The sequence below is a fragment of the Brevibacillus sp. AG162 genome (assembly GCF_006715575.1).
Taxonomy (GTDB): Bacteria; Bacillota; Bacilli; order Brevibacillales; family Brevibacillaceae; genus Brevibacillus; species Brevibacillus brevis.
The window spans coordinates 173,015-230,685 of the sequence record NZ_VFNO01000004.1 but is presented as its reverse complement, the minus strand read 5'-3'; the positions used below and the strand labels follow the sequence as shown (position 1 = coordinate 230,685).

The 57,671-nt window shown below is 46.6% G+C and carries 57 protein-coding genes, 1 pseudogene and 1 riboswitch (2 of these 59 running past the window's edge); of the genes and pseudogenes, 14 read left to right on the top strand and 44 right to left on the bottom strand.

The window, feature by feature from the left end; genetic code table 11:
- Positions 1 to 617, bottom strand: partial view of an NAD(P)/FAD-dependent oxidoreductase gene (locus tag FB479_RS14930; RefSeq protein WP_142065829.1) — the start only. Its footprint begins 817 nt before the window's first position; only the first 617 of its 1,434 coding nucleotides appear in the window; the start codon lies at positions 615 to 617; the stop codon falls past the left edge of the window.
- Between the two features lie 51 nt (positions 618 to 668).
- Positions 669 to 768: riboswitch (purine riboswitch) on the bottom strand.
- Between the two features lie 289 nt (positions 769 to 1,057).
- Here FB479_RS14930 and FB479_RS14925 point away from each other — a divergent pair.
- Together FB479_RS14925 and FB479_RS14920 are read left to right on the top strand one after the other, a co-directional pair.
- Positions 1,058 to 2,245 carry an amino acid deaminase/aldolase gene (locus FB479_RS14925; protein WP_142065828.1) on the top strand — a complete coding sequence of 396 codons (1,188 nt, stop codon included), beginning with the start codon at positions 1,058 to 1,060 and terminating at the stop codon, positions 2,243 to 2,245.
- Positions 2,233 to 3,549 (top strand): D-arabinono-1,4-lactone oxidase, encoded by a 1,317-nt coding sequence (locus FB479_RS14920; RefSeq protein WP_142065827.1) that lies wholly within the window; start codon positions 2,233 to 2,235, stop codon positions 3,547 to 3,549. Before FB479_RS14925 ends, FB479_RS14920 begins: the two co-directional genes overlap by 13 nt.
- A 75-nt stretch (positions 3,550 to 3,624) precedes the next feature.
- Here FB479_RS14920 and FB479_RS14915 read toward each other — a convergent pair whose 3' ends face one another.
- Both FB479_RS14915 and FB479_RS14910 read right to left on the bottom strand, forming a co-directional pair.
- Entirely contained in the window at positions 3,625 to 5,034 is a 1,410-nt protein-coding gene (locus tag FB479_RS14915) for an amino acid permease (RefSeq protein ID WP_142065826.1), read from the bottom strand.
- Between the two features lie 72 nt (positions 5,035 to 5,106).
- On the bottom strand, positions 5,107 to 5,871 hold the full coding sequence (locus tag FB479_RS14910) for a dimethylarginine dimethylaminohydrolase family protein (protein WP_142065825.1): 765 nt from the start codon (positions 5,869 to 5,871) through the stop codon (positions 5,107 to 5,109).
- 352 nt (positions 5,872 to 6,223) lie between these two features.
- Between FB479_RS14910 and FB479_RS14905 the strand changes: the two genes are divergently transcribed.
- The 3 genes from FB479_RS14905 (at position 6,224) to FB479_RS14895 (ending at position 9,137) form a co-directional block, all read left to right on the top strand.
- Positions 6,224 to 6,964: an IclR family transcriptional regulator gene (locus FB479_RS14905; protein WP_142065824.1), complete on the top strand. Its 741-nt coding sequence runs from the start codon at positions 6,224 to 6,226 to the stop codon at positions 6,962 to 6,964.
- Positions 6,965 to 7,022: 58 nt separating this feature from the next.
- Positions 7,023 to 8,660 carry a M20/M25/M40 family metallo-hydrolase gene (locus tag FB479_RS14900; RefSeq protein WP_142065823.1) on the top strand — a complete coding sequence of 546 codons (1,638 nt, stop codon included), beginning with the start codon at positions 7,023 to 7,025 and terminating at the stop codon, positions 8,658 to 8,660.
- 93 nt (positions 8,661 to 8,753) lie between these two features.
- On the top strand, positions 8,754 to 9,137 hold the full coding sequence (locus FB479_RS14895; protein WP_007720051.1) for an OsmC family protein: 384 nt from the start codon (positions 8,754 to 8,756) through the stop codon (positions 9,135 to 9,137).
- Between the two features lie 72 nt (positions 9,138 to 9,209).
- On the opposite strand, the gene FB479_RS14890 is transcribed toward FB479_RS14895, so the two are convergent.
- Positions 9,210 to 10,559, bottom strand: coding sequence for a uracil-xanthine permease family protein (locus tag FB479_RS14890; RefSeq protein ID WP_142065822.1), 1,350 nt, complete (start codon positions 10,557 to 10,559; stop codon positions 9,210 to 9,212).
- 206 nt (positions 10,560 to 10,765) lie between these two features.
- On the opposite strand from FB479_RS14890, the gene FB479_RS14885 reads away from it, so the two are divergent.
- Together FB479_RS14885 and FB479_RS14880 are read left to right on the top strand one after the other, a co-directional pair.
- Positions 10,766 to 11,746 (top strand): aromatic ring-hydroxylating oxygenase subunit alpha, encoded by a 981-nt coding sequence (locus tag FB479_RS14885; protein ID WP_142065821.1) that lies wholly within the window; start codon positions 10,766 to 10,768, stop codon positions 11,744 to 11,746.
- A 142-nt stretch (positions 11,747 to 11,888) separates the two neighbouring features.
- Positions 11,889 to 12,578, top strand: coding sequence for a hypothetical protein (locus FB479_RS14880; protein WP_142065820.1), 690 nt, complete (start codon positions 11,889 to 11,891; stop codon positions 12,576 to 12,578).
- Positions 12,579 to 12,648: 70 nt separating this feature from the next.
- Here FB479_RS14880 and cls read toward each other — a convergent pair whose 3' ends face one another.
- A complete protein-coding gene (cls, locus tag FB479_RS14875) occupies positions 12,649 to 14,094 on the bottom strand; it encodes a cardiolipin synthase (protein WP_142065988.1) in 1,446 nt (481 codons plus the stop codon).
- Positions 14,095 to 14,176: 82 nt separating this feature from the next.
- A complete protein-coding gene (locus tag FB479_RS14870; RefSeq protein WP_142065819.1) occupies positions 14,177 to 15,121 on the bottom strand; it encodes an aminopeptidase in 945 nt (314 codons plus the stop codon).
- 293 nt (positions 15,122 to 15,414) lie between these two features.
- Here FB479_RS14870 and FB479_RS14865 point away from each other — a divergent pair, with 293 nt between their 5' ends.
- On the top strand, positions 15,415 to 16,698 hold the full coding sequence (locus tag FB479_RS14865) for a haloacid dehalogenase-like hydrolase (RefSeq protein ID WP_142065818.1): 1,284 nt from the start codon (positions 15,415 to 15,417) through the stop codon (positions 16,696 to 16,698).
- 38 nt (positions 16,699 to 16,736) lie between these two features.
- Here the strand turns inward: FB479_RS14865 and FB479_RS14860 are convergent, their stop codons facing one another.
- From FB479_RS14860 to FB479_RS14830, 6 genes are all read right to left on the bottom strand, one after another.
- On the bottom strand, positions 16,737 to 18,200 hold the full coding sequence (locus FB479_RS14860) for a DUF4179 domain-containing protein (RefSeq protein ID WP_106654886.1): 1,464 nt from the start codon (positions 18,198 to 18,200) through the stop codon (positions 16,737 to 16,739).
- The gene (locus tag FB479_RS14855) at positions 18,193 to 18,765 is read right to left on the bottom strand and encodes an RNA polymerase sigma factor (RefSeq protein ID WP_142065817.1); all 573 of its coding nucleotides are present in this window, start codon (positions 18,763 to 18,765) and stop codon (positions 18,193 to 18,195) included. The genes FB479_RS14860 and FB479_RS14855 overlap by 8 nt, the downstream gene beginning before the upstream one ends.
- A 604-nt stretch (positions 18,766 to 19,369) precedes the next feature.
- Positions 19,370 to 19,870 carry a hypothetical protein gene (locus tag FB479_RS14850; RefSeq protein WP_142065816.1) on the bottom strand — a complete coding sequence of 167 codons (501 nt, stop codon included), beginning with the start codon at positions 19,868 to 19,870 and terminating at the stop codon, positions 19,370 to 19,372.
- 670 nt (positions 19,871 to 20,540) lie between these two features.
- Positions 20,541 to 21,365, bottom strand: a complete 825-nt coding sequence (locus FB479_RS14840) for a hypothetical protein (RefSeq protein ID WP_255438403.1) — start codon at positions 21,363 to 21,365, stop codon at positions 20,541 to 20,543.
- Positions 21,341 to 21,802 (bottom strand): hypothetical protein, encoded by a 462-nt coding sequence (locus FB479_RS14835; protein ID WP_106654891.1) that lies wholly within the window; start codon positions 21,800 to 21,802, stop codon positions 21,341 to 21,343. The genes FB479_RS14840 and FB479_RS14835 overlap by 25 nt, the downstream gene beginning before the upstream one ends.
- Positions 21,803 to 21,872: 70 nt before the next feature.
- Positions 21,873 to 22,277 carry an Rv0361 family membrane protein gene (locus FB479_RS14830; RefSeq protein WP_106654892.1) on the bottom strand — a complete coding sequence of 135 codons (405 nt, stop codon included), beginning with the start codon at positions 22,275 to 22,277 and terminating at the stop codon, positions 21,873 to 21,875.
- 401 nt (positions 22,278 to 22,678) lie between these two features.
- Between FB479_RS14830 and FB479_RS14825 the strand changes: the two genes are divergently transcribed.
- Positions 22,679 to 23,641 (top strand): hypothetical protein, encoded by a 963-nt coding sequence (locus FB479_RS14825; protein WP_142065815.1) that lies wholly within the window; start codon positions 22,679 to 22,681, stop codon positions 23,639 to 23,641.
- 114 nt (positions 23,642 to 23,755) lie between these two features.
- Here FB479_RS14825 and FB479_RS14820 read toward each other — a convergent pair whose 3' ends face one another.
- The 6 genes from FB479_RS14820 to FB479_RS14790 form a co-directional block, all read right to left on the bottom strand.
- Positions 23,756 to 24,307 carry a YjgB family protein gene (locus FB479_RS14820; protein ID WP_255438418.1) on the bottom strand — a complete coding sequence of 184 codons (552 nt, stop codon included), beginning with the start codon at positions 24,305 to 24,307 and terminating at the stop codon, positions 23,756 to 23,758.
- A gap of 1,300 nt (positions 24,308 to 25,607) precedes the next feature.
- A complete protein-coding gene (locus FB479_RS14810) occupies positions 25,608 to 25,904 on the bottom strand; it encodes a hypothetical protein (RefSeq protein WP_142065813.1) in 297 nt (98 codons plus the stop codon).
- Positions 25,905 to 26,034: 130 nt separating this feature from the next.
- Positions 26,035 to 26,745: a hypothetical protein gene (locus FB479_RS14805; RefSeq protein ID WP_142065812.1), complete on the bottom strand. Its 711-nt coding sequence runs from the start codon at positions 26,743 to 26,745 to the stop codon at positions 26,035 to 26,037.
- Positions 26,746 to 26,821: 76 nt separating this feature from the next.
- Positions 26,822 to 27,127: an aspartyl-phosphate phosphatase Spo0E family protein gene (locus tag FB479_RS14800; RefSeq protein WP_142065811.1), complete on the bottom strand. Its 306-nt coding sequence runs from the start codon at positions 27,125 to 27,127 to the stop codon at positions 26,822 to 26,824.
- Positions 27,128 to 27,634: 507 nt separating this feature from the next.
- Positions 27,635 to 28,294 (bottom strand): hypothetical protein, encoded by a 660-nt coding sequence (locus FB479_RS14795; protein ID WP_106654896.1) that lies wholly within the window; start codon positions 28,292 to 28,294, stop codon positions 27,635 to 27,637.
- Between the two features lie 11 nt (positions 28,295 to 28,305).
- Positions 28,306 to 28,548, bottom strand: a complete 243-nt coding sequence (locus tag FB479_RS14790; protein ID WP_370511690.1) for a matrixin family metalloprotease — start codon at positions 28,546 to 28,548, stop codon at positions 28,306 to 28,308.
- Between the two features lie 210 nt (positions 28,549 to 28,758).
- Here FB479_RS14790 and FB479_RS14785 point away from each other — a divergent pair, with 210 nt between their 5' ends.
- Positions 28,759 to 29,259, top strand: coding sequence for a hypothetical protein (locus FB479_RS14785; RefSeq protein ID WP_142065809.1), 501 nt, complete (start codon positions 28,759 to 28,761; stop codon positions 29,257 to 29,259).
- A 77-nt stretch (positions 29,260 to 29,336) separates the two neighbouring features.
- Here FB479_RS14785 and FB479_RS14780 read toward each other — a convergent pair whose 3' ends face one another.
- The 20 genes and pseudogenes from FB479_RS14780 to eutL all read right to left on the bottom strand — a co-directional run bounded on the left by FB479_RS14780 (position 29,337) and on the right by eutL (position 47,234).
- Complete coding sequence (locus FB479_RS14780) at positions 29,337 to 29,636, bottom strand: hypothetical protein (RefSeq protein WP_069849760.1); 300 nt, start codon at positions 29,634 to 29,636, stop codon at positions 29,337 to 29,339.
- 97 nt (positions 29,637 to 29,733) lie between these two features.
- A pseudogene (locus FB479_RS14775) lies at positions 29,734 to 30,216 on the bottom strand (ISL3 family transposase); the annotation flags it as partial.
- A 301-nt stretch (positions 30,217 to 30,517) separates the two neighbouring features.
- Positions 30,518 to 31,879: a helix-turn-helix domain-containing protein gene (locus FB479_RS14770; protein WP_142065808.1), complete on the bottom strand. Its 1,362-nt coding sequence runs from the start codon at positions 31,877 to 31,879 to the stop codon at positions 30,518 to 30,520.
- Between the two features lie 171 nt (positions 31,880 to 32,050).
- On the bottom strand, positions 32,051 to 32,341 hold the full coding sequence (locus FB479_RS14765) for an aspartyl-phosphate phosphatase Spo0E family protein (protein ID WP_007720084.1): 291 nt from the start codon (positions 32,339 to 32,341) through the stop codon (positions 32,051 to 32,053).
- Positions 32,342 to 32,692: 351 nt separating this feature from the next.
- Positions 32,693 to 34,078: a helix-turn-helix domain-containing protein gene (locus FB479_RS14760; protein ID WP_142065807.1), complete on the bottom strand. Its 1,386-nt coding sequence runs from the start codon at positions 34,076 to 34,078 to the stop codon at positions 32,693 to 32,695.
- A 428-nt stretch (positions 34,079 to 34,506) separates the two neighbouring features.
- Complete coding sequence (mdh, locus tag FB479_RS14755; RefSeq protein WP_142065806.1) at positions 34,507 to 35,448, bottom strand: malate dehydrogenase; 942 nt, start codon at positions 35,446 to 35,448, stop codon at positions 34,507 to 34,509.
- Between the two features lie 20 nt (positions 35,449 to 35,468).
- Positions 35,469 to 36,410 (bottom strand): ethanolamine ammonia-lyase subunit EutC, encoded by a 942-nt coding sequence (eutC, locus tag FB479_RS14750; protein WP_142065805.1) that lies wholly within the window; start codon positions 36,408 to 36,410, stop codon positions 35,469 to 35,471.
- 20 nt (positions 36,411 to 36,430) lie between these two features.
- Positions 36,431 to 37,792 carry an ethanolamine ammonia-lyase subunit EutB gene (locus FB479_RS14745; RefSeq protein WP_106654904.1) on the bottom strand — a complete coding sequence of 454 codons (1,362 nt, stop codon included), beginning with the start codon at positions 37,790 to 37,792 and terminating at the stop codon, positions 36,431 to 36,433.
- A gap of 20 nt (positions 37,793 to 37,812) precedes the next feature.
- A complete protein-coding gene (locus FB479_RS14740; protein WP_142065804.1) occupies positions 37,813 to 39,273 on the bottom strand; it encodes an ethanolamine ammonia-lyase reactivating factor EutA in 1,461 nt (486 codons plus the stop codon).
- A 141-nt stretch (positions 39,274 to 39,414) separates the two neighbouring features.
- A complete protein-coding gene (locus FB479_RS14735; protein WP_429780242.1) occupies positions 39,415 to 40,011 on the bottom strand; it encodes an ANTAR domain-containing response regulator in 597 nt (198 codons plus the stop codon).
- Complete coding sequence (locus FB479_RS14730; protein ID WP_142065803.1) at positions 39,977 to 41,437, bottom strand: sensor histidine kinase; 1,461 nt, start codon at positions 41,435 to 41,437, stop codon at positions 39,977 to 39,979. Before FB479_RS14730 ends, FB479_RS14735 begins: the two co-directional genes overlap by 35 nt.
- A 93-nt stretch (positions 41,438 to 41,530) precedes the next feature.
- Positions 41,531 to 41,974 (bottom strand): EutP/PduV family microcompartment system protein, encoded by a 444-nt coding sequence (locus FB479_RS14725; protein WP_142065802.1) that lies wholly within the window; start codon positions 41,972 to 41,974, stop codon positions 41,531 to 41,533.
- Positions 41,971 to 42,312 carry an ethanolamine utilization microcompartment protein EutS gene (gene eutS / locus FB479_RS14720; RefSeq protein WP_007720097.1) on the bottom strand — a complete coding sequence of 114 codons (342 nt, stop codon included), beginning with the start codon at positions 42,310 to 42,312 and terminating at the stop codon, positions 41,971 to 41,973. The genes FB479_RS14725 and eutS overlap by 4 nt, the downstream gene beginning before the upstream one ends.
- A gap of 2 nt (positions 42,313 to 42,314) precedes the next feature.
- The gene (locus FB479_RS14715) at positions 42,315 to 42,602 is read right to left on the bottom strand and encodes a EutN/CcmL family microcompartment protein (protein ID WP_007720099.1); all 288 of its coding nucleotides are present in this window, start codon (positions 42,600 to 42,602) and stop codon (positions 42,315 to 42,317) included.
- A gap of 4 nt (positions 42,603 to 42,606) precedes the next feature.
- Positions 42,607 to 43,431: a hypothetical protein gene (locus FB479_RS14710; protein WP_106654906.1), complete on the bottom strand. Its 825-nt coding sequence runs from the start codon at positions 43,429 to 43,431 to the stop codon at positions 42,607 to 42,609.
- A gap of 15 nt (positions 43,432 to 43,446) precedes the next feature.
- Positions 43,447 to 44,223: a phosphate propanoyltransferase gene (gene pduL / locus FB479_RS14705; RefSeq protein WP_106654907.1), complete on the bottom strand. Its 777-nt coding sequence runs from the start codon at positions 44,221 to 44,223 to the stop codon at positions 43,447 to 43,449.
- 9 nt (positions 44,224 to 44,232) lie between these two features.
- Complete coding sequence (eutM, locus tag FB479_RS14700; protein ID WP_047069988.1) at positions 44,233 to 44,520, bottom strand: ethanolamine utilization microcompartment protein EutM; 288 nt, start codon at positions 44,518 to 44,520, stop codon at positions 44,233 to 44,235.
- A gap of 49 nt (positions 44,521 to 44,569) precedes the next feature.
- Positions 44,570 to 46,063, bottom strand: a complete 1,494-nt coding sequence (locus FB479_RS14695) for an acetaldehyde dehydrogenase (acetylating) (protein ID WP_142065801.1) — start codon at positions 46,061 to 46,063, stop codon at positions 44,570 to 44,572.
- A complete protein-coding gene (locus FB479_RS31170) occupies positions 46,063 to 46,548 on the bottom strand; it encodes a BMC domain-containing protein (protein WP_106654909.1) in 486 nt (161 codons plus the stop codon). Before FB479_RS31170 ends, FB479_RS14695 begins: the two co-directional genes overlap by 1 nt.
- 35 nt (positions 46,549 to 46,583) lie before the next feature.
- A complete protein-coding gene (eutL, locus tag FB479_RS14685; protein ID WP_142065800.1) occupies positions 46,584 to 47,234 on the bottom strand; it encodes an ethanolamine utilization microcompartment protein EutL in 651 nt (216 codons plus the stop codon).
- A 329-nt stretch (positions 47,235 to 47,563) separates the two neighbouring features.
- Between eutL and FB479_RS14680 the strand changes: the two genes are divergently transcribed.
- The 3 genes from FB479_RS14680 to FB479_RS14670 all read left to right on the top strand — a co-directional run bounded on the left by FB479_RS14680 (position 47,564) and on the right by FB479_RS14670 (position 50,428).
- Positions 47,564 to 47,992, top strand: coding sequence for a hypothetical protein (locus FB479_RS14680; RefSeq protein ID WP_106654910.1), 429 nt, complete (start codon positions 47,564 to 47,566; stop codon positions 47,990 to 47,992).
- 206 nt (positions 47,993 to 48,198) lie between these two features.
- Positions 48,199 to 48,876 (top strand): response regulator transcription factor, encoded by a 678-nt coding sequence (locus tag FB479_RS14675; RefSeq protein ID WP_142065799.1) that lies wholly within the window; start codon positions 48,199 to 48,201, stop codon positions 48,874 to 48,876.
- Positions 48,866 to 50,428, top strand: a complete 1,563-nt coding sequence (locus FB479_RS14670; RefSeq protein WP_142065798.1) for a sensor histidine kinase — start codon at positions 48,866 to 48,868, stop codon at positions 50,426 to 50,428. The genes FB479_RS14675 and FB479_RS14670 overlap by 11 nt, the downstream gene beginning before the upstream one ends.
- Before the next feature lie 46 nt (positions 50,429 to 50,474).
- On the opposite strand, the gene FB479_RS14665 is transcribed toward FB479_RS14670, so the two are convergent.
- A complete protein-coding gene (locus FB479_RS14665) occupies positions 50,475 to 51,371 on the bottom strand; it encodes a LysR family transcriptional regulator (protein WP_106654913.1) in 897 nt (298 codons plus the stop codon).
- A gap of 128 nt (positions 51,372 to 51,499) precedes the next feature.
- On the opposite strand from FB479_RS14665, the gene FB479_RS14660 reads away from it, so the two are divergent.
- A complete protein-coding gene (locus tag FB479_RS14660; RefSeq protein WP_142065797.1) occupies positions 51,500 to 52,567 on the top strand; it encodes a YeiH family protein in 1,068 nt (355 codons plus the stop codon).
- A 317-nt stretch (positions 52,568 to 52,884) separates the two neighbouring features.
- Here the strand turns inward: FB479_RS14660 and FB479_RS14655 are convergent, their stop codons facing one another.
- The 5 genes in view from FB479_RS14655 to FB479_RS14635 are tightly spaced (at most 18 nt apart) and all read right to left on the bottom strand, a layout consistent with a single transcriptional unit that may run on beyond the window.
- The gene (locus FB479_RS14655) at positions 52,885 to 53,142 is read right to left on the bottom strand and encodes an HPr family phosphocarrier protein (protein ID WP_047069997.1); all 258 of its coding nucleotides are present in this window, start codon (positions 53,140 to 53,142) and stop codon (positions 52,885 to 52,887) included.
- An 18-nt stretch (positions 53,143 to 53,160) separates the two neighbouring features.
- Entirely contained in the window at positions 53,161 to 54,882 is a 1,722-nt protein-coding gene (ptsP, locus tag FB479_RS14650) for a phosphoenolpyruvate--protein phosphotransferase (protein ID WP_185746376.1), read from the bottom strand.
- 17 nt (positions 54,883 to 54,899) lie between these two features.
- Complete coding sequence (locus FB479_RS14645; protein ID WP_142065795.1) at positions 54,900 to 56,060, bottom strand: mannitol-1-phosphate 5-dehydrogenase; 1,161 nt, start codon at positions 56,058 to 56,060, stop codon at positions 54,900 to 54,902.
- A 6-nt stretch (positions 56,061 to 56,066) separates the two neighbouring features.
- Positions 56,067 to 56,501 (bottom strand): PTS mannitol transporter subunit IIA, encoded by a 435-nt coding sequence (locus FB479_RS14640; RefSeq protein WP_106654917.1) that lies wholly within the window; start codon positions 56,499 to 56,501, stop codon positions 56,067 to 56,069.
- A protein-coding gene (locus FB479_RS14635) for a BglG family transcription antiterminator (RefSeq protein WP_142065794.1) crosses the window boundary here: on the bottom strand, positions 56,498 to 57,671 show its 3' portion. The gene runs 932 nt beyond the window's last position; the window shows 1,174 of its 2,106 coding nt (coding positions 933-2,106); its start codon lies beyond the right edge, outside the window; its stop codon occupies positions 56,498 to 56,500. Before FB479_RS14635 ends, FB479_RS14640 begins: the two co-directional genes overlap by 4 nt.

The window sequence follows — 57,671 nt, the reverse complement described above, 5'->3', positions numbered from 1 at the left end:
TTTTTCAAGACGACACCTTTTACCTGATGTCCGTCTGCTTCTTTTACCGTAATAATGTCCTCGACCTCTGTCTTGAACATCATGTCGATATGCTTCTTCAAATGCTCAAAGATCGACTGGAGAATCTCCAGGTTTTGCTCCGTTCCCAAGTGACGCACCTGCGCTCGCAACAGCTTGAGTCCAGCTGCATAGCCGCGCTGCTCGATACTCTTGATCGTCTCAGTGGTCGGGTCCGTAATCGATTGGGTAGCCCCATGCTCCAAATTGATTTCATCTACGTATTTGATCAGCCCAAGTACAGTGGAAGGGCTGAGATAGTCTGTCATCCAACCGCCAAATTCGGTGGTGATGTTAAATTTACCATCGCTATAGGCGCCTGCTCCACCAAAACCACTGGTAATCGAACAGGCCGGCAAACAGCCTGCGAATTCTTTTTTTCCTGCTGGCGGCGGGCAGAGCTTGATCTTTTCCTCCAAGATCGGACAGCGTCTGCTATAGATGTCATGCCCTTTATCAATCAACAGCACCTTGGCATTCGGTGCTTTTCGCATTACCTCGTAGCATGTAAAAATCCCTGCTGGTCCTGCTCCTACAACGATTACATCATACTTATTCATGTCGTTCCCTCCCCAAAAAATGCAAAAAATTCCCGGCCGACGAATAGGGTATACCAAAACTGCCCTATTCGTAGCCGGGAATTTACGGTTCCCTGTAGAGACCCTCAAACCATATTTCTGAGGATATACGAATACAAATCACTATTTCATTCGTCAAGCCTGTGTTGTTCTTCACAACAATATGTATAGTAGCTTATAAGGTGAATCAAGTCAACCGGAAACAACCTATTTATTCGTCTTTTAAAGTTAATTTTAATGTTAACACGCCTTTACAATCGACAAATCAACCAAAACACGAACATTAAAAAACGAACATTCGTTATTTCTGTACATGACGCCCATCTGCTCAGGAAGGAATCGATCACAAATGAGCAGAATAGAGAGAATTTTACGAAATATTTCACGATCATTATTTCACTCAAAAAGGATGGGGCCTGTTCATGCGGGATTATCGCTATTATCAGTCTGCCTTTGCCGGTGTTCCCAAGCCGTTCGCTTTCGTCGACCTGGATCTGCTGGAGGAAAATGCGGAGCAAATCAGTTTGCAAAGCAATGGAAAACCCGTTCGAATCGCGAGCAAGTCGATCCGAAGCGTTGCCATTCTCAAACATGTATTGCAGTTGGACGATTGCTTTCGTGGTCTCATGTGCTATTCCGCTCCTGAGGTGCTTCACCTGTGCGAGGCAGGCTTCGATGACCTGCTGCTAGGCTATCCGCTCTGGGAAAAAAGCTGGCTTTTGTCCATCGCCTCTGAGATTAAGAACGGACGCTCCATTACTTTGATGATCGACTCTCTCCCTCATGTCGAACAGCTCGAACAAATCGCCCGGGAAACAGGAACCAGACTGCCGGTCTGTCTCGATATCGACATGTCATCTGATGTGCTGGGGCTGCATTTCGGCGTCTGGCGCTCCCCTCTTCGCTCTCTCGAGGCGTCCCTCTCCCTTGCCAAGCGCGTTGCTTCCTCCGATCATCTCTACCTAGATGGTGTCATGGGGTACGAAGCTCAAATTGCTGGCGTAGGTGATCGATACCCTCGTCAATTCCTGAAAAACAGCATCATTCGTCTCCTCAAGCAATATTCCGTGAAAGAAGTGGCTGCTCGACGTGCCACACTGGTGCATACCATTCGCGAGCTAGGCATTTCTCTCCGCTTCGTAAACGGTGGAGGAACGGGGAGCTTGCACTTGACCGGGAAAGAAGACGCTGTTACAGAGGTTACAGCAGGCTCCGGATTTTTTTCGCCTGGGCTTTTTGACTACTTTCAAGATTTTCAGTTTCATCCTGCTGCCGGATTTGCTCTGGAGATTATTCGCAAGCCCACAGAGCATATCTACACATGTGCTGGCGGCGGCTACATCGCCTCTGGTTCTGCTGGGCGTGACAGACTCCCCAAGCCTTACTTGCCAGCTGGAGCAAAGCTGTTCCCCAACGAAGGAGCAGGTGAGGTACAGACACCGATCCACTATCAAGGCATGGAAACGCTGGAGTTGGGAGACCCGATCTTTTTTCGCCATGCCAAAGCAGGAGAGCTCTGCGAACGTTTTACCCGGCTGTATTGCATCTCTGGCGGGAAAATCATCGAGGAAGTGACCACCTATCGGGGGGATGGATTATGCTCACTGTAAAGAAGCACGCGAATCACTGGACCAATTGGACAGGAAATGTACAAAGCCAGCCGAAGCAAGTCGCGATGCCAGAGTCCGTGGATGAGGTCGTGCAGCTTGTCCGTGCTTGCAAGAAGGCAGGTACACGGATTCGAGTCGTCGGCTCCGGTCATTCCTTCACGCGGCTCGTCCAGACAGAAGATTGTTTGCTATCCTTGGATCATCTCCAAGGAATCGTCAGTGTAGACCCTGCCTCTGATACCGTTGAAGTCTGGGCAGGCACCAAGCTCAAGACACTCGGACACCTCCTGCATCAAGCGGGCTACTCCCAAGAAAATCTCGGAGATATTAACGCCCAGTCCATTGCAGGGGCCGTCAGCACCGGAACACATGGCACAGGCATTCATTTTGGCAGCATCTCCACGCAAATCGTCGGGCTGACAGTCGTGACCGCATCCGGGGAGGTCTTGGAAGTATCCGAGCAAGCTCGTCCGGAGCTGTTCAAAGCCATGCAAGTCTCTCTTGGTCTCTTGGGCATCATTGTACGCGTCAAGCTGCGAGTCCTCCCAGCCTATCGCCTGCGCTACCAAAGCCGTCGCATGCAGCTAGAGGAGTGCCTGTCCTCTCTGGACACTTTTAAAACCGAGCATCGGCATTTCGAATTTTTTATCTTCCCGTATTCGGACACCGTTCAGGTGAAATTCATGAACGAGACCAGCGATCCCCCCAGCGGCAATCAACGCTGGAGCTATTTGAAAAAAATGGTCGTGGAAAATGGGCTTTTTTGGCTCTTGTCCGAGAGCTGCCGATTGCGCCCTTCACTCACCAAAAGCGTCAGCAGGCTGTCCGCCCAAAGCGTCCCCTCTGTCCATGAGAGCGGCTATAGCCATCAGCTTTTCGCCACTCCTCGCCTTGTTCGCTTTTACGAAATGGAATACTGCTTACCTGCTGAGCATATGGGCGAAGCCATACGGGAGCTGCGTCAGGCGATTGAGCAGGAACGCTTTGCCGTTCATTTTCCGCTGGAATGCCGGTACGTCAAAAAGGACGACATCTGGCTCAGTCCCGCTTACGAAAGGGATAGTGCCTTCATTGCCGTCCACATGTACAAGGGCATGCCTTACGAAGCGTACTTTGCCCGGATGGAGGAGATTTTCGCCCGATATGGCGGACGTCCACACTGGGGGAAAATGCACAGCATGACCGCCGAGCAGCTTCATCAGGTCTATCCGCGCTTACCCGATTTCCTCGCCATTCGCTCTGAACTCGACCCTGACGGCTTGTTCGTGAACCCGTATTTGGCTGATCTGTTCGGCATCTCCTGAAGACAATCCTTACGCCACAAAAATGCCCCGACCATATCATCATGGCAGGGGCATTTTTCTATTGAGCAGGAAGGCTTAGCCTTGCGTTGGGAGATTCGGTTTATGCACCTTTTTGCGTCCGTAGCGCATATAATAAAAGGTATAGAACAGCACCAACGCACCAATTCCGTAGAAGAGTCCAATTCGCTGTGTCGGGTCAAACGCCGGGAAGATAAGAATGAATGTGCAAAGAGCCAGACACAGGAGCGGCATCACCGGGTAAAACGGTGCTACGAACTGTAAATCCTCTATTTTTCCACCCTCACGCAAGTATTGACGGCGAAAATTGAATTGAGAGAGAGCAATCCCCATCCACGTGAAGGTGACCGCAATACCAGATACAGACATGAGCAGAACGTATACCGTATCCGCTGCAACCACACTGGTTAACAGAGACAGAAGCGAGAACGCCAGCGTCGCCAAGAGTGCGTTCAAGGGTACTTTACGCTTGGTCAATTTTCCAAAAACAGGATGCGCCATATTGCTATGGGAAAGGGACCACAACAAGCGAGTGGCTGCGTACAAGCATGAATTGCCGACAGACAACAAAGCCGTCAAGATAACGAAGTTCATGATATCCGCTGCAAATGGAATCCCCACTGCATCAAATACCGTCACAAACGGACTTTCCAAGAGTCCCAGCTCACTCGACGGAAAGAGGGCGGACAAGATCGTGACCGACGCCACATAGAACACGAGAATACGAAACACAACGTTGCGAATCGCCCGCGGAATGGTCTTCTGCGGGTTTTCTGCTTCCCCAGCTGCAATTCCGATCAGTTCAGAGCCTTGATAAGAGAATACCACGTTCATCATCGTTACAAAAACGATCGCAATGCCAAACGGGAATAGTCCCCCATCTGCCGAGAAGTTGGAGAGAAACGGAGCGGTCCTTCCTTCCATACTGACAATACCGAATATAGCAACTAGTCCGACAATAATAAACATAAGTACAGCCAATACTTTAATTCCGGCAAACCAGTACTCGGTTTCCGCAAACCCTTTTGTCGTCAGCGCATTGAAGGCAAAGAGCAAAACGATAAAGAGCGCGCACCAGATCCAGATCGGCGTATCCGGGAACCACCGTTGCATGACCATGCCCGCGGCAGTGAACTCTACCCCGGCCGTTGTAGCTGACCCTAGCCAATACATCCATCCCAGTGTAAATCCGCTCGCTGGACCAATGTACTTGCTGGCGTAGGCTTGGAAAGAGCCTGTTACTGGCATTTTTACAGAAAGCTCACCCAGGCACGTCATGACCAGGTACAGCAAAATCCCGCCGACGATATAGGCGACTAGCGCTCCGCCAGGTCCAGCCTGATTAATCGTGAAGCCAGCGTTGAGGAAGAGCCCTGTCCCGATCACGCCACCTAACGACAGCATAAACAGGTGGCGACTTTTCATGGAGCGTTGTAGCTGTGTATCTCTTTCATTCCCACTGTTCATATGATTCCTCTCTTTCACTAGCTTATTAAGAGGTCTATCAAGGGTCTATAAAAGAAGAGAGAACTGCCTGCGCTAGAAACGCAGGGACAGGCAGCTCAATCCTCCATCTTGTTTGCGGAATTCAGACATATCCAGCTCAATCACATTGTAGCCAGCGTCAGTGATTTGCTTTTTCGTGCTCTCAAAGCCTTTTGGAATAATGACGTAGTCGTTGATATGGATGCAGTTCGCAGAGTACTCGACTTCTTTTTCCACGACCAGATGCTTGTATTGGCTAAATACTTCAGAATCAATGAACTCCCCAGCCAGAACCAGCAAGTCATTGCCAAGGTAGGCGATTCCTGTTTTCAGGTGGAAAAACTCTTTCAACGGAACAATGGTGACTTCATATCCGTACTTGGAGAGAATCTCGCGGAATTGGATGGCTCCTTCTTCATTGGTGCGTGTCGACAGACCGACATAGAAATGGTTGTCTACCTGCATGACGTCTCCACCATCGAGGAAGCCAGGGGCCTGAATATATTCAATCGTGTCATAAAAACGAGGAAGCACCAATTTCATATCCTCAATTTCACCATTGCGGCTTTCTGCACCGGGATTGGTGATAACGGCGCACTTTTCCGTGAGGACCGCTGTATCTTCGACAAACGTAGAGTCCGGGAAACGCTCGTCCGCTTCCAGAACGGTTACATCCAAGCCTGTCTGTTTCAGCGCTTCTACATAAGCGGCATGCTGTTTAAGAGCAAGTTCAAAATCAGGTGTACCCAAATCAGAAGTCGTCAAACCATTTACATAACTCTTTCCCGGTTTTCTTACAATCGCACGTGAAAATTTCATAATGATAGATCTCCCTTCTGTTTTCGAATCTTGCTTTTGTCTAACAGTGGGCGACGGAGAAACGAGCATGTAAACGCTTTCGCATCTACTGCTTTTGCTTGTTCATCGCCACCATGTTGCATTCATTCTTCTCTGAGTAATTACTCAGAAATATTCCGCATTGTGGAATCGCTTCTGCAATACAAAATTACACTCCTAATGTAAAATAGTTTCAAATTTTTTGTCAATGAATTTTTATCTAGTCTAAATTATATTGATTCGGCTGAAAAATTCTGATAGATTGAGGTCATATTAAGCTGGCGTGACATTCAACGAACAGTCACAATGCAACAAAGCCAGGAGGTAACCTACGTTGGTACAATCGATTGACCGGGCGATGAGCATCATCTCCGTCCTGGTATCAGATCCAAACAAGCAGCATTGGTCCATCTCAGAAATTGCAGAACAAACGAACCTGCCACTGAGTACGGTACACCGTTTAATAAGCAGCCTCATCAAACACGGACTCATCCTCCAGGTTCCTGAGAGCAAGCAGTACAAGGTCGGCTATACGTGGATGGAAATCGGGCTGCGCATCCTGGACAAGATGGATATGCGCGCTGTCGCCCGAACTGTCATGGAGCAATTGGCAGCAGATGTACGCGAAACTGTCTATCTGAACATTCCGCAAGGCTCTCATGCCATCGTACTCGAACGAGTGGAAGGTCCCCTGTCTGTCAGAAGCATGGATAATCTGGGCGAGCGTATTCCGCTACATATTGGTGCGGCAAACAAAACGATTCTCGCCAGCATGAATCCGATCGAAGCAGAGCAAATCGTGACCGGTTTAATCCCGGATGCAGAAAAACGTCGCGAGCTGTTAGAACGACTCCCAGAAATCAGACAAAACGGCTATGCAGTCAGCTACGGTGAGAAAACCGAAGGCACCGCATCCATTGCCGCTCCGATCTTCGGCGTTAACCAAAAGGTCGTAGGTGCTCTAAGTATCGGCGTTCCGAGCTATCGGATCAACGAGCAACTCTTGTCCTCACTCATTGAACAAGCCCAACAAAGTGCCAAAGAAATTTCCCACAAGATCGGTGCCTTACCTTAATTTTTTTGCCCACTAATCGGAAACAGTTTTCACTATACGGAAAACGGAGGCGTTTTTTATGCAAAAATGGCAAACAAAAGAGCAGCTCGTTGATCTCTTGTGCAATTTGGTAAGCATCCCAAGCATTACAGGATCAGCTGCCGAGAAGGACTTGCCTGGCTACGTCGTCGATCAGCTGCGCACCCTGCCTTATTATCAAGCCAATCCCGATCATGTGCGTGCGAATCCGACTGGAGACGGGCGCCATTTTGTCACTGCTCTGGTTAAAAAGGAAGGGGTACGGAACACCGTCATTCTCGTCAGCCATTTTGATGTGGTCGATGTCGAAGATTACGGCGCCTGGATGAAGCACGCTTTTGATCCGAAGGCCCTCACTCCTCTCTTCCAGCAAAACCAAGCGGATATGCCAGCCGACGTTCAACAGGATATCAGCACCGGCAACTGGCTGTTTGGCCGTGGCACCATGGATATGAAATGCGGACTGACGCTGCACATGTCGATGATTGAGCAAGCGATTGCTGGAGAGTTCGACGGCAACATATTGCTTCTCACCGTCCCTGACGAAGAGGTGAATTCTGTCGGGATGCGGGCAGCAGTCCCAGCGCTTTTGAAAATCGCCGAAGAATTCGACCTGAGCTACACCACCGTACTCAACTCCGAGCCGATGTTTACCCGCTATCCAGGGGATACGAATACGTACTTGTACACAGGCTCCATCGGAAAAGTGCTGCCTGGCTTCCTCTGCTACGGCAAAGAAACACATGTCGGCGAGCCTTTTGCTGGGTTAAACGGCAATTACATGGCCTCTCAAATGACATGTGAGCTCGAGCTGAACACATCCTTTTGCGAGGTCGTCGAGGGGGAAGCCTCTCCTCCGCCGACGAACCTGATCCAAAAGGATTTGAAAAAAGAGTACTCGGTGCAAATTCCACACCGTGCTGTGACGCTTTTCAACCTGTTCCTGCTGGAAAAGCAGATGGAGGATGTCGTAGAGCCGCTGCTGGAATCGGCAAGAAATGTCGCAGAGCGCATGAAGCAAAACTACCTCAAGCACGCGAGCCAGTTTGCCAACTTTGCGCCGTTCAGCCCGCGTGATCTGTCCATTTCTGTCATGACTTACGAAGAGCTGTACGCCTACGCGAAGAAAACGCACGGCGAAGAAAGGCTCCGCCAGCTGGAAGCCGATGTGATCGCCAACCGCGGCGACAAGGACGACCGCGACACCACGATCGAGCTGGTGGATCAATTAGCGATTCTGTGCAAAGAACTGTCGCCAATGATGATCTTGTTCTTTGCTCCGCCGTTTTACCCGGCAGTCAGCTCGCGCAATCATCCTCTGATCCAACAAACGATGGAAGAAATGAAAGCATACGCGAGAGATCAGCACCAGGTTAATTTGGTCAAACAAAACTACTTTGGCGGCATCTCTGACTTGAGCTACGTCGGACTCCAATATCCGGCGGCATCCATGAAGCCATTGGTAGCGAACATGCCTTTGTGGGACAACGGCTACTCCATTCCGCTCCAAGAGCTCGAAGCTTTTGATGTACCTGTCATGAACCTTGGTCCAGTCGGACGTGACGCCCATCAGTGGACAGAGCGTCTGGACGTCGACTATGCATTCGATACGTTAAAAGACATGCTTCCACGCTGCATCCAGTCTCTCTTGCAAAATGGGAAAGCATTGAAGGAATAGCAAAAGGGAGAAGATTCCTGTACCGATAGATTACTGTCGCGCGGGAGCCTTTTTCCTTATAATGAAGAAAACCATTTCATGGGAGGGTTACGCATGGAATTTCAAGCAAAAGAAAATGGCTTTGTCACTCAACTGTCCTACGGTGAGCTGCACGTATCCGGTGATGAACAGTATGGCTTTCGCCCCTATCAGCTCCTGGTCTCTTCCATCGCTGTTTGCAGTGGCGGTGTTTTGCGAAAAGTATTGGACAAGATGAGAATGCCGTGCACGGACATGAAAGTAACAGCAGATGTTCAGCGAAATGAGGCAGAAGCAAATCGGGTTGAAAAAATTCACCTCCACTTTATTATCACGGGGGAAAATATGAAAGAAGAAAAAGTACAAAAAGCCATTGAAGCCGCGAGCAAAAACTGCCCGATGGTCCAATCTGTCAAGGGAAGCATCGTCGTAACCGAGTCCTTTGAACTGGTATCATAACAGTGATCCAAAACCATATACAAGAAAACAGCCCGAATCTGAAGTGACCGGGCTGTTTTACTATTTGCTAACTCAATGACTTACAGGCTGTTGCTGTGGAACCTTCACTCCGTTCTTTTTGCCTTCTGGAATGAGCAGATTCAAAAGAACCGTTGCCAACGCTCCTACTGTAATGCCTGAAGATAAAATGTAGTTCACGAAATCAGGTACTCCTGCGAGCGCATCTTTTGGCAGGACCGTTACCGCCATTGTCAGCAGGATCGGCAAACCGATCACCATCATCGTCCGATCATCAATCGTAATGTTTTGAATGACTTTGATTCCGTTCGCCACAATCGCTACACACACGATCCCAAAAATTCCGTTGATGACTGGCTCCGGTATACAGGTAATCGCCGCCGACAGCTTCGGCACCAACCCAAGGGCAATCAAGATCAATCCTCCGGCCATAATCGCCATCCGGCTCCCTACTCCTGTCACCGCAATCAACCCAGCATTGGAGGAATAGCCAGTCGTAGGTGTACCTCCGAACAATGCCCCGACAAAGCACCCCAAGCCTTCACCGACAGCACCGCGATTCAGTCGCTCCTCCGTCAATTCACTGTTCGTTACTGTTGAGACGACGAACCAGGTCCCTGTTGTTTCAATCATGATAATCAAATAAACAAAAAGCATCGTCAAAACAGCACTGAGATCAAATACAGGAGCACCGTACGGAAACAGCTTCGGCATGGACAGCCATGGTGCTTGTCCAACCGGACTAAAATCTACTGTTCCAAAAAAAGCAGCGGTTACCGTTCCGACGAAAATCGCAATCAGGACAGATACAAGTCTAAAAAACGCACCCGCAACCTTTGCTCTTGTGCCAAGCAGCATACAGATGACAAGCACTCCAGCAGAAACAGCGGCAATCAAAATGTTCGTCCAAATATTTCCCGGGGAGTGGTAAATGTTTCCCATCCCTGTTGGCATCAAGGCAATGCCCACGATAATGATCACCGTCCCGCCTACGAGTGGTGGAATGAATTTGCGAACCGCTTTGGCAAACCATTTCAATGGATAACCCATCAGAGCCACAAACAGCGCTCCAGGAATCATACTGCCAATCATCGCACCCATCCCCAGCTTACTGCCAATCGCAGCCAGCGCACCGATGGGTACATAGGAAGGGCCTTGCACGACAGGCAAACGCAATCCAAAGCCAGTCTGGATCAACGTCCCGATACCCGTCGCGAGAAAACACATTTGAATAAAGAAAGAAGTGCTTGAAGCGTCCATGGTCAGCAGCCCAGCAATAATAATAGGAGCAATGTACAAGTCCATAGCCAACACATGCTGCAAACCAAGTAAAAACGCCTTGCCCACACTGATTTTGTCATCGACGCCCACAACAAGCTGATTGCTTTCTCGATGTTGTTCCACTTTCAAAAGGCCTCCCTAGTGGTATTTTAGCTAATCACGAACGATATAAGTGGGATTATACCGGATAATTACGTTTTCAGGCAACTATTCACGCAATAAATAGGTGGTATCGTTTTGTAATGTTCGTGTTTTCTGTTGACTTCCCTTCTACTCTCCCGCTACAATGAGTGAATAACCGAAGTATCGACAAAGGGAGTGTCTCATCAATGATCGTGCAAGATACCGTGCTGCGTAATGAGTGGATCGTCGCCTGTCGTTCGGTGGATGTGCAAGACCGCCCGATCCAGGTCACCATTATGGGCGAGCGGGTCGTCCTCTTCCGCAACGAAGAAGGAATCCATGCGTTTAAAGACCTCTGTATTCACAGAGGCGCTGCCCTGTCTCTGGGCTGTGTCCGAGAAGGAAAGCTGGTCTGTCCGTATCACGGTTGGGAATATGAAGCATCCGGAGCCTGTGTAAAAATCCCTCAGCTGCCTGCCGAGCAAGCGATTCCCGGCAAGGCGCGCGCTATTTTATACAGCTGTGCAGAGCGCTATGGATTCGTGTGGGTGAATCTCGCCAACCAATCTCCTGAGTTTTTTGCCCTGCCAGAATTTGAGGATCAACGTTTTCGAAATGTCATTTGGGGGCCACAAACAGTAACGGCCAAGCCGCCACGCATCGTAGAGAACTTTTTGGATGTAGGCCATCTGGCTGTCGTTCATGAGGGGTATTTGGGTGTCGAAACGCATATGGAAATCGGGGATTACCGCGTTCACCGGGACGAGAACGGTGTCATTCGCACGGATGAGATCAAGATTTTTCAGCCTGACCCGGACGGTACTGGTCAAGCGAAGCACGTCTATTACACCTACGAAATCCTCCGTCCACTCACAGTAAAATTTACAAAACGCGATGCAGAAAACGGCAATCTGATGTCTATTTTACTGACTGTGTTGCCGCTGGATGAAGCGCGAAGCGTAGCTTATGGCGTACTTTCTTTTAATTATGAGACGAACCTTTCCGATGAGGAAATCATCAGCTTCCAAAACCTCATCTTTGCCCAAGATAAACCGATCGTGGAAAATCAAAAGCCTGAGGACCTGCCACTCGATCTGCAAGTAGAGCTGTCCTTAAAATGCGACCGCGCGAGCATCGCTTATCGTCAATACTTGACGGAGATGGGTGTTACGTTCGGTACCGTATAAACGAAGAAAAGCCCGCCAACAAACGTTCATAAACGAATGTTGGCGGGTTAGATGTGTTTTGTTTATGATAGTAACAAAGATCTCACCAGTTAAGTCAGCCAAGGCAGAAAATCCCTCTTTTACTTTGAAGGAGACGTTTTATATGAATTGGCTTAAAGAAATACCAATCCCCCTCACCAACGATGAGCATTGGAACAAAGAAGACGTTATCTATTCATTTAGAAAACGCGAACAAGCATCCCTTCCTGAAACTCCTGATTTTATGCATGATATCGTCTTACAATGGGTTATAGCACCCTTTGTTGTTCATAATAATGTTTCTTATCGCATCGCCACCCATGACTCTCCATTAAAAGAATACACCTCTACAATCCTAACAAATCTTTTTCATTCAGTACGGGAAGTGTATGCTGATGGAAAGTTAGTAGAAATTAGACTAGAGGATTTAAAGCCGCATATTAAAGATTCGTATACCAAGCTGGCAGATGCAAATAAAATAGCCCCCCTGGTAACTGACTTTTATTTTAAGGAGAGTTTTGGATTAAGCAACCAGCTTGACTGTAAGCTGTTTGAAATGGACATGGATAAATATATCGATCAGACTACTTACCATGCCGAAACGAATTACACAAGGCTGTGGGAATATATGGCTAAGTCGCACTTACCGAATAACGAAATCACTGTATTGCCTTTTAACTGGGTGTTGAATGATCGTCTTTTAGAATCTCCCTTTCTCATATTCTTATCTCGCTATGCGAGTAAAGTCGTCTTAACTGTAAATCACAACGACCTAAATGTAAGGGCCATTTCTTTTAAAGCCCTGCCACTTTAAACATATGGAAAAGGACCTGCCAGCCCGCGTTTGTTCACATAGGCCAACAGGTCCTCTTTCCATCCCGCTTTTATAAAAGTGGAGACAACAACCGCGTCAACGATTCCAGCAAGCGCAAACGCAGCGGTCGGTTCACATACTCTCCCAATGTCATTTCCCGGCAATCAGCCAGATCGGAGACAAACAGTTCCTCCAGCTCCTCTGCCATCTGCGAATCGTAAATAAACGCATTCGTCTCGAAATTCAGCTTGAAGCTGCGAATATCAACATTGGCCGTTCCCACAGACGACAGCTGGGTATCGACCACAATGGCTTTGGCGTGCATGAAGCCTTTTTCGTAGAGGAAACAGCGCACACCACTCTTTAACAAATCGCCGAGATAAGAGTGAGTCGCCCAGAATACCATCAAATGATCAGGTCTTCCCGGGACCATCACCCGCACATCCACGCCGGACATTGCCGCCATTTTTAGTGCGGTCAGCATACTTTCATCGGGAACGAAATACGGTGTCTGCAAGTAAATCTTCTTCCGTGCCTTGTAAATCATTTTCAAAAAAGCATGCTTAATTTGCTCTTTTTCCGAGTTCGGCCCGCTCGAAACGATCTGAACGCCAATCGTGCCCTCGGCATGAATCTCCGGAAAATACGCGAGTGACTCATTCATTCTTTTTTGTGCAGACAAATTCCAGTCCAGGAAAAAGCGTGCTTGCAGCATGTACACCGCTCTTCCCTCAATTAGCAAATGAGTATCACGCCAATACCCCAGCTTCTTATCCTTGCCCAGGTATTCATCCCCGATGTTGAAGCCTCCGATATAGCCAATCTTGCCATCAATAATCGTCAGCTTGCGATGATTTCGGAAGTTGACCCGAAAATTCAGGAACGGAATCTTCGCCGGGAAAAAGGAGGCGACTTGTCCCCCTGCTTCTACCAGTGGGCGCAGGAACCGGGATGAGACACCCGAGGAACCTACCGCATCATAGAGCAATCGAACCTCGACGCCCTCCTGTGCCTTCTTCGTCAGCAGTTGAATGAGCTGTTTCCCTAAATCATCGTCATTTAAAATATAGTAGAGCAAATGTATATGCTCGCGTGCTTCCTCCATCTGCTTGAACATGAGGTTGAACAGACTATGGCCTTCCTTAAAAACCTGAATGGTATTATCCTGCGTATAAAACGCCCCATCACTTACCACGTTCATGAAAATCATGTCGCGGTGTCTCTCCATCTCAGGGTCGTTCACCTGTAGTTCACCATGGGCAAGCAACTGCTTTTGTCTATCGACCGCAGCTCGAAAATGTGAAAACTCACCTTCCTTGAGCCGATACAGCTTTTTCTTGCTTAGCTTATGTCCAAAAATCAGGTAAATGATAAACCCGATGCCCGGCAAAAACAGCAAAACCATCAACCAGGCCCAGGTTGCCGCAATGTTTCGCCTCTCCATGAAAATAAGAACGGCAGCCAAAATCAGGTTACCTATTGTAATAATCGCAAATATTTTTTCAGACAATGCCATCACACCACATCCACCTCTAGGATTTCTCCCATATTACAACATTTACTATTGGGATTCATCCTTCCTATCCATCTAGTTTGTCCTATGTTGCCAATAGCTTTCCGCTCTTCATGATACATTTGTCGTCCAAATACACATCCGGCTCTTTGACAACCAGATCAATATGTACCCCCGCGACAATCATCCCGCCAAACGTGTTGTTGCTGCCAAAGGCTACGTGAATCGTCCCGTACACCTTCTCGTCCTCTAACACCACTCCCGTGATACGCGCCTTGTCATTCGTTCCGATTCCGAATTCACCCAGCATCCGCCCGTCTTGGTCTCCAAGCATTTGCAGGAGGCGTTCAGCCGATGTTCCTTCTGCCTCTGTGATCCGACCATTTTGGACTGTCAGTAGCAGAGGCGAATCGATTTTCCCGATCCCGGCGATGGAGCCATCGACAAGGATTTGTCCCTCTGCCGTCCCTTCCAATGGGGCGATATACGCTTCTCCAGAAGGCAAGTTGCCCGATTCTCCGGGATTGACGTACATACCTGTACTCGGCACCCCATTGCGATCTGCGATAGAAAACGTCAGTGACTTGCCCGCTTTTTCGATTCGCACGGTACTTGCCCGTGTCAGCATCTCGGTTACGCGCTCGGTGAGTGCCTTTACTTGTGTATAGTCAGCGGAAATCGCTCCCGCAAGGAACATGTCTTCCGTAATAGCTGGCATGGTAGCCAGTCTTGTACCATTTGCTGCTGCTTCTTTGCGTGCTTTTGTATGCGTCAAGGAGTGCTGGGTCACACATACCACCACATCTGCGCTCTTCATCGCCGCTGCAACAGCTACAGGAGGCTCTTGCCCGGACTTTTCCCGCTCCTTCATGACCATCAGCATCGCTTCTGCCCCGAGCTGTTTCCCTGCTTCCCAGAGCGCCTCCCCGATGTCCCGCTTCCGCTCGTCGGCTACCACCAAAAACGTCTCATTCGCTTTCAACGCCAAGCAATTCATCAAAATGCCCTTGCTGGATTCTATCAATGTCATGCCGCATCATCCTTCTCATCTATTTATGGTTAGATTATATCCACTTTTTTCTTGCAAGCCCTTCTGTCTTCGCTAGATTAGATCGTTAGTCCTGCCCTTATCCTGTTTATCGGAATCTTCTTGCTTTTGCTGCAAGATTTAGTATGATTAGAATACAAATGAAAACGCTTAAGACAATGAGGTCTTCTACCCGCGCTTTATCAATAGGCGTGGGGAAGGCCTTTTTCTTTTTTAAAGAAAATGACAGCGTTTTCATTTGGGGGATCGAGAAAAAGAAGAAGGGGATGACAACAATGTCACACAGAAAAGCACAACACAAAACATGGTGGCTGACCATGCTGATGATCGTCGCTCTACTCGCGATGCAGATGCCAGCATTGGCCAAGGACACCAAAGTGCAGATGCTCGACAAGGGGAAATGGGCACCTGCGACTTATCAAGCCGTCCATGAGTTGATTGAGAAAAACGGCATCAAGAGTGCCTCCTACAAAGCCAACAAGAAGCCGTATGTCGTTTTTGACTGGGACAATACGAGCATCATGCATGACACAGAGGAAGCACTGTTTGTCTATCAAATCAACCATTTGGCTTACAAGCTCACACCGGAAGAATTCGGGAAGGTCATCCGCACAAATGTACCAGAGGGACCGTTTTCCGATTCGTATAAAAATGTCGACGGCAAGCCTGTCACACTCGATGCCATCGCGACTGATCTCGTAGCCGACTACACGTACTTATATCAAAATTATCAAGGTCTTAAAGGAACGAAGTCGCTGGAAGAAGTGACAGCAACAGAGCAATTCGCAGATTTCAAAGCCAAGCTGTTTTTCTTGTATGAAGCGATCAACGATACGCACAGCAACACGATTGGCTATCCGTGGGTCCTCTACCTCTTCACGAACATGACAGTGGAAGAAGTGCAACAGTTGGCGGAAGCATCCAATGATCTCGGTCTGGGCATGGCGATTCAAAAAGTAACCTGGACGAGCCCGAAATCGTTGGCAGGCAAAGCAGGTGTGGTGAAAGCCTCCCATACAACAGGTCTGCGCCTCACTTCCGAAGTAGCAAACCTGATGAACACGCTGCGTGCGAATGGCATCGACGTGTATGTCGTGAGTGCCTCCTTGGAGGATGTCGTTCGTGTCTTCGCCACTCTCCCGAAATATGGCTACAATCTCCCAGCGGAGAACATCATCGGCATGCGTCTGAAAACAGAAAACGGACGGATCACGAATGTGTACCAGCCTGACTACCCGATCACGGTAGCCCACGGCAAGACGGAAGTGATCCTGGATGTATTGGTGAAAAAGTATGGTCATGGTCCTATCTTCATCGCGGGCGATAGCAACGGTGATTTCGAGATGATGACAGAGCTGGACAGCGTGCAGCTCGCGCTAGTCGTGAACCGCGTCAAGGGTGGGAAAATTGGGCAGCAAATTGCCAAAGGTGCCGAACAGATGGGTAAATCCAACCCAACGGTAGTCCTGCAAGGACGTGACGAGAACACAGGCATGTGGATTCCGAGCGAAGCGACAATCCGACTTGGGCAGAAGGAGCCGCAGTTGGTCGCGAAATAAACAGGAAAAACCGCCCTTTGTACGGGGCGGTTTTATCTTTATGGATGGATAACTGGAATTCGCCACTCGAGTGGATATTTTTTCTGTACGGCATCTAGTCGTAGTGTAAGCTTCTCCGGGAGCTTGTCGATTTCGTCTTCTTTCCAGCTTTTGCTGTCCACTATCCAAAATTTGTACGTTACTCGCTCGCGTCCTGACTGGTCAGCAGGTCCTGTGGATTGAGTACTCCTTCTAGCACGGTAAGTGGTTCCCTGCCCATCTTGGGCTATCCACCAAGGCAAATAAATATCCGAAATATCTTTGGATAGTACCTCAACCTCCATTACCATTTGCTGCTTTTCCGAAAACTCATCTTTTTCCAGCTTGATGCCTTTCACTGTGAAGATATCTTCTCCCACTTGTTTGATTACGGGCTTCTTGTTCAACTCATCGGGATGGAAGGTGACACTCATATCATACGGTATTGCCTTGTGGAAGCTATTTATGACAAGCGTCTTTGCTTTCCCTTTTGGCAACGGATCGTCGTCCATGATCCAGCGGAAATGCCCATAGCGATCAATAGAATGAGATCTTTCTTTGCGCCTTTCCTTCCCCTTGCTGCCATCTGCCTCCTCGTAGTAATATCCCAGCATATATTGCTGATACGGAAGAAATGGAGCATAATCGGGGTCCGTCGTCTTTCCGGTTAGCTTTTTCGCCTCTTGTTCCAGTTGTTTTTTGGCCGCCTCTGTCCATTGTGTTTCCAGCTCAATTCGGGTGGTCGTTGGCGTGTTGACGATCTGGTGCAGGGTCATCTTCAATCCATGCTTCGTCACTTGCGTTTGATTGACAGGCAGCACAGTCGTTGCGGCCGTTGCTTTTGCCATCGTGATCGGAACTTGCAGCTTCCAGTTTCCTTTTCTATCACCGATTTCATCAAAATGTATCGACAACGTTTTCGGAAGGGGCTCCTGTCCTTTTTTACCAAGGAGAAACCGGATGAATCCGGCATTATCTTCAAAGGTTGTTCCCCACTTGTCAGAAATGACCGCCCCTTTGGCATCCAGCAATTCAACGGCATTGGATTCTGCGTTTGTCGCTGTCGGATATGTAGGGAGCAACTGCTTGCCATCCGACTGTTTTATCATTAAAGCTACCATTACCTGCGCCGAGTCAGCAATGATTTCCTTTACCTCCAAGGTAATCCCCTGATCGGTAACAGAAAGATTCGATGTTTCGGAGAAGCCTTGTCTCGCTGCCTGTTGCACTCCTTCATCGAACCCGTCTTGAGCAAAGATCGATTTGACATAGGCCGCAAACGTTGGGGACACTTGCATAGTTCCGAGCAGCCCGAGTACGACAGCGGAGGCGATGCCGATGGATGTCCATTTTTTGCTACGGTAAAATGGACGCCTTCTCACCTGCAACGCGTTATTCTGGCATGGCATTTGAAAACTCGGTATCTCGACAGCTCCCGCTACTTTCCTAAGCGTCTCTTGGATTTGCCTCTCCTCGTTAGTCATGAGTCATTGCCCCTTCCCGCAAAAAATCAGATGGAATGCAATCCTTGTCCAAGTGCTGTGCAATCAGCTTTCTGGCCTTGTGCATCCGCGATTTAACCGTGCCCTCGAAGGAACCCGTAATTTTGGCGATCTCCGACACGCTGAAGCCCTCGTAATAGTAAAGAATAATAACCGCGCGATGCTCCGCCTTCATGCTGCGAATCGCCTGCCATATTTGATGCTGCTCCTCTCGCTGGATCACGTTGTCCAGCGGTGTTGTAGCCTCCTCCGGGATCATTTCCTCATACTCCACCACAGGCTTCTGCTTGCGTACCAGATTCAGAGCCCGAAACGTAATGATCCGGTATAGCCAATTGCGAAAGGCCATTCCCCGTTTTGGATCGAGTCGGTCTATGTGCTGATACGCTTCGATGAGCCCTTCCTGAACGGCGTCCTGCGCCAGATGCTTGTCATGAATGATCAAGTACGCTGTCCGGTATGCCATCGCCAGATAGGGCTTGACCAATTGTTCAAAGGCTTCAGGCTCGCCCTCTTGGCATTTGGCAATCAACTCCCACTCATCCACAGCGTTCCCTCCCTTCGTTTTTGCTCTACTGTATATTCACGAGAACGCGGAGTTTGGTTCACGTTACATAGACGAAAAATATTAAACATGGAAAAACCCGTCCCCTGAACAGAAACGGGTGATTACTATTACAAGAACTTTCCACCTAAAGGCTAAGTTTCATTTTTTCCTCGACGTTTATTACGTCCCACTTATAAAACGAAGATTTCTCTAAGGTGAAAAGGAGATTCCCTGTATATACTTTTCGAATTCTATTATTTTCATCGTAATCTATCATTAGAAACTCTGCGATTAGCTGTATATGGTCTCCGGTTCCTTCGATTTGTCTAACTGAAATTTCGGGGGATTTTAGATTATTCTTAGCGGCAATATTTAGGTTGATTGAGTTTACACGAAATTCTTGACAGACCCGCTTAAAATAAAAGGAGAACATAAAAACATTTCTTTCTTAAATCATTCTAAAAACCTTTCAGTCTGATTACCTTGATCGCCTTATTATTCTGCTTTTGCCATTACATTGGTAGTATAAACTGATTTGTTATAGCCAACATGATTACGAATTAATGAATACTTTCCTTAAATGCTTTTATTCAAGATTTATAAATCAATAGGGCGCTCTTTCAACTTTGTACCACTCAGTTTTGCCCAATAAGGATATTAATTTGTCTCCATCTTCTTGTTTGTAGGAATCAAGATTAAAATGAGGAGTTATGTTGAATGGTTTGATGTAGTAACCCCCCTCTTTGGTTGCGGCGTACATTATATATTTGGCCTCTGCCGCACCTTCCTTCGTTCCATATTCAAACTGCAATATAGACAGGGAAGCAATGGTTCCTTCAAAGTCGCTTATTACCCCTTCATGTATCCAATTCAGGATTTTGTTTAAGTCCGGATCTTCGAAGTACTCAGCAATTAGTTCTGGTTGAGCTTTTATCGAGTCTTCACGATAGAGTTGTACCCATATTTCTTTTAGTTGTTCTTTTGGAAAAATAGATTTCAAATTTGTTTCGCTCATCGGGGCATCAGTACGTTCGGAGCACCCCATGATCAACACCAAAAAAGAAATCACCCAAAAAAATAAGGTTATATATCGAGCATGAATCATATCTTACCCTCCTCTATGTGCGGAAGCAACCTTCACTCTTTAATGAAGGTTGCTTCCCAATTTTGTTATGTCCAATCTGTTCCCCAATATCCCTTAAATATTTGATAGAACAAATAGTTACCTCCACCGATTGTTGGGGGCAGATTAATGTCCAAAGCATGAGGTGTATATTTGTACTATGAAACTCACTTTGTTCTCCTCATACTGTATCTTAAATGTCACATATTTCAGCGGCCATTCTTGCTCATAAGCCTTTACTTCTTCCCTAGTCAATCCTAACTTTATGGGGCCAACCCCTATTCCCGGCTCTACGATAATGTCCTCCATCGCAATCCCTCTCCATCCTTTTATTTCGAACTTGATACAAAACTTTTCCAACACGCCAGATAACCATTCACAACCTTTTAGTAATAGCAAAAAAACTCCCATACCAACAACTAAGGCGAAATCTAGCGGGCTGAGTATACTCTCGATATAGTTTATACACTTTAGTGATTAGCAGAAAAAGCACAAAACGAGAAAAGAATAGTATGTCACTGAAAAAGCCTCCACTATGTAATTGCAACGAAAATAGGGAGCACCTAAGCTCCCAGTTTCCTTTGTAATTATCGGTGATCTACTTTTCTGTCTACTTCGTAATAATCTTGCGGTTGAGAGAGACTTTGGGGAGCTAATTGGGAGAGGATGCAATGAGTTGTTCAACTTCGTTTCTAAGCTCAGAGATATCTTCTCCTGAATAATTTTCTTGCAGGAAATAAAGATTATTATGATGTTTATTACCATGTTCTATTACTTCCGGTGAAACTTGGGATAGAAGTGTGTTCTTGTCATTAATCTTTATTTTCCCTTGAACTGACCCTACTACGTTATAAACGTCATCGTCATCTTCTGTTAAGAAAACAAAATATTTATTTCCTTCTTTCATAGGAACACTTCCTTCAATCCCTTGCGTTATTACCCCAAGATCATCATTCCCTGATCTAGTTCCCGGCTTTCCTGATGGGATATATTTGGCCGCCTCTCTTTCATCGAATTCCCCTCCAGTTTCCAGTACAGATACTGTATCATCTATCTCTACATCACCTTTATAGACTTTCGTTAATCTTAATTCAGAGACGGTATATACACTAAGGTATTCATACTCAGGGTGATATACTTGAGAAATAACCTCAGCTTCGGCAATGATATCTGCATTTTCAGCCAGACCCTCCACGTCAGTGAATGTCTCCCTAAAATATGCTTCACCAGAAACTATTCTATAATCTGAATCACTGGAATAAAGAAAACTCTGTTTTTTCAAGTCACCTATATAGTAAACAGCAAGTCCTGCAATTGTTATTAAACCAATAGTAGCTAGTGCTATTTTTTTCGTAGATTTAAAATTTTTAATGCTAATCGGTAGTACTCCCCTTTCAACCAAATGATAAATCAGTAATAGAGGTACATGGCTACCCTCCAGCAAATTCGAGATTATTTTTGCAACTCGTATTCCCATGCCCCATTGTCATACTTGATTTTGAAAGACAAGGCTTCCCCATCTTGTCTAATGAACGCGAAATAGCCTTCTTTTAATGTCTCATCCAAAAGAATAGTCGGTATGGAATCACCGGGCTTAGCGTACTGTTGCATAATTTCGTCATGTATGCTGATAAACGGACCAGCTACATCCTCTTCATACTTTTCTCTCATTGTTTCTATAAGTGCTGATCTGTTAGTAAATTCGTTGAAAATCCATTTCTTACCGTTCTCATCAGTTATAGTAGCCATATTTTCCAATTTTTGATCTTTCATCTCGATTCCCATAGCATGAATTGCCTTCATGTGATTACCTTTTATATACGATTCTATGTCTTCACTCGCGTATAGACTACTACCTACGAAGACAACGCCGACTAAAAAAAGACCAGAAAGAATTACATTTCTTTTTTTCATACTGTTACCTCCTACGTGTTTTTATTCAGGCCAATCGGCTTCGGAAACTCGTTCAGAGATTGCTGTTGTACTATCTTGTATTTTCAATTACTACTTTCCATTGATCATTTTCTTTAATAACTGGAAGAGTTATATCTTCCGAAACATGTTCGTTCGAATAATGAAACGTAACACTCATTTTTTCATCTTCAATCTTTTTTAGCGATACGGAATCCATATCTATATCCATCTTTTGAGTACCAAAACTTTCGTACACTTTCTGTTTGTCTTTATCATTATCAAAGCGCTCATCAATTGTGTATTCAACCATAGTTGGAGTGTCACCGTTCTCAAGAGCTTCCAAATAGATTTGAACCGTTTCTTTTACTTCATTTTCCTCATTAACCGAAGCGTAAGTGTTGGAAGTCCAAATACCGCCAGTAACCACAACAGCCCCAAGCAGTAGGATTGCAGCAACTTTAGCAGACTTTTTCATGCTCTTACCTCCCAATTAACCAATGTGTTTATCTGTATATAATTACATGTTTTACCAGCGCGATAAATGGTACTAAAGAACCACTGACACCGAAAGCCGTTTTCACCGCTTATCATTGTAAATCCGCGTTTGGCTGGATGTCTCCATGCCCATCAAGCTAAGAACCTGCTTTTTGGAATCAAGTGATGAACACTCTTACTTTTTCATTCCGATTTCTTCTTTCGTGAAAGGTAATTTCCTTCGCTTGATGGGCATGGGGTCTGCTCACGATATAAAAAAAATAAGATATGAACCGAACCTTTTTCCGCTAAAGAGGCAATATAGTGTGTAAGCTGCTTATTCAGCGAACAAATAGAACAATCCGATTCACATTATTTACAACAAAAAGGAGCGAAGTAATTATGAAAAAACGATTAATTGGTGGAATCGTTGCTACTGCGATTTTGATTCCAGTTGCAGCATTTGCGGCTTCTGGCGTGATTGACAAGACTACAAGAACACCGATGACTTCTGAACAAGTCAAGGTGGATGAGGTTGGCAAATCAACGCTTGAGAAGCTGTATCTCGCATATCCTGAAACAAAATCGTTTGAGATTATCGATGCAAGCAACGCTCAAGGTGATGTTTCCAAAGGGAACAGTGTAATCAACGTGAAGCAAACAAGTATCGTACTACAGGAAAAAGGAGGAACCGGCAAAAAGATTACCCTCCATACAAACGGTATTACGGATGAGATTGAACACGTGATTCAAGAGAATTGGGAGCCTAAGGAGAAGTCACTCATTACTTTAACCGATCAGCAAATCAAGGCGAAGGTAAATGATCTTATTGATAAAATGTATGGCAACGTCGAAACGTACGAGGTTGCTATCGAGCAAATGGAGAATCCAAATCAAAAAACATGGATGTTGAATTACACCAATGAGATGTTCGATAAACCGGTCTACCAGGTTTTTGTTCATGACAATACCATTAGTCTTACTAAGATCGTAGGTATTCCTACAGCTGATACACCTTCTGATACACCTTCAAACATTAAAGTAGAGGGCCTATTCTCTATAAATGGTAAGCCTGATTATAGTGCTGACAACTTTTTAAACGATGAAAAACTGTTTGCTTTACTAAAAATCAGCCCGACAGAATTAAAACAAGAATTAGCAAAAGGTAAAACTGTTGTGGAGATTGCAGCATCTAAAAATGTCACGAAACAACAAGTGCTTGATGTGATTGCAGAAACACAGGCTAGAGGACAACTTCAAGGTGATGGAGTACCGATCACCGAGCAATCACTGAAAGAAATGATGAAAGCAGTTGAACCAAAAGTCGTACACATAATTGAACACAAAACGGAAACGGAATGGTAGAAAAACAGAGTCAACTGGGGTACACAAGTAAAAGAGAAGAGGCGGGAGAACCGCCTCTTTTTTTATGGACTAATTTTTCAGAATTCAGGCCCACAATAAGCCAGATAGTCTGGTTTATTGGACTCGAAGGGTAACATACTTTACTGGACTTTCTTTTGAATCAAACGTAAACCTTAGTAGGTTTCCATTGTTTTCATATTCCAATATAAACGTATGATCACCTGAGTCATCCACAAACTCTCTAGAGGGTTCTCCTAAGTTTTTTTTGATTTCCTCAGGTTTTCCAGTCATTCCAACAGTCTTTGGTTCGGCATTCATTAGGACGACTTTACTCGTATCCTTTACTTCATCAATTGAATTAGCATAGTCTTCGAATTGTAAATTAACCCCCTCATAATATACTGTGAATCCATACTCAGAATTTCCGCTTTTGATGGGGGTTCCGATTTTATCCAGAACCTCTTTCTTTGTTGCTCCAATGCCAATTAAGACACCTTCTAATTGCCCATTTTTTACTTTCTCTAAAGTGTCCGATTGAGCAGAATTAACAGTAATATCTTCAGTTTTTTCAGATATATTGGAGCAGCCAAGTAAAGTCATTGAGCTAAGAACTACAACAAGCAAAGCATTACGACATATTTTAGGCAGATCAACCACGCTCCTCATAAATTGATTGGTCAGTGGTAGGAGTACATCCGAGATGCTGTAAAAATAGATCATAGGCTAGTGATTTATTGGTAATTAATAACCGTACATTAATATGGATGCCGCAAGAAAAACGAAAATGTGGATTTACAAGGTAAGGAGTTCTAAAAGCAACTTCGAAATTATTTTTCCAACTCGTATTCCCATGACCCATTGTCATACTTAATTTTGAAAGACAAGGTTTCCCCATCTTGTCTACTGAACGCGAAATAGCCTTCTTTTAATGTCTCATCCAAAAGAATAGTCGGAATGGAATCGCCAGGTTTAGCCTACTCTTGCATAATTTCGTCCTGTACGCTAATGAACGGGCCAGCGTAGCCGCCTTCACTATGTATTCTGTCTTGATCCATGCATACACAGCCTAACGAGTGATCGATAGGGTAGATGCTATAGGCTTTCCAGTACCCAATAACCTCGTGAGGACTTAATATATGACAACTACCGCGGTGAAATAAATCACGAAACAATATTCTTGTCAAATTCTCGTAAAAAGCTGACGTAATCCCTTTGCAGATCATACGAATTTTAAGATGGCCTCTATTTTGGCATCATCGTTTGCTTTGTAAAAGATCGACTCATTTTTTTCATTTTTTATATGCAGTTCCCCGTTTTTTATCTCTTGACTTCCCGCGATCTTACTAATGAGGTTTCAAATGGATTACTCACGCGTTCACATCCTTCAATGAAAGTAGGAGAGCTGAAACTTTATGGAGTAACGATCAGAGAAATGGGATCTAGATAAGGAACAATACCATTTCCTTATACCTAACGAAGTACCGGTGGGCAGAATTTCGAAACACCAAAGCTGGGATTAAATTGCATACACGAATCATCTATCAGGAAGACACGATTTTTCCGTGCAAGAGCCGATTGAACTGAATTTATACGACAGGGAGTAGGTCGATTACCGATAGTTTAACGAGTACTACCAAAACGGAACGCAGCTTGTCACTCGACTAAAGGTATTTAAAGTGATCGAAGAGAAAGAGGGTATATCCGAGTAGTCCGAACTTGTAGGAAGCGATTGTACTGTTGGGGAATTCGTCTACATAACTTAAGCACCCAATAGGCTTGAGTGGAACGCAAGACAGAAAAGTCAATCTGATCATCTAAACAGTAATTATTTACTTTACTGGTATCGTTTTCAAATGGAGCTGTTCCTTAAGTGGGTCAAGCAACATCTTCCTATAAAATGATTCTATGGAACAATTGCTAGTACCGTTTTCACAAAAATGTGCAATCCTATTGATTCTAATAGATTTTACTTTCTTAAATCATTCCAAAATTTTATGAGTGTTATCTTTGTTTTGTTTGATAGTTTTAACGCAAGATTATTTATTATGTCTTCAAACTCTGCCCAAATCAAATATAAAATTCCAACTCCTACACAAATAGTAGCCCAAAATAGTGGCCCTTCACCAAGGAAATTTAACCATCGTTCATAAAAACCATCACTTCTTGTAACTCCTTGATAAAACAAAACTGTATAGAAGTAACGAGAAATATATAAAACAGTAGCCAAGGTACAAAATGCGACTCCTACTGCCCGTTTTGACAAGAAAATCATCCTTTACAAGTTTTCTTATAAACATTATTGTAACTTATTTTTTGTTTGTTTTTTAGCCTTTTTTTCTAAAATTGTAAAAAACAAGGAAAAGCCCTCGATAAAAACCGAGGACTCTCTTTATTTAATAGTACCAAGAAGCAAAGCAAGCACCAATAGGTTTATGGGCTTTTCCTTCCCCTGTTTTTCTATGTTTATAAAAGATAGAACTCCATTCATATACATCAAAGTCTTTTGAATTGTTTTTAGAGTACGCATCGATTACATACATTAAGCCATCATTTTTAGTATCATATGTTTCCTTAGATGAGATTTTAAATGCTGAAGTAACATTAAAACCTACACCTGCACTAACAATGTTAGCATTAATATTAACATTAGTGGAATATTGAGCTTGTTCTTCTTGTGAGACAATTAGTTCTAATGGTTTACCATTTCCTCTTTTACTTGTGCTAGCTATTTTGTCAGAGCCGCATGTATTATAGACTCTAGTCACTTGGACATAAGGGTCTCTGTGTCCCGTTAAGGGACTAACATTTCCGAATGATTTTTGTTCTGGTGATTCCACTATTGTAACTGCACCTACTACAGCATTTGGATGAGGTTTTTTAAAACCCATTTGTTGTGCAAATTTTTCTGGTTCTTCAATTTTTATTACTTTGTTTCCATTTTTATCTGTAGTTTCCGTGTATTTTAAAGAACGAACATCAAAAGATCTAGCAAAATCATTTTGTTTTCCTTTGTTTTTGATTTGTGCTTCAACTAAGGAACCTTGCGTTGTAAAAAGAAGGGCTAATGTTAGAGAAACTGCGGATGCTAGCTTTAATTTTTTCATACTTGAATCCTCCCACTATAAATTGTTGTTTTCTCTCTTTTACCGACTCGTTCTTGGATTTTTAACCATCGCGGATTCATTCTTTTTTCATCATTTTTGATTGAATAACCAGAATGTACTGATCCAATTGCTGACTTAATTCCACGACTTCAGCATCCAACAAATCACTCTTCTCTAAATACAATTGCACCAGTTGTCCGCGCAATTGTTCCACAATGTTTTTCAAATGATCAATATCGTGATAGGTTACTCCTTCTCGATCTAGAGGTAGCATGATACATTTACTTATAGGAGCTGTAACTGCTCCTCCTGCGGGCGTTCCTTTAACCTGTCGAAGGGGTGGAACGCCCTTTTTAAATGCAATTGCTGCTATAAGACTCACCCTCCTTACTTTACCACCGGATTATGCACTTGGTTTTAGTGGCACCTGTGGCTCTTCTTTTTAGAGATGTTCTTAGATTTCTATTGCTTCATGGAACATCAATATTTACCACCCCTTATTTTGAGATTTATTACATAATTAACCATAATTTGTTATGCGGGTTTTTACCAACTGCAAAAAATGGAATAAAAAAACATCCTGACAGAGGATGTTTCATCAATCTACGATATATTCACACTGACCTAACAGGATGCTAGCCGCCTAACTCGTTTTCGTTAGCTATTCGCTTATTCAAATTCCCTAACCATCCAAACAGGGCTATGTATGTAGGGATCTCGTCTTAAAATGAAGTTGTAGACACAAACAGTCTACAACTTCATTTTTGATAACCGGAATCTAATATTTCTCCTTTTTTCAGAAGAAACTGGCCATATTAAATTATGGCGTGCAAGACAAAGGGTGCACTTTTTGATTGGGCTATTGGTTCAGAATCTTACAAGTGCCCTTTTATTTTTCCAAATCTGGTTCGTCACTTTCTGCTAATTGAGGTGGCAACGGATCGTTTTTGTGATCCTCAATTTTTTCGAGTAAATTTTCCAAGGATGAAACTTTTTTATCTGCTTTTCCTTGAATAAACACTTTAGATTTCGAATCACTAACCTCATACTTTCCTTGGTAATTACCTAAGGTTATATAATGATCGGTTGAGCCATCTTTATTTTTCAGGGAGTCGTCTACAATTAAGAAAAGAACAACTTCTTCATCTTCTGTAAACGAAGCCTCATAGTCAGCTCTGATTACTGTATTATTTATCTCACCACCATACATCCGAACGACGACTATATCACCTTTTTCCTGGTTTCCTTTGAGAACTTCGTCTATTTCTACAGAAACATCTCTGTAGATCGAATCAGAAACCCCAATTTCTTCCGGTTGTCCACCATCTTCAGTATTCCATTTATCCTTATCAATATCAACGATAGTACCTTTAATAATCAACTGACTTCCGGCGGCTAACTCTTCGATACTATATCTAGGGACAAGTCCATGTCTGTTGATTTCAGTTACGTTTCCACTGACTAAACTTTGTGAATATATATTCAATCCGAACCCTAATGAAAAGCTGAAAGCTAATAGCCCGATAGCAATTGCTTTTTTATTAGTCATTCTTATCCCTCCTACCAGGAAATGGCATGGTAGCCATTTTCGTCGTCTTTACTAAGATTGTATCTAATTTCACTAGTTGATAATGATTCGTACATAACAGAGTCACCATATTTTAGCTTAGTTTCTTCATCTAGTCCCACAACATGCCCCATTTCATGTGCCATAATAGATTTCAAGTCAAAGCTTGATTTTGAAAGAGATGTAGAAGATATATTATGAGAGACATTAATCATAATATCTGCCTCCTTTTTTATTCCTGATTTATTACCCCAAGAAGGCGTTACTGTTTTAGATTTGTTAGTTTTCCCTATGCTAAGAAACTAAGCACTTTTAACTTGCGCGAAACCTAAATGTGCAGATGATGCAATTTTTGTCCTTTGAGATAGTGTGGTAGATTTCAACACTTTTACAAATGTGATATAATTCCAATATAAGGAATTCGTTCTAAAAGGAGGGTTTTTCATTTGAGAATGATACTTTCAGCTATTTTGCTATTGTTCAGCTTGACCGCATGTTCATCTGCAATTTCAGAAGATGAGTTAAAAGAACAAACTAAGAAGCATTTGGTTGAATATACTAAAATTCTTTACGAAGTCAAAAAAGAAGAATATGTAAAAACCCCTGGAGATTTTACTGCATATATACCAGTGATCCAAGAAAAAGCAAAGCCCTATTTAACTAAAAAGGAAGAGCCTGAAAGTCTGATCAAATTAAATATTGGTTTTACAGCTGCTTATTTAGCTTATAACGATATATTTTTGAAGGTAGAAGATGTAAAAATTACAGACTTCAAGAGAGATGAAACCACCGGATCACTAAATATTAGTTATACAATATTTTTACAAGACTCTTCAAAAAGCGATGTTAAGCAACAATCAGGTAGGGTAACTTTAATACCTGAAAATGAAACTTTTAAAATTGATTATTATTGGGACGATATTAGAACAAAACAGTTTAAAAATTAATTCAATATTAATTCTTCGGAGAATATAAAGAGAAGTACTACATTTCACTGTAGCACTTCTCTATTTTGTTCATAAATTTACATGAAACTATGACCTGGAATCGTGTCGTCGGTAGTTGATTCAATATCACTTGGATCAACAAAGATTGTAATAATACCACTCATTCCCACACCATCCATGTAGTGGTTAGTTAAATAATCCATAACCGGTTCACCGAGTTGCGGAGCTCCACTGCAAGCAAACAAGTTTCCACATTTACATCTGTAATAACTCCAATGTGAATTGATTGTTTTGCCCGTGTTTTTGTTCTTAATGATAGCCCGCGAGACAATCTTCATTTTGTGAATCCCATACAAAGTGCAATCATCTACTCCCATAATTAAAACCTCCTTGTTAATAGTAGAGACAAAGTATTTTTATAGCTCTTCACCGTTAAACGTGCTTGATCTTCCTCTAACGTAGTTTTTCACTATTTTACATGGCTGGTTTACACTCCAGCCGAATTCGAATCTTGAATCGCTCAATGTTGCGATAGCCATAGGCTCGTCTCTTAATGACTTTCACTTTGTTGTGTGTCCCTTCAATCGGAGCATTCGTGACCCGAAACGAAAAATAATTCTGAATCGACTCGCGCCATTGGACAACCGTTTTTGCAATCGACCGAATGGCAGCGGTGGGGGAAGTGAGATGCTCAGCAATCCATTGTTGGAGTGCTTCTTTCCCTGATTCTTCTGTATGAGCTGCATACACCGTTCTCATGTGCTGAAGGGCGTTGTAAAGGCGTTCTGGATGGGGATCTTGGGCTAACCAGACTTTTAATTCGTCCTGTTCCTCAGCTTTCAGTTTATCAGGAGAGGTATGGAGCAGACGTTGTTCATGCCTCCCCCGGCGATGGGTTCCCCGCGAATGGGTACGTTTACAAGCAGCTTCTAGCGATTTGGAGAAGAGCTGAATGACAAGGGGTGGAACGCCCTTTTTAAATGCAATTGCTGCTATAAGTCTCACCCTCCTTACTTTACCACCGGATTACGCACTTGGTTTTAGTGGCTCCTGTGGCTCCTCTTTTTAGAGCTGTTCTTAGATTTCTATTGCTTCATGGAACATCAATATTCGCCACCCCTTATTTTGAGATTTATTACATAATTAACCATAAGTTGTTATGCGGGTTTTTACCGACTGCAAAAAATGGAATAAAAAAACATCCTGACAGAGGATGTTTCATCAATCTAGGCTATATTTACTATGACCTAACAGGATGCTAGCCACCTAATTCGTTTTGGCTACCTATTCGCTTATTCAAATTTCCTAACCATCCAAACAGGGCTATGTATGTAAGGGTCTCGTCGTGTCGATTCATCAAATCGGCTAGAGAAAGGCAATATATCGTTTCTTCAATTCCTCTCTCTATTCTTCCCTTACCAAACTCATAAATAGCCATCTGATATCGAAACCGAAGATGTCGATCCAATCCGATTGCTTCTGTAAATTGATCGAAACTAGCAATTCGGGAGGCAAAGCGCTCTAAAATCCCATCCACGCAAAAATGGTAGGTGTTAGCGGATTTCATAATGGCATTTAAACCAGCAAGAACTTCAATGGTGGGGAGAATGTCGAGATAATCTGCATACTCTTCAATGATGCTTGTATTGCCAGACAACACCTCCAATGTGTAGGAGTTCGCCTTTGCCCATACTTTGAATCTTTCTACATCTTTACGTCCGTTTTCATCAAGTAATTCAAACCATCCTAAATCAGCGTAAACTTGCACATACTGCTTCGCCTCTTCATACAGTCCTTGCATTTCCAGTGCTGCGCCTTTATATAAATGTCCCATTCCGTAATAATAGACAAGAGGGCGCTCTGTTTTCAGGGGTTCCCCTTTTTTGTTTCTTTTTAACCTCTCCAATTCATGTATGCAAACAGTTTCTGCCAGAAGCCGTAACTCGTCACCGTACTCCCCTGATTTGTTCCACTTTTGCAAAGCATAACAAACCCGTGCTAATTGGAATAAAGCATCGAGTTGGTAGTTTTCAGGAAGCCGATTGCGATACGGAGAAAACCGAATCACATTCTCCCAATTTTCTTCTGCATTTGTCCCAAGTACAGCACGAAATAACCGATACTGACTCATCACAAAGTGGTCAGAAAAGCTATCTTTTTCATTCTCAATCACATATTCATAAAAGGGCACCGACTCTTTCAGTTGCCCTTTCTCATATAGTTGCTCTGCAAGGGCAAACAGAATCGAGATGTTTTTCGGATTCTCCAACAATAGAGAAACAGCAGTCTCTATGCAATCCCTTCGCCCAACCTCCACGCATCGAACCAAATACGGTATTAATCGTGGGCGCGAAATTCTCTGCTCTGACAAGCATTCTTCCGGGTATAATTCATATAACCAACCCTGCTCGCGTCCAAATACCTTGGTGAACGCATCTAATTGCCCTATGGTCATAGCCCGCGGCGGATTTCCATTAAGAATCTCACTCAAGCTACCAGGGTTAATGCCTGTTAATTCACTTAGCTTGCTTAATGTATAACCGTGCTTTCTCCGGCATTTTTCAATTTCTGACCGCAGCGACCGATGCATTGTCCCTTGCAGCCCCCCATAAAGAATCATCTCTTGGACCCGTCCTCCATTTTACTATTTTTAAAAATATACCACTTAGTCTTCTTATCAATTCGTAATCCAGTTCGAAACTATGATTCAAATATGTCAAGAGTCGGCAATTACCTAGATAGATAATAGGTTAATGGAGGGTTTTGGAGGCCTTGAGGTGTGAAGAAGGACTTACTTTTCCGTTTTCAATCTGTTTTGTGCAATGACAATATATTTATCCAATTGTTGGCTCACAGCCAAAACTTTATCATGTGAGAGACCGTACTTTCCCGCCAACTCCATCATTTCCCGTCGTAGCTGTTCGATTCTATTATCCAACTCTAAATGGCAACCGATTTCCTTTACCATGCCCCGGATCGTACACTTACTTTTAGGGGCTGATGCTGCGCCTCTTTTGGGGGAGTTTCCAGGATGGAAAGAAACATCCCTATCTAAAATATTCGCGATAGCAGTAATATCCAACGCCCCCTCTCTTTTACAATTTATTACATATAATTACTATACAGGGATGTGCAGAAATTCACCGACTAAGAAAAATTGAATAGAAAAAAAACATCCCATCGGAGGGATGTTTTTTCGGTTACGATCTATTTAACTAACTATTCCTTGAATCTCAATTCTCTAGGAATCTGTTCCATGCTCATACATAATTATACTGATGTTATTGGGCTTTTCTATGGATGGAGATCCAGTAAATATAGTTAAAACCATAACCACTGATAAAATAATTCTTTTCATAAGTTAAACCTCCCTTAATTTGTATATCCCCACCAAAATTTAGCATATAATGAGAGTTTGCGGATTTCCATCAAATTATTTTGGGAGATTTGCCCTCTTTCTGCCCGTTACAATGGATTGATATTGCTCGACTTGTGATGCAGACGCATACTGTCTATACTCTTCGAATAATGAGACGCATTTAAGAACATCCTCATACCGACTCACGGAATCTGCCAGAGAAAGACAAGTTAACGTTTCTTCAATTCCTTTCCCTATACGCCCTTTGCCCAATTCATAAATGGCTATCTGGTACCGAAACCGAAGCTGCCTGTCCAATCCAATAGCTTCTTTAAATTGACCAAAACTGGCAATGTGCGAAGAAAAGCGTTCTAATATCTCATCCACACAAAATTGGTACGTATTAGCTGACTTCATAATAGAAATTAAACCAGCAAGTATTTCATTCGTAGGAAGACTTTCAAGATAGTCTGCATACTCCTCAATGATGCTTGTATTGCCAGCTAGTACCTCTAATGTGTATATGTTAGCCTTTGCCCAAACCCTAAATCTTTCAACCTCTTGGTGCCCGACTTCATCCAGCAATTCAAACCATCCTAAATCAGCGTAAGCATGTACATATGGTTTCGCTTGTACATACAGCCCTTGCATTTCCAATGCTGCGCCTTTGAATAAATGTCCTATTGCATAATAATAGACCAAGTGACGTTCTGTCTCAGGCAGCTCACTCTTTTTTTCTCTTTTCAATCTGTCCAACTCATATATGTAAATCGTTTCCGCAAGATACCGTAATTCATCAGCGTACTGTTCAGACTTCTTCCATTTCTGCAAAGCATAAGAAACCCGCGCTAATTGAAATAAAGCATCCAGTTGATAGTGTTCAGGAAGCCTGTTTCGATAGGGGGAAAACCGAATAACTGCCTCCCCATTTTCTTCTGAATTAGTCCCGAGTGCAGCCCGAAACAATCGATACTGACTCATTACGAATTGGTCAGAATGTCCATCCTTCTCGCTATCAACGACAGCCTGATAAAAAGGGACGGACTCTTTTTGTTTCCCACTTTCATATAGCTGTTCCGCCACTAAAAAGAGGGTCGAAATATTTTTCGGGTTGTCCAACAATTTAGGAACAACCTCTTCTATGCAATCTTTCCGCCCAACCTCCGCGCATCTAACTAAATAAGGTATCAACCGAGGGCGCGATATTCTCCCCTCTGATATACATTCTTCCGTATACAATTCGTACAACCAACCTGGCTCGCGACCAAACACCGCCGCTAGCGCATCTAATTGACCAATGGTCATAGCCCGCGGTGGATTTCCGTTCAAAATCTCGCTTAAACTCCCATGGTTGATTCCCGTTAATTCACCTAATTTACTCAAGGTATAGCCGCACTCTCTACGGTGTCTTTCAATCTCTGACCGCAGCGACCAGTGCATCGTCCCTTGCAGCCCCCCCATAAAGAATCATCCCCTAATTTTTTCCTTTATTTTACAATAAAATTAGTTTTATTGGAAGTTTTAGTTTTATATTTTTTAACATTTCAGTAAACTAGTTCGTCACTTTTCGCACAATTCCTCCAATGTCTTGCGAATACAGCCTCGTAGGAAGAAGCGGATTTCCAGTCCTAGCGCCTCTGGAGCCCTCCCCAGCTCCGAAATAAATAGCGGGGGTTTTCAGCTTCAACCTCTGAAAAAACATCCTCGAAACTCTACTTTTGAAGCGCTCCCGCTATTTATTTCGGAGCGAACAGAACCCGCCCTCAGCAGGGCGTAGGCCGAAGCGTAGACTGGAAATCCGCTTCTTCCCTCCACTACGGCTACTCTATCCACATTGTAAAAAAAGCTCCGCCAATACATCTGGCGAAGCTTTCATTTTCATACTGTGCTTATTGCATAGCTACTTTCATAACCGCCCGAACGGAATCTGCCGATTTATCCAAGGCTGCTTTCTCAGCAGGAGTCAGATCCAGCTCGATGACTTGCTCGATACCATTTCCGCCCAAGAGAGTTGGTACGCCCAGGTAGATATCGTTGTAGCCATACTCGCCTTGGAGCAAAGCGATGGATGGCAGGATGCGCTTCTGATCTTTCAAGATCGCTTCTGCCATTTCTACCAGAGCTGCTGCAGGTGCATAGTAAGCGGAACCGTTGCCCAAGAGAGCTACGATTTCGCCGCCGCCTTTGCGTGTACGCTCTACGATGGCGTCCAGACGATCTTGTGGGATCAATTTTTCCAGTGGGATGCCGCCAGCGTAGGAATAACGCAAGAGTGGCACCATGTCGTCACCGTGACCGCCCAATACGAAGCCTGTTACGTCTTTTACAGATACATTCAGTTCCATCGCTACGAACGTACGGAAGCGAGCTGTATCCAGTACGCCGGATTGACCGATTACGCGGTGTTTCGGGAAGCCGGATGTTTTGTAGAATGTATAGGTCATCGCATCTACCGGGTTGGACAGGATGAGTACGATGGAGTTTGGTGCGTATGTTTTCACTTGCTCAGCAACAGAGCGCATGATGGCTGCGTTCGTTGCTACCAAGTCGTCGCGGGACATACCTGGCTTGCGAGCAATACCTGCTGTGATGATGACGATATCGGAGCCTTCGATGTCTTTGTAGTCAGAAGTACCTGTGATGCTAGCATCGAAGCCGAGAACGGGGGAAGCTTCCATCATGTCGAGTGCTTTCCCCTTCGTTGGGTTTTCCAATTGAGGGATATCGACCAAAACGATGTCAGCCAGCTCTTTTTGCGCCATGATGAACGCAGTTGTCGCTCCAGTAAAACCACTACCGATTACGGCTACTTTTTTTCTGCGAAATGTCATGCTGAATCCTCCTCGTCATGTTACAAGACTAGTTTTACACCACTTGCTTTTTGCTCCAGCATTTTGGAGAGGATTGTCCCAATGTGGGCCCCCGCCTCAACCGGAGAAGTACCTTGACGATGAATATTCGAGATCACTGTACGCTCTGATTCTACCATACCTTTGCGTGGACGGTAGCACATGTACGCACTCATGGAATGCGCCGTAACCAATCCTGGACGCTCTCCGATCAGGAGCACCAATACTTCTGGCTCCAAAATCTCGCCGACGTGATCCATGCTGGCTACGCGTCCGCCCTTGATAAAAAACGGAGTGCCGCAGGTCAGTCCGTAGCTTTTCAGAGAGTCCATCAGGGATGGAAGCACGTCTTTCAGGTTCGCATCCACCGCAGCGGCACTCAAGCCGTCTGAAACGACGATTTGTACCTGCGGTTTCTTTTGGCCGCGCTCTTGCAGCAAGCGCACGCCTTCCTCGGTGAGGATACGTCCCATGTCCGGGCGCTTCAAATAGTTTTCCGTGTTGTCATACTGTGTTTCCACTGTGAACAAGGAAAACTGATCGAGCACCGCTTGACTGACTTCACCATATACAGCATCTACAGCCGCAGCATGGTCGCGACGCAATTCGAGCATCGTCTTGGTCAAAGGTCTCACACCTGCACGCCAAACTCCGATGCGCGCTGGCGTGCTGGACAGCAGTTCATCCAAGCCTTCCTTGTACTTCGGATTCGGTACATGGGATGTTCTCTCTGGTTCTTTCGATGGAGCAAGTTGCTCATTCACCACTGGAGCTTGCGTCGGAGCCGTCGTCGCATTCGCTACCGGCTCTGCCTTTGGTTCCGATCTCAGTTGGATCAAGCCTGTCTCTGCTTTTGGTGACGGAGCTTGTTCGCTAACCTCACCCAGCTTCTTTTGCAGCTCTGCTACTACTTTATCTACCAAGAAATCTAATTGTTGTTCCATCCGTCTTTCACCTCCTGATCTTACATGAAGATTGTCGGATCGCCTGCTTTTGCAGTCAGCCTACCGTTTTCCATGATGCCCATTTTCTCCAGCCATTTTTCAAAATCAGGAGCAGGGCGCAGTCCCATTACTTCACGGAATGCGGCAATATCATGGAAGCTCGTCGATTGATAGTTGAGCATGACATCGTCTGCCATAGCTACCCCGATGACGAAGTTAACGCCTGCCGACGAGAGCAAGATACCGAGATTGTCCATGTCGTTTTGATCGACCTTCATGTGGTTCGTGTAGCATACGTCACAGCCCATCGGCAAACCGTGCATTTTACCCATGTAATGGTCTTCCAGACCCGCGCGGATAACTTGACGGCTGTCGTACAAATACTCAGGTCCAATGAAGCCAACTACTGTGTTCACGATAAACGGATTGTACTTGCGAGCAAGTCCGTAGCAGCGCGCTTCCATCGTTACCTGGTCCATGCCGTGATGCGCCTCGGAAGACAGCTCAGAGCCTTGACCTGTCTCGAAATACCAGAAGTTCGGTCCATAGGAAGTACCCTCTTTGCGCATCAGCTCGTCTGCTTCATCCAACAGCGCTACATCTATACCAAATGCCTTGTTTCCTTTTTCACTACCCGCCAAACTTTGGAAGATCAAGTCTGCTGGTGCCCCATTACGGATGGCACGCATTTGAGTAGATACGTGAGCCAATACGCAGTTTTGGGTCGGGATATCGAACTTGGTCATCACGTCTTTGGTCATGTTCAAAATATCTTTCACGCTGTCCGCTGTATCGATAACCGGGTTAATCCCGATTACCGCATCGCCAATACCGTAGCTCAATCCTTCATACAGGGATGCCTTGATGCCTTGTACGTTATCGGATGGATGGTTCGGCTGTACACGAGAAGCCAATACGCCTCTCTGACCGATTGCCGTGTTGGCATGCGTCACAACTTTGATCTTGGACGCAGCCGTAATCAAGTCGAGGTTGCTCATGAGCTTGGCGGTTGCTGCGATCATTTCACTGGACAAGCCGCGGCTGATGCGCTTGAGTTCATTATCGCCTGCTTGATGGCTCAAAATGTACTCGCGGAGTTCTGCTACACTCCAGTTTTTGATTTCGTTGTAAATTTTTTCGTTGATGCCTTCTTCGATCACACGGGATACTTCGTCTTCTTCTGCCGGAACCATCGGATTGTTGCGGATGTCCGCCAGCGTCAGATCAGCCAAAACTTGCTTGGCAGCTACACGTTCCCGGGAATCAGCAGCGGCGAGACCAGCCAGCTGGTCGCCTGATTTATCTTCATTAGCCTTCGCGAAAACTTCTTTCAAATCGCGAAATTGATAGGTCTGTCCAAGCACAGTCGTTTTCGTGTTCATCACGTCCACCCCTTCTTACGTTACGGCCTCTCATCAAACGCGAGTGTTTTGACGACGACGGGAATGATCGTTCCCGAGATCGGCTCACCGAGATCGATGTAATCGCCGTATTCCACACGCACCTGATCGATGCAAATGATTTCCGGTGCCCCTTTGCAACGCAGCGCCAAGGCCTGCCCAAGCGCTTTTGCCATATCTGTTTCACAGATGACGACCATCGTTTGACTCTCAGGGAAAGTTGCCCGGTATTGCTCCGACAGCTCCTGGGACAGCGTCTGCAGCAGAGCGTACGAGCAGTACCCGATGCCGGAGATCGCGAGTGCGAAAGGAATCCCTGTCGTTTTTTCAAACAGGCGCTCACCCAGTTGGTAGATCGAAGCCACTTCCTGTCGCAGTCGTGTGGCATCTGCCAATTGTTCTTCGGCAAGCTCCAGCTTGAGAATCGGAATATTTTTGATCGGCAACAGCTCCGGCTTGATATGCACGGTTGAACCACTAATCTCCGTGCTCTGCATCCCCGCGCCAATTACCGTTGCCCGTACCGTTTGATCCGGGTCTAGCCACTGTACCGGATACGTCCCTTTTTCGCGCTCCTGCTGGAGTACATATCCGAGCAGTGGTCCAAAATCGCCATATCGGCTCGCATCCGAAATATTTTTGACGGGAGGTCCGCTCATAAGCAGACCCACACCGCCTGAGACAGTCAATTCGTCAACAGGGATGGCATCGCGCAAATGCGGCCCCACTACGAGCAAGCCTGATACTTGGCGCTCTTTGCCCGTCAAATAATCGAGCATACTGCGTCCCAGCTGTTCGGCAACCTCTGTGAGCTGCGCGAATCCGATTTCCTGTCCGACTTGAATACGCAGTCCTTTTGCCGTCAGCCATTGTTGAATGTTCGGCGACACGTATTGAACGACACCTTGCGGACTGAGACGGATCAGCCTTCCTCCGACGTGGAACGTAACCGTTGCAATCGCTCGGCCACGTTGGAAGTAGGCGGCATTCGCTGTTCCTCCGCCAATATCGACATTGACGATTACACCCTGCATGGCTTGTGAGCGTTTTTCTGCGCCAGCGCCCTTGCCCGCCAGCAGGCCTTCGAGGTCAGCACCTGCTGTCGCTACCACGAAATCCCCGGAGCGTTCAGCCAGCAGATGAACGATATGCTGTGCGTTCTTTTTGCTGGCTGTTTCTCCGGTAATGATGACCGCCCCGGACTTGATTTGAGACAAGCTGATCTGTGCCTTGTCGTACTCGGCTGCAAGAATCGCTCCGATTCCGTCAGCGTCGATTTCATCAAATCCGATGAGCGGTGTGGAATGTACTTCACTCGCATACAGCAATTGTCGCTCCACGATCTGATAACGCGGCAGCGAAAACGTGCTGGACATGCGACCCAATCGCAATCGGCTGACGATCATTTTGGTCGTGCTTGTTCCGACATCGATTCCGACGCTTTGGATCCATTGTTCGTCCATATGAACCTCCTTGAACCATTGGCGTGCCAGACGGGCTTACGAAAAAACGCTTGAACAGCCGGTTCCTTGCTCCCGGTCTGATTCAAGCGCCTTTGCTCTCTTCGTATCTACTTGTCACTGCTTTTTATGATAACGTCAGTACTAGCCTTGCGTGAAAATGGCCTGCTCGCCCGACAAAATTTCCTCTGCCAGCTTCACAAGCGGCATGCGCCGTTGCATGCTTACTTGCTGCATCCATTTGTAAGCCGCATCCTCTTCCAAGGATAGGGCACTCATCAGCTTTCCTTTTGCCTTTTCCACTGCCTTGCGATCCTCGATCTTTTGCTTCAGATCATTGATATCCTTCTTCAGTGAAACGACTTTTTCCTTTTGACTGAGTGCGATTTCAACTGCGGGAATCAAGTCATCCTCCGACACCGGCTTCACCAAGTAAGCCGTCACACCCGCTTTTCTGGCATCCTGGACGAGTTCCTTTTGGCTATAAGCCGTCAAGAGAAGAATGGAACTGTCTGAAAAGGAACGAATGATACTGCTTGCCTTGATTCCATTCAAGACAGGCATTTTCACATCCATGATGATCAGATCGGGCTTGTGACGATGGGCCTGTTCGACTGCCTCTTCTCCGTTTTTCGCCTCGGCAACCACTAAATACCCTTCATTTTCGAGCATCTCGCGCAAATCCATGCGAATAATCGGCTCGTCATCAACCACCATAATCTTCGGCTGTGTCATCTTCATCCTCCTTTTGGATCGGATAGAGTATGGTAACCTCTGTTCCGTTCCCAGTATTGCGGAAATGCATCGTGCCTTCGAGGTCTTCCCTGACCAGTGTATCGACAATTTTCAGGCCGAGATGGCCCTTTTTGTGGATTTGCTCCATGTCCTCGATGCCCACCCCGTCATCTGTCACAGACAGACTAACGAAGTCTTCCTTGGCGACGAGTGCAATGGAGATTTTCCCTTCTTGCTGCTCATGAAAACCATGAATCATGCAATTTTGAATTAGCTCGGTGACGATCAAGGCAAACGATGTTGCTTTGTTGGACGGCAGATACACCGATTCGCCCGTCACCACGACGTGTATAGCTTGCTCAGAACGCCTCATCGAAGAGACGATTATTTTCGATATTTTGGTTAAAATCTCTTTGAAGTCAATCTGCTCCAGACCATCCTGTGCCAAGTATTCGTGAATAATGGCGATGCTGTTGATGCGATTGATGCTTTCCCGATATACCTTTTCAATCTCGTTGGACTGCGAACGCCGCATTTGCAGACGCAGCAGGCTAGAGATGGTTTGCAAATTGTTTTTGACCCGGTGGTGAATCTCTTTAATCACCGCGGATTTGATCATTAATTGCTTTTCTTTTTCCCGAATGTCCGATATATCTCGCAGGAGAATGAATCCCCCGATGATGTCTTGCTTGCGGACGGACGAAACCGCTTTCATCATGATAAAATGTTTGCCTTTTGACAGCTCCTCCTGAATATAACCCCCGTTGCGCACAAAATTTTCCGGGGTAACTCTCCAGGAAAAAATACGTTCGATGCTCTCACCCTTTTCCGGCCGTTCAAAGCCAATCAAGGAGAGCAGCTTGTGGGCACGGCCATTGGCGTACGTGATAACCCCACTCTGATCAAACAAAATCATGCCCTCGTGCAACAGCGACGATATGGGCAGATCAGGCACAGCGAACTGGATGAGCGTCTCACTTAAATGCTCCGTTGTTTCCTTGAGCATTTCGACGTTCTTTTCCTGTTCCACCTGTTTGGATATATCTTGTTCAGTTATCAAGGTCCCGATTGTTTTTCCAACCGCATTCGTGATGGGTACGACGCTTTGTCGCATCACGACCTGCTCCTGTGAAACCCCACGTGAACCGATGACAGGCTTGCCTGTAGTCAGACAATACATAACAGCCGGCTCATTAATCGCCGTCGCCAAATGCCCTACGACCGATCCACTGTACATAGAGCGTGCCGTACTCGGTGCAGCTTGTGCGACTACCATCGCAGCGCTCCGATCTACCGTCGGACAGTCAATAAACATGTCCGCTTGAGACAGATCAGCAAAAATCTGAAGCTTGGAAGCCAGATCCTCCACAATCCGAATGTCGTCATCACTCAACGTCGTGGACGCTTTGCACACTTCTCGTATTGATTGCATGTGAACCTCTTTTCACCTGCTAGGAGTTGATATGACCTCATTTTCTCACAGACACGCTGCGGCGGAAAGGGGTGTAATACTGGTTACTCTCGCTTACTCGTTGACAATTTCTTGCAAATACGCTCGCAATTCTGGCACTCCCTCACTCGTGAGCGAGGAGGTCCGGAAAATTTTCGCATTGCCGAGCGATTGACGCAGAAATTGTTCTGCCCTCTCCACATTTGCATCAGGATGATCCATTTTGGTAATGACCCCGATGCACGATTGCGGAAACCCTTGTGAAAAGCCAGGAGGGAAATAATTGCGCTCCCTTGTTGCATCCTGCACCATCACAATGATCTTCGCCTCAAGAGAGGTCGCCATAAGCGTGCGGTAAAACATCGGGTTTTCGCTGTACTCACCCGGAGTGTCAATCGCCCAGTCCCGATATTCGAGAGCTTGTGTCTTCCTGGCAGGCTGTTCGTCATTGAACAGCGCCCGCACCAGAGAAGACTTTCCTGCTTCGATTGCACCGATAATCATTACACGACCGGTCATGATTTCGTCACCAATGCCGGTGTAAACCGCAGTTTTTCGCTCAGTACCTGATTGACCGCTTCGACTGCCATCTCAACAGCGGATACATCTCCTACGACAATCAGTGAACCTGTAAAACGATCGAGAAACCCAAGCTCGACGCCAGCAGCCTTTGTCGCAATATCCGCGGCAATAATAGCTGTTTCGGTAGGCGTCAAAGTCAAAATGCCGATGGCACCGGCCTCATTGATACCTAGCTTGGTATAGAGCATTGGGTCAGGGTTTGCGATTACATGAGCCAACGTGACCTGTTTCCCCGGTACGAATTCCTGAATGACTCGTGAACGTTCCTGTTCCATTCCTATTCCTCTCTTCCTGCGGCACCCGGCACCTCAAACGAATCCACGATGCCTACGATGATCGCATCGATCGGCACACTGGTGCCGGAGAAAAGGATTCGGGCAGGCGTCCCACGAGAGACGATAACCTGCTCCCCGATTCCCGCACCGATCCTGTCCGCTGCGATAACGGTTTGTCCGCCTTCTTCGCCACGCCAATCAATCGGCTGAACCACCATGAGCTTGAGATTTTCCATACCTGCTTCTTTTTGCGTGGCCCAGACGCTGCCGATCACTTTTCCCAAAAACATGCGATCACCCTTTTCCTAAATAGCTGACCGTAATGCCGCGTTCTCTCATGCTGTCATAAGCAAGCGGAGAAACAATTGCACCTTTTTTCACGATCAAAGTCGTATCGCGAAGCTCAGGCTGAGATCTGATCCAATCCGCTGTCAACAGCTTCCCGGAAAAGACGGCTTCTTGCTCATCCAAAGGAGTCAATGTCGGTTGTTCTGTCTTCGTAGTCTCCACTTTTTGCAGCTGAGACTTGAGCTTGGAAACTACGCGATCAGCCAGACGGCGTTGCTCCGCAAACTCCACACCCAGCTCTTTCATGCTCTCAACATGACGGTTGAACAGCTTTTCATAAGCAGGTGTCAGTGTCAATGTTTGCAGGGTACGGCGGTCTGCGCGCTTGATCCCTGGCACATCGGAACCAGCGATGACGAATTTGCCCGTCACCAACGCGGAAAAGACGATTTCCGCTTTGATTGTTCCTTTTAGACCGGAAGCAATTCTCGCTGCATTATCCAAATCGATTTCAGGAATCACGATACCGACATAATCTTTCGGCACTTCCAACGGGGCAGGAGCGTACTCATCTGCTGTAAGAATTTTGCCTGCTCCCCCACATTCGATCTTGTGCATTCCCAACCAGGAAGAGGTTTCTCCGTCCAGGAAGAGAATGTCATGGCAGATCCCGTGGTTTTTCAGTTGGATAAAATGATCCTGAAACGCCTCATGAGCCTGGCTGTCGCAAAAAACGTACAGGACACGAGGCGCTGCGCTGCTTTGCTTTTCTGTATTCATCGATTGCAAAATTTCTTTTGTAATCGACGCCACCATTTCTCTGATGTCCATCAAGCTCAACCTCCGTTAGCCGGAGTAAAATTGCCCGTTCTTGCCGATCACTTTTACCCGGTCGCCCGTTTTCAAATTAGCGGCATTACCTTCATCCGTATCAACGTGGAAATCAAGTGCAAACTGCGGATGTACACGAACGACTACATCTGGATAGATGATAGGACGATCGCTTTGAGTCGCCAGGATCAGCGTATCGCCATCCTTCACTTGATATTGCTCGGCATCTGCTGGGGACATATGAACGTGGCTCTTCGCTACGATTACGCCTTTGTCCATTACAACAGTCCCTTTTGCCGTTACAAGTACCATACCTGGTGTTCCTTCAATATCTCCAGACATACGCACAGGGGCATGAACACCTACTGCAAAGCCGTCTGTTCTGGAAATTTCCACTTGTGTCGCGCCACGAGCTGGTCCCAAAACGCGAACCCCGTGAATGCTGCCTTTCGGTCCCACGATGGTGACTGTTTCCTGGCAAGCAAACTGGCCCGGTTGCGACAAATCACGCATTGGCGTCAATTGATGTCCGGCTCCGAAAAGCTTCTCGACATCTGCTTGCGACAAATGAATGTGACGGTTAGATACGCCCAAAGGAATTTCTCGCACTGCCTCGGCAGCTTGATTGGTGGAAGGCTGCTGGTGCTGATCAACTTGTTTCACTTGAATCCCTCTTCCTTTCAAGAAATCTGCCGCTGCTGGTGTTATTTTATCCCCTTTCTCAACGAGAAAGGGGTTTGGGATACCTGACTTATGCATTGCTCTCAAGGATGCTTCTGTAATCACTGCCATAGGGATTTATTACCCTTCGAGTTTAGGCAGGATCAATTCAATGTCTCCATGAGGGCGTGGGATTACGTGTACAGATACGAGCTCTCCTACTTTTTCAGCAGCAGCGGCGCCTGCGTCTGTGGAAGCTTTTACTGCACCTACGTCACCACGTACCATAACAGTCACGAGACCGCCACCTACGTGTACTTTACCAATCAGTTTTACGTTTGCTGCTTTTACCATTGCGTCAGCAGCTTCAACTGCTCCGATCAAACCTTTTGTTTCTACCATTCCCAATGCGGACATTTCTCCAGCCATTTTTGTATCCTCCTTAATTATATCTCCAAGATTTTAGTGTTTTACGACATTAAGACGTCATTTCTGTTAACACGGATTTGATGATGTTCTTGATCTCATCACGGCTCAAGCCAACGTTCATGGAAGAGACAGCTTGTAGAACAGCTTCTTCCGCTTGTGTCGCAGGAGCTTGTGGTGCTGGCGTTGATTGTGGCATTTCTTTGATGCCAAATGCAACACGCTTGATGTTGAACATATGCTTCGCACCGATGTTATCGGAAGTGATGTTGCCCCCTAAAGAACCGCATCCAAGTGTGAACGCTGGTTGTACGCCAGTCGTTGCACCAATTCCTCCGAAGGTCGTACCCGTATTTACCGGAATTCTAGATGCTGGCATTGCTTGACCATACGCTGCGATGACATTCTCATCCTGGGCGTGAATACCCGCTGTATGTCCAAGACCACCATGCTCCAGCAATTCGCGGCAACGGGCAAACGCTTCGCTGTCGCCGTGAACAGTGTAGAGGGCAAGGACCGGAGCCAGTTTTTCAACGGACATCGGATATGCTTTGCCTACATTGTTCTCCTCCGCAATCAGGACACGCGTATCAGCAGGGATGGTAATACCCGCCATTTGAGCGATCACATGCGGAGAGCGGCCAACGATTTTCGCGTTCAGCGAGCCGTTAATCGTGACGATGGCAGCTACCTTTTCCTTTTCTTGCTCGTTCAGGAAGTAGGCGCCTTCACGCTTCAGCGCAGCAATCAATTGGTGTTTGGCGGATTCCTCCACTACCAATGCTTGCTCAGAAGCGCAGATCGTACCATAGTCAAACGTTTTGCTCTGCACGATGCGCTTGGCAGCAGCAGCAAAGTCCGCACTGTGGTGGACGTAGACCGGAACGTTACCAGGTCCTACACCGTAAGCAGGCTTGCCTGAGCTGTATGCTGCGCGTACCATCGGCGTTCCGCCAGTCGCGAGAATCAAATTGGTCAGCTTGTGCTTCATCAGCTCGTTTGTCGCTGGAAGCGTAGGCTTGGTAACGCAATGGATCAAGCCTTCTGGTGCTCCAGCCGCTACTGCCGCCTGTGCCATCAGTCGCGCTGCTTCCAGCGTGCACTTGGCTGCCGACGGATGCGGGCTGAAGACAATCGCATTTCTCGCCTTGAGGGAGACCATCGATTTATAGATAACCGTGGACGTTGGATTGGTGGAAGGCACGATACCAGCTACGATTCCGAATGGCTGCGCCACTTCCCATACCTTGTTCTCTTCGTCCTTACGGATGATGCCAACCGTTTTTACATCTTTCACAGATGCGTACACATCTTGCGCAGCAAACAGGTTTTTCATTCGTTTGTCTGGGATGTTACCAAAGCCTGTTTCTTCTACCGCCATAGCTGCGAGTCGATCTGCATGCTCCACGCCCGCTTTGGACATGGCTTCGATGATTCTGTCGACTTGTTCTTGGCTGAAAGTAGCGAACTTGGCCTGTGCTTCCTTCGCTTGTGCGAGGTAGGTACGCACTTCCTGTATGGAATACAGATCAGCGTCGAGTGTCATTAGGCTTTGTCACCTCCGCCTTGTTTCTCTTCCAACAGACGAATGAGATCTTCTTTCTTCGCCATGTTGATTTCGTTCGTTGTCAGCGGGAAGTCCGCATACGAACGCGCCATTTTGCGCAGATCATTGATAGACTGATCCTGCAATTTGGTCGCTGGCACTTGGGCCGACTCTGCCTTACCCTCTTCTTTCACTTCCGGTTTCAGCAGGTTTTTCAGCATTTTTGGTACATTTTCGTCAGGACGTGGAATGACGTGTGAGTGCAGCAATGTTCCGACACGTCTCGCAGCTTCAGCACCAGCATCTACAGCTGACTGTACGGAGGAGACATCTCCGATTACATACACGGTAACGATCCCTGCGTCCGCGCCTTCATAAGAGACGACTTTGACGTCTGCGGCTTTGGCAGCAGCGTCTGCGGCAGCGATGAGAGCAGGCAAGCCCAGCGTCTCGATCATGCCGAGTGAATATGTTGTAGCGCGCATTTACATTACCTCCCCTTCAAGAGGGAAAATCCCTATTATCGTTTGACAGGCTGTTGGGCGACACTTCTTACGGCATCGGCAAAAGCATCAGCGGCTGCCGTGCATGCCGACTGGCTGCCAGTGAGTAGCGCTCCCCCAAAGTTCGTTTCTGTCGGTGGACCAAAAAATTGCACCATTTGTACATCTGCAGCCTTGAGGGCGGCATCAATACCATACATGGCCTCCAGCGGCGGAGCGATCAAGTAAGCAAGCGGCTCACCTTCGCGGATTCCGGCGGTTTGAGACAAGTAGCTGCCCGTCCGCGACACAACATGGGCGTAATACGCATGCGTCCCTTCATCATTCAAAGAGTAAAAGCATGCTCCGCTTTCCATAAATGCAACGGCTGCATCCAGTCCGCTCTGCACCTCCGATGGCGTCGCGCCTCCGATCATCCCGATGAACTCGCCGGACAACGGTCCAGACGCATGGCCTGAGCCTGCATAAAACGACTTGGCATACACAACTTCCACCGCTGCCTTTTTGGTCGCTTCGTCAATGGCCGTGTACCCCACATCGTCAATCGTGGAGGTCAAAAGACCCAGACTTCGGATATGAGAAGGCAGGTTCAGCTTCTCCGCAAATTGAGGATCGACATTGGGAATCAGTCGGATCGCAAGCGGCGTCGCTCGAATTGGTTTTTCCATGCGTGTCACTCCTTTCAAGACAACATCCCTGATCAAAAGTAAAAAAAGGTGCCTAAACACGAAAAAATAAGATCCGTGTTCAAGGGCACCTTTGCCTTTTGATTATTCACTTGTGGGTAAAATTACACGCGATTTACGTGCTCTTTTACCTGTCTCTAATGTAGAACAAGGCAGGGAAAAATGCAAGCGTTTTCGGCATTCCGTCACTTTTCCATATTCCGGTCATATTACGGACACAAGCCCCCATTATCTTTGGGGTGTAGCCGAGACGGGCAAGCCCGAAAGCAAGGCTTACAACAATTTACAGATCTTCAAGGAGGAATTTTACAATGAAAAAGAAAATGGCAATGGCAGTAATGGCTCTGGCAGTATCCGCAATGGCAGGTTCCGCGTTTGCGGCAAGTGACACAACGAAAACATCGGGTACCGCTGTACCCCTTCAGGTGGTAAACTTCGATGATGCTCAAACGATGGCGAAACCGATTATCAATCTGGTAGATTTGGCAAAGGAAAAGGGCATCTCCGTAGAAGAATTGATCGAACAGATGAAAAAAGAAGGGAAATTCACAGAAGCTACTACCGTTTCCTTCAAAATCGATGATAATGGCAAAATGTCCGTCTTCATGCAAGAGGCAACCAGCCTGGAACAATTGGCAAAAGAGAAAGGAATCAGCGTAGAAGAACTGATCAAGCAGCTTGAAAAAGAAGGCAAGATCACAAAAGCTCAGCAAATCTCAGTACCTGCTATCAAAAAATAGGCTCACCATTCAAGCATACACAAAACCTCTGACGGGAGACTGCCAGAGGTTTTGCTATACACTTCGCCATTTAACGGACACATAACTCCATTATGCTAAACAACTGAATCGAAAAAACGTTATTACAAATGATGTCAGCCGAAATCATGTCTATCATTGCTATGATAAGTACAAATTGACTCGAGATAGATAGGAAGTGTTTCTTCGTGAAACGAATTCTGCTCATTGAGGATGAAATGCCGATTGCTCGGCTTGTCCAGGTCTACTTGGAACGGGCAGGCTACGAGGTACAGTGGAACGAGGGAGATCACGAGGCAATCACGACTTTTCTCTCCTGGAAGCCCGATCTTGTCCTGCTAGACTTGATGCTGCCTGATCATGACGGCTTGGACATACTCAATCAGATTCGCCAATACGGCAGTTGTCCCGTCATCATTATCACTGCGCGCGGTACAGTGCCAGACAAGCTTCAAGGGCTTGCGCAAGGTGCAGATGACTACATTGCCAAGCCATTTGATCCAGAAGAAGTGCTCGCCCGTGTCCAAGCCGTTCTTCGCCGTTCCTCTTATCTCACGGAAGCGGATACGATCAGACTCGGCACGCTTTCGATAGATGTTACGGCACAGAATGCGCTGATCGGGAAAACACCCCTTTCCTTAATGCCACGGGACTGGCAACTACTCGTTTTCCTGGCGCGGCATCCCAACCAATGCTTTAGCCGCGATCAGTTGCTGGATCAAGTCTGGGGAATGGATTTTGAAGGAGGGGATCGTTCTGTGGATACCGCTGTGAAACGCTTGCGCAAAAGCTTGCGGCCTTGGCCGACTTCCGAAGGGGAAATCAGCACGATCAGAGGATTGGGGTATAGCCTGCGTGTTTACTAAACGATCTATTTCTACCAGGACAGCTGTACCTCTCTTGCGCTACTGGACGTGGCGCTACGCTCTGATTTTATCGGTCATCCTACTCGGTATCGGCTTCTTTGGAATCTATTGGATTAACAAAGCAGCTACAGAACAGCAGTTTCAAGTATTGGAAGCAAGAACGGAGATGCTGGCTGATTCGTATTCCAAGGTGTTGCTTACCAAGAGCGACACAGCTACTCCTTTAAAGAAAGAGGAGTTCGCGCAAGCAACTGCTGCTATGCCTGGCCAGACCGTCACTGCTGTAGCTGCTGTAACCGGTCCTACGTCACCTTCTATTCCTGACGCCGCAATACCCGCAGCAACTACCGCCACGATCGCGCTTAAGGTCATGCCAACTGTGCCAATCGATCACGTAGTGCAGATTTACGATGTCGCAGGCAAGACGTCCAAAAAGGAAATGGTCAACCAGACGGCTGCTACCATTACTCAGTTACCTACACCTATCCAGCCTGTAGACAACACAAAGGAAACACGGGAGGTTATCTCCGCAGGGGAAGCTACGTGGTTGCGGGTAGGTGTACCTTACTATGAGCATAACGGAGTCGCAGGCACCTATTACGTCAGCACGCCGCTTAACAATGATTTGGTCCACACCTATATCACGATCATGGTTTCCATTGGCATCATCACCTTGTGCGGTTGGGCTATCGTTTATGTTTTGTCTCGATCCCTGACTCAGCCTCTCCGGCAGTTGGCAATGGCTGCCGAGCAAATATCCACCGGAAATTATACGCCCTCACTGCCTGATACCGCCAAAATAAAAGAGGCGGAAATCAGCCAGCTGGTACATTCCTTTGACGAAATGGCCAACCGACTCGGACAGTTGGAGCGGATGCGCACCGACCTTTTGGCTGGTGTTTCCCATGAGCTGCGTACCCCTGTCACCTCGATCCGCGGGATGATTCAGGCGGTCAAAGACGGCGTTGTAAAGGGTGCAGACGCGGATGAATTCATGCAAATCAGCATGGACGAAGCCAAGCGACTCCAGACAATGGTCAATGACCTGCTCGATTTTTCGTCCATGGAAGCAGGTGAGGTATTCGTCGAGAAGCAATCCATTCAAATCGATAGCACATTGGATCAGGTAGTCGCACAGGTGCAAGCCCTACCATCATTTGCAGACGTATCTGTGACAGTTCACCCGACTGGATCAGAAATCGTATGGATTGGCGATGAATCACATGTTAAACAAATCTTGCTTAATTTATTGGGGAACAGCGCTGCCGCAAATGCAACGCAAATCGAGATCGGTGTCCATAATCAAAGCGACTTCCTCTCCATCGACGTGACCGACAATGGAAAAGGGATTCCTGAGTCAGAGGTTCCATTCATTTTCGAACGGTACTATCGCGGCGATAGCAAACGCAAAAAGAAACATGGATTGGGGCTTGGCCTGACGATCTCGCGACTATTGGCAAAAGCACACGGGGGAAATGTCGAATTGATTCGAACTTCTCCAGAAGAAACAACCTTTCGTCTGACACTCGCACATCCAGACTCGTCTGCTTGAAATGAAAAAGAGGAAGCAGCACGTACCGATCGTGCCGCTTCCTCTTTTACGTATGGGCACCCTCCGGCACATGCGTGCGGATAAGATCCATGAAGATGTCCAATGCTTTGGTATGAAACTCGTCGGATTTCGTGACGAGCGAAAAATCACGGGTAACCGGTGTCCCCGTCACCTTCAATGTGCAGAGCGTGCCGAGCTTTCGTTCTTTGCGGATGGCCCAATAAGAAAGCAGGCTGATTCCCAACCCAGCCTCCACTGACTCCTTGATCACCTGTGTACTGCCGAACTCCATTCGCTTGTGCGGTGTGAATTGCAGTTGGCGAAACATTTTTTCAGCCGCTTCTCTCGTGCCCGATCCTTCTTCCCGTACAATCCACGTTTCCTGCGTCAACTCGTCAATGCTGACCTCAGTCTGCCCCGCTAATCGATGCTCTGGAGAAGCAATCAAATACATACGATCATCAGCAAACGGCTCCACGCACATTTTCTCGTCCACATACTCCCCCTCAACAATCCCGACGTCGAGTTGTCGCTTTGCCACCAGCTCAGCGATCACTGTGGAATTGTGAATCGTAATCGTAGGAGTAATCATTGGGTAATACTGACGAAGACGCGCAATGACATGAGGCAGCACATACTCCCCGTATGTGTAACTCGCGCCAATAGTCAAATGCCCACTGGGTGTATTCATCAAATCGTCCACGAGGCTCTGCATCCGCGTGTACAGACCCAATATCTCCCGAGCGTGATGATAGACAATCTCGCCTGCTTTATTCAAGCGAACATATTTGTTGCTTCGCTCCAGGAGCTTTGTCCCTATCGTGCGCTCCAGCGCATGAATATACTGACTAACGGCAGGCTGCGTCATATGAAGCTCTTCTGCAGCTCGGGAAAAGTTCTGTCTGTCTGCAACGGTCACGAACACAAGCAAATGCTGATCCAACTGCCTTCACTCTCCTTTCCACCACTAACCATTCATTTCACTTATGATGATCATCGCAATGATTTATTTTTCTTATTATAACAGTTGCCGTATGCTGAGTTTGTAAATCTTTTCGAGGAGTGATGGCAATGGCAACTCCGATAAAAAACAGCGTGCCATTGAATGAAAGCAATGCCAGCGTACAGCCCAAAAAAACCCCCGAAAGCAACCCCGCATCCTTCTCGCTGTGGATAGCTGGAATCGCTTTTACTTTTTTCATCGCCCTGACAGGCTACGGCTTAGCAAAAATACCTGGCTTCCAACAAGTTGGCCCCCTCGCCTGTTCGATCCTGATCGCGGTCGCATACCGGCATTTTCGTGGATATCCGGAAGCATTGCGATCAGGGATTCAATTTTCCGCCAAACGTTTACTGCGTCTGGCTATTATTTTGTACGGGCTTAAGCTCAATATCGACGTCGTCTTGAATCAAGGCCTCGGGCTTCTCGTCTATGACGCTGGTGTCATTATTTTTGCCATCGCGGTTACGATGCTGATAGCCAAGTGGTTGAAAGCAGACTCTTCCCTCTCCCTCATGCTCGGAGTCGGTACAGGTGTCTGTGGAGCAGCGGCAATTGCAGCCGTCTCCCCTATCGTTGCTGCCAAGGATGAAGATACCGCCATTGGGGTAGGAATGATCGCACTCGTTGGAACCCTTTTTGCTATTTCCTACACGATCCTGCGTCCCTTCCTTCCTCTGTCGACGGTCGAATACGGCATGTGGTCAGGAATTAGTCTGCACGAGATTGCTCACGTCGCGTTGGCTGCTGCACCGTCGGGTGAAGATGGGCTAGCGATTGCCCTGCTGGCAAAATTGGGGCGTGTGCTTCTGTTGGTCCCGCTCTGTTTTATTCTGATGGTTTGGATGAAACGTTCCGGGAAATTGCAAAGTGGCACCAAGATCGAATTCCCTTGGTTCCTGATCGGCTTCCTTGCCATGAGTGTTTTTGGTAGCTACGTTCTCGGCTCATCCATTCCTGTCTCTGAGGCGTTCCATAACGGTGTCGCCAATCTTACCACCTTTGTACTTACCATGGCGATGGTCGGGCTTGGTCTCAATGTCAATTTGCGTGCACTGCGGACAAAAGCGGCGCGCCCACTGATTGCTATGACTATTACCTCGATTCTATTATCGGTTCTCTCCTTTGCATTGGTATAAAAAGCTGTGGATAACCAAACATCCGAACTCGAATTCGCCGATTTGCTTGATGATCGGCGAGTTTTTTTTGTGGATAAGGCTGAAGATTATCCCCATATGTTGATAAAGATGTGTACATCTTTGCTGAGGGGGATCTATATGTCGAGAAAATGGTTGAGGAGACGACCGAACATCTTATTCATCATTGTGGATCAGGAACGATTTCCCCCTGTCCCTTTTCACCTCCTTTCGCACACCTTCTATCAACGTGAACTTTCCCGGAACAACAGAAAAAACCCCTCGGATTGAGGGGCTTTTCGTCATTTCTTTTCTCTTCGCTATTCCTGTTCGGTCAATGCTTTTTCCAATGCTGCCATCGCTTCTTGTTCATCGACACCATCGGTGATTAGGGTAATTTCTTCCCCTTTTGCAATGGCTGCTGCCATAATACCCATGATGCTCTTGCCATTTACATTTTTCTCATTTTTGATGATTTTAATTTCGCTGGAAAAAGACGTGGCGACCTTCACAAAGTTCGCAGCAGGCCGTGCATGCAGGCCGTGCGCCAATTGAACCACTATTTTTTTCTCTACCATTCTGATCTGCCTCCTTCTCTATACTCTCTCAAGCCATTCCTTCACAAACGCCTCTACTTGCGCAGAAGTGCTCATCTGTAAAATTGTATCCACCTGTTTCGCTGCGTCCTCCACCTTCAAACGACTCAGCTGTTGGCGTGCAGGCAAAATGCTCCCTGCACTCATACTGAATTCATCCAGACCCATTCCCAACAGAATCGGGATCGCGATTGGATCGCCTGCCATCTCCCCGCACATACCGACCCATTTGTTCTGCGCGTGCCCTGCTTTGATGACATTGTGCAGCAAGCGCAAAACGGCAGGGTGATAAGGCTGGTAGAGATAAGCGACCTTCTCGTTCATACGGTCGGCTGCCATTGTGTATTGAATTAAATCATTGGTTCCAATGCTGAAAAAGTCAACCTCGCGTGCAAATTGATCGGCCAACATTGCCGCAGCAGGGATCTCAATCATGATACCCACTTCGTACTGATCGGATACTACAATTCCGCGATTCACCAAAGATTTTTTCTCTTCTTCCAAAATCGATTTCGCCTGGCGGAACTCCTCCAGTGTCGCAATCATCGGAAACATGATTTTCAAATTGCCGTGTACACTTGCGCGCAATAGAGCACGCAGCTGCGTACGAAACAGTTCTTGGTTGTCGAGACACAGCCGGATGGCGCGATGTCCAAGAAACGGGTTCATTTCTTCCGGCAAAGCGAGGTAGGAGAGATGCTTGTCTCCACCAATGTCCAATGTGCGAATCACCACCGGGCGGTCGCCCATATGCTCCAGCACGTGCTTGTACGCGAGGTATTGCTCCTCTTCCGTCGGAAAATCATTGCGCCCCATGTACAGAAACTCCGTGCGGAACAGCCCGACACCTTCAGCTCCATTGGCGATTGCTCCAGCGACGTCTTCAGGACTTCCGATATTGGCGGCAAGCTCGACATGATGATTGTTGAGCGTGACCGTTTTATTGTTCACAAGCTTCGCCAATTCGGCTTTTTGCACTTCGTAATCAGCCTGCTTGCGTTTGTAGACAGCGATTTCCTCTTCACTCGGGTCAATAATCGCGATCCCTTCATGCCCGTCGAGAATGACGAGCGTCCCAGGCTGAACTGCACGAGTAATTCCTTGTGTTCCGACAACAGCAGGAATCTCCAGAGAACGTGCCATAATCGCAGAATGGGAGGTTCGTCCTCCAATGTCCGTGACGAAGCCTTTGACATAGCGGCGGTCTAATTGAGCCGTATCGGAAGGCGTCAAATCATCCGCTACAATGATCACTTCTTCTGTCAGCTCACCGAGTCCTGCAAATGGTAAACCGAGCAAGTAAGAAAGTACACGTGTGGTCACGTCACGAATGTCTGCTGCTCTCTCCCGCATGTATTCGTTGTCCATTTGCTCGAAAAGTCCGATGAATGCTTGTGCGACATCATTCAAAGCACTTTCAGCGTTTGTCTTTTCGCTATTAATTTTATCTTTGACGGTATCGACCAGTTCCGGGTCTTCCAAGACGAGCAGGTGAGCTTTGAAAATGTCTGCATGATCCGTCCCCATCTCCCGCTCCACGCGCAGAACGATGTCCTCCAAATCATTTTTTGCTCGAGCCAATGCCTCTTGGAAGCGTTGGATTTCACTCGCCGGATCTTCAATCGCTACGGTATTGATCTGTAAGTCGGGCGTTGTCAATAAAAACGCCTTGCCAATGGCTATACCTGCTGAAGCTTTTACACCTGTGATCTTTTGGGACATCGTAACACCAGCCTCTCTCAATGGCTACCTGACCATTCCTTCAATCTGCGTGCCTGTGCGCGCACGATCTCCTCCAGAGGATGACCTGCCGGAATGCCGGTACAATTGTGTAATGTATTTTCCCATCCAAACTCTTTCAGGCTTGCTTGTATCCGCGCGGACTCCGCATCCTCGGGATAGTCGAACGCCAGTGCCGCTGCAATTGCCAGACCCAAATACGCTGGATTCATTCCTTTTTCCATGCATTGCAGCGCTGGGCCGACCAAACGATCATGCTGCGACAGCTTGCGGATCGGCGAACGTGCCACCCTGACAATATCGTCAGACAGCAGCGGGTTGGTGTATCTGCCTAGGATTTTTTCCACGTATTGCTCATGCACTCGCGGGTCAAATCCGTACTTGGCAGCAAGCAGTGCACCTGTCTCCTGAAGAGCCCCGCGTGTCACCTGAACGATCCGGTCGTCTCGCATCGCTTCATCAATCGTTTTCATCCCCAGCTGATACCCCAGGTACGCAATGACCGCATGACCTGTGTTGACGGTAAACAGCTTTCTCTCGATGTACGGCGCAAGATCCTCCACATAGGTAACGCCCTCAATGGACGGGACCTCTCCAACCATCTGCGACGAATCGACCACCCATTCGAAAAACGGTTCCACCATAACCAGAAGCTTGTCATCATGCTGCTGCAAAGGAACAATCCGGTCTACAGCTGCATTGGGGAATCCGATCCATTGTGCTGCCTCGGCTTGAACCGATTCCGTCAGATGCTCATACACATGCTCCTTCAGCTTCTCGCTGCCGCCAATCATGTTTTCGCATGCAATTACATTGAGTGGGTTCGCATGAACAGAAAGTCTCCGGGTAATGCCGGCTGCGATGGCCCCAGCAATGTGCGGAAGAATGTTGGGACCAACTGCCGTCGTAACCAAATCGGCAGTTGCGATCGCTTCAGCTACCGCCGCTACATCCTGACCATTTATCGCTCGAACTCCTTCCACGACCGACTCCGGTTTTCCTGTTGTTGCTAGTTGCACGCGATACATTTTTCGCTCATTCAGCTCATCGACCAAAGCCGCGTTGACATCTACAAACGCAATTTCATAACCAGCCTTTTGCAAAAGTTGTCCGATAAAGCCTCGCCCAATGTTCCCTGCTCCAAAATGTACAGCTAGCATAGGCGATTACACCTCCTCAGAGAACATCGCGATGATTTCTTCAGCCGAAGCCGCATTTACAATCCGCTTGACGTTTTCCTCCTCGGAGCAAAGAATCGCGATGTTCGAGAGCACCTCCAGATGCTCATCTCCAACAGCAGCAATGCCCACTAACAAATAGGCTGTATTTCCCTCACCAAAATCTACGCCCTCCGGAACCTGAATGATGGAGATCCCGGTGGATTGAATCTCTGCCTTGGATTCGTTCGTTCCATGCGGGATGGCTACGCCGCTTCCGATGTATGTGGTCGCCAACTGCTCGCGCTCTTGCATTTTCTCTACATACGCCTCTGTTACATGGCCTGCACGCACAAGCAATTGTCCTGCCAGTCTGATCGCTTCTTCTTTATTGGCTGCCTTTGCATTCAACATGATTTTTTCCGCTGTCAGTATGTTTTTCATTTCGTTCTCTCCAATCCTATCTTTTTGAGGCAAAACGCATACATTTTGCCCGCTATATAATCAGCAATTTGCTGTGTTTCTCCTGTTTTCAAAACCGCTTGCATTTCTTCTTCAATCAAAAGGGAGCTGATCTCGCTGAGAACCTCCAGCCCTTCCTTTGGCACTTCTTTCGGCCCTAGCAAGAGCAGAAGCATGTCAATCGATATCACTTCTTCATCCATCGAGCGAAGAAGGACAGGCTCTCGTAATTGGTGAAACGTAAAAGTCGCCTTGTTCACTGCTTCATTTCTTCCGTGAAAAAGGGCCAAGGACGTTCCCGGAATCCCCAAACCGCCGAGCTTTTCCCGCTCGATCAACTGCTTGACGACCGGTTCGACCTCCTCGATCGTTCCACGCGCTTTCAGCCTCTTGCTGATTTGGCTCAAAAGCTGGGCGATGTCGAGATCACGGTTATCCCATCTCATTCCCCATAGCCCATCGTAAAGCTCATTGGCATACGCAGCGTAGTGTTGCATGGCCCTTAGATGTTCGATGGACTGCTGTTCTGCGGGAACCAGCTGACTTTTCTCCTGATGGGATCGCTTCTGACTCTTCGCGTGCAATTGATACTTAATTTTTTGGATATCGTCTGGCGGAAGCAGCGGGCTGACCACGACATATTCCGCTGGATCGAGTGCCAATGGAAGGGTGGAAATGACCAAGTCATAATCCGTTGCCGGAACCTCTTCCAAGTCGAACATGGACAGATTTTTCAAGCTGACGATCTCCGGTATTTCTTTTTTGATGCGCGTTGCCAAAATCTTGGAGGAGCCGATCCCGCTGGAGCATACCACCAATGCCCGGTACCACTGCTGCTCATGGCGCGTTCTCTCCAGTGCCGCCCCAAGATGCATCACGAGGTACCCGATCTCTTCATCTGGAACCTGCAGCCCTGGCAAAATCGTATGGACCGCTTCACTTGTTACGGCAAACAGCTCTGGGTAGTTTTGCTTGATCTGCTCGAGAATCGGATTGCGAATCTCCATCTTCCGCTGTAATCGGTACAATGCTGGCTCCAAATGCGTCAGCAGACCATGGAACAGCGAGGCGTCATTGCCAAGCGGAATGTCCAATCGTTCTTCGCAGGCTTGAATGAAGCGTTTTGTAATGACCATGAGCTCTGTATTTTCC

Excerpts from the sequence above, each read along its gene's own strand:
- FB479_RS14830 (WP_106654892.1), bottom strand. The coding sequence starts at position 22,277 with ATGAAAAAGTCTGCTAAAGTTGCTGCAATCCTACTGCTTGGGGCTGTT.
- FB479_RS14730 (WP_142065803.1), bottom strand. The coding sequence starts at position 41,437 with ATGCAATCAATACGAGAAGTGTGCAAAGCGTCCACGACGTTGAGTGAT.
- FB479_RS14850 (WP_142065816.1), bottom strand. The coding sequence starts at position 19,870 with ATGATTCATGCTCGATATATAACCTTATTTTTTTGGGTGATTTCTTTT.
- FB479_RS14715 (WP_007720099.1), bottom strand. The coding sequence starts at position 42,602 with ATGTTTTTGGGAAAAGTGATCGGCAGCGTCTGGGCCACGCAAAAAGAA.
- FB479_RS14840 (WP_255438403.1), bottom strand. The coding sequence starts at position 21,365 with ATGGGAATACGAGTTGCAAAAATAATCTCGAATTTGCTGGAGGGTAGC.
- eutM (WP_047069988.1), bottom strand. The coding sequence starts at position 44,520 with ATGGCTGGAGAAATGTCCGCATTGGGAATGGTAGAAACAAAAGGTTTG.
- FB479_RS14820 (WP_255438418.1), bottom strand. The coding sequence starts at position 24,307 with ATGAGGAGCGTGGTTGATCTGCCTAAAATATGTCGTAATGCTTTGCTT.
- FB479_RS14885 (WP_142065821.1), top strand. The coding sequence starts at position 10,766 with ATGATCGTGCAAGATACCGTGCTGCGTAATGAGTGGATCGTCGCCTGT.
- FB479_RS14695 (WP_142065801.1), bottom strand. The coding sequence starts at position 46,063 with ATGACACTCGACGCTGATCTGTATTCCATACAGGAAGTGCGTACCTAC.
- FB479_RS14710 (WP_106654906.1), bottom strand. The coding sequence starts at position 43,431 with ATGGACATCAGAGAAATGGTGGCGTCGATTACAAAAGAAATTTTGCAA.
- FB479_RS14900 (WP_142065823.1), top strand. The coding sequence starts at position 7,023 with ATGCAAAAATGGCAAACAAAAGAGCAGCTCGTTGATCTCTTGTGCAAT.
- FB479_RS14645 (WP_142065795.1), bottom strand. The coding sequence starts at position 56,060 with ATGCTAGCTGTACATTTTGGAGCAGGGAACATTGGGCGAGGCTTTATC.
- FB479_RS14780 (WP_069849760.1), bottom strand. The coding sequence starts at position 29,636 with ATGGGAGTAGATGATTGCACTTTGTATGGGATTCACAAAATGAAGATT.
- FB479_RS14640 (WP_106654917.1), bottom strand. The coding sequence starts at position 56,501 with ATGAAAAACATACTGACAGCGGAAAAAATCATGTTGAATGCAAAGGCA.
- FB479_RS14895 (WP_007720051.1), top strand. The coding sequence starts at position 8,754 with ATGGAATTTCAAGCAAAAGAAAATGGCTTTGTCACTCAACTGTCCTAC.
- FB479_RS14735 (WP_429780242.1), bottom strand. The coding sequence starts at position 40,011 with ATGAAGATGACACAGCCGAAGATTATGGTGGTTGATGACGAGCCGATT.
- eutC (WP_142065805.1), bottom strand. The coding sequence starts at position 36,410 with ATGGAACAACAATTAGATTTCTTGGTAGATAAAGTAGTAGCAGAGCTG.
- pduL (WP_106654907.1), bottom strand. The coding sequence starts at position 44,223 with ATGGCAGTGATTACAGAAGCATCCTTGAGAGCAATGCATAAGTCAGGT.
- FB479_RS14915 (WP_142065826.1), bottom strand. The coding sequence starts at position 5,034 with ATGAACAGTGGGAATGAAAGAGATACACAGCTACAACGCTCCATGAAA.
- FB479_RS14725 (WP_142065802.1), bottom strand. The coding sequence starts at position 41,974 with ATGACCGGTCGTGTAATGATTATCGGTGCAATCGAAGCAGGAAAGTCT.
- FB479_RS14760 (WP_142065807.1), bottom strand. The coding sequence starts at position 34,078 with ATGGGGGGGCTGCAAGGGACGATGCACTGGTCGCTGCGGTCAGAGATT.
- FB479_RS14805 (WP_142065812.1), bottom strand. The coding sequence starts at position 26,745 with ATGAAAAAATTAAAGCTAGCATCCGCAGTTTCTCTAACATTAGCCCTT.
- eutL (WP_142065800.1), bottom strand. The coding sequence starts at position 47,234 with ATGGAAAAACCAATTCGAGCGACGCCGCTTGCGATCCGACTGATTCCC.
- FB479_RS14795 (WP_106654896.1), bottom strand. The coding sequence starts at position 28,294 with ATGACTAATAAAAAAGCAATTGCTATCGGGCTATTAGCTTTCAGCTTT.
- FB479_RS14745 (WP_106654904.1), bottom strand. The coding sequence starts at position 37,792 with ATGAACACGAAAACGACTGTGCTTGGACAGACCTATCAATTTCGCGAT.
- FB479_RS14870 (WP_142065819.1), bottom strand. The coding sequence starts at position 15,121 with ATGACATTGATAGAATCCAGCAAGGGCATTTTGATGAATTGCTTGGCG.
- FB479_RS14680 (WP_106654910.1), top strand. The coding sequence starts at position 47,564 with ATGAAAAAGAAAATGGCAATGGCAGTAATGGCTCTGGCAGTATCCGCA.
- FB479_RS14920 (WP_142065827.1), top strand. The coding sequence starts at position 2,233 with ATGCTCACTGTAAAGAAGCACGCGAATCACTGGACCAATTGGACAGGA.
- ptsP (WP_185746376.1), bottom strand. The coding sequence starts at position 54,882 with ATGTCCCAAAAGATCACAGGTGTAAAAGCTTCAGCAGGTATAGCCATT.
- FB479_RS14740 (WP_142065804.1), bottom strand. The coding sequence starts at position 39,273 with ATGGACGAACAATGGATCCAAAGCGTCGGAATCGATGTCGGAACAAGC.
- FB479_RS14660 (WP_142065797.1), top strand. The coding sequence starts at position 51,500 with ATGGCAACTCCGATAAAAAACAGCGTGCCATTGAATGAAAGCAATGCC.
- cls (WP_142065988.1), bottom strand. The coding sequence starts at position 14,094 with ATGGCATTGTCTGAAAAAATATTTGCGATTATTACAATAGGTAACCTG.
- FB479_RS14865 (WP_142065818.1), top strand. The coding sequence starts at position 15,415 with ATGTCACACAGAAAAGCACAACACAAAACATGGTGGCTGACCATGCTG.
- FB479_RS14860 (WP_106654886.1), bottom strand. The coding sequence starts at position 18,200 with ATGACTAACGAGGAGAGGCAAATCCAAGAGACGCTTAGGAAAGTAGCG.
- FB479_RS14880 (WP_142065820.1), top strand. The coding sequence starts at position 11,889 with ATGAATTGGCTTAAAGAAATACCAATCCCCCTCACCAACGATGAGCAT.
- FB479_RS14925 (WP_142065828.1), top strand. The coding sequence starts at position 1,058 with ATGCGGGATTATCGCTATTATCAGTCTGCCTTTGCCGGTGTTCCCAAG.
- FB479_RS31170 (WP_106654909.1), bottom strand. The coding sequence starts at position 46,548 with ATGCGCGCTACAACATATTCACTCGGCATGATCGAGACGCTGGGCTTG.
- FB479_RS14835 (WP_106654891.1), bottom strand. The coding sequence starts at position 21,802 with ATGAAAAAAAGAAATGTAATTCTTTCTGGTCTTTTTTTAGTCGGCGTT.
- FB479_RS14770 (WP_142065808.1), bottom strand. The coding sequence starts at position 31,879 with ATGATTCTTTATGGGGGGCTGCAAGGGACAATGCATCGGTCGCTGCGG.
- FB479_RS14655 (WP_047069997.1), bottom strand. The coding sequence starts at position 53,142 with ATGGTAGAGAAAAAAATAGTGGTTCAATTGGCGCACGGCCTGCATGCA.
- eutS (WP_007720097.1), bottom strand. The coding sequence starts at position 42,312 with ATGGAACAGGAACGTTCACGAGTCATTCAGGAATTCGTACCGGGGAAA.
- FB479_RS14825 (WP_142065815.1), top strand. The coding sequence starts at position 22,679 with ATGAAAAAACGATTAATTGGTGGAATCGTTGCTACTGCGATTTTGATT.
- FB479_RS14910 (WP_142065825.1), bottom strand. The coding sequence starts at position 5,871 with ATGAAATTTTCACGTGCGATTGTAAGAAAACCGGGAAAGAGTTATGTA.
- mdh (WP_142065806.1), bottom strand. The coding sequence starts at position 35,448 with ATGACATTTCGCAGAAAAAAAGTAGCCGTAATCGGTAGTGGTTTTACT.